Origin of the sequence: Streptomyces sp. NPDC006476 (assembly GCF_040612015.1) — a bacterium.
Lineage (GTDB): Bacteria > Actinomycetota > Actinomycetes > Streptomycetales > Streptomycetaceae > Streptomyces > Streptomyces griseorubiginosus_B.
Map to the genome: position 1 here is coordinate 103,830 of NZ_JBEXPK010000020.1, position 52,634 is coordinate 156,463.

Annotated in this window: 67 protein-coding genes and 1 pseudogene (2 of these 68 cut by a window edge); 21 read left to right on the forward strand and 47 right to left on the reverse strand. The window is 70.4% G+C overall.

Translation table 11 applies throughout. The features are described from left to right. Positions 1-16 carry the start of a hypothetical protein gene (locus ABZZ74_RS23600; RefSeq protein WP_356767950.1) on the reverse strand. 347 nt of this gene lie to the left of the window's left edge, so 16 of the gene's 363 nt are visible here — the first part of the coding sequence; the start codon lies at positions 14-16; its stop codon lies off the left edge, out of view. Between the two features lie 752 nt (positions 17-768). Here ABZZ74_RS23600 and ABZZ74_RS23605 point away from each other — a divergent pair. Beyond that, positions 769-993, forward strand: coding sequence for a hypothetical protein (locus tag ABZZ74_RS23605; protein WP_356767952.1), 225 nt, complete (start codon positions 769-771; stop codon positions 991-993). Between the two features lie 60 nt (positions 994-1,053). Here the strand turns inward: ABZZ74_RS23605 and ABZZ74_RS23610 are convergent, their stop codons facing one another. The 24 genes from ABZZ74_RS23610 to ABZZ74_RS23725 form a co-directional block, all read right to left on the reverse strand. Then, on the reverse strand, positions 1,054-1,971 hold the full coding sequence (locus ABZZ74_RS23610; protein ID WP_356767954.1) for a hypothetical protein: 918 nt from the start codon (positions 1,969-1,971) through the stop codon (positions 1,054-1,056). Continuing rightward, positions 1,968-2,195, reverse strand: a complete 228-nt coding sequence (locus tag ABZZ74_RS23615) for a hypothetical protein (RefSeq protein ID WP_356767956.1) — start codon at positions 2,193-2,195, stop codon at positions 1,968-1,970. Before ABZZ74_RS23615 ends, ABZZ74_RS23610 begins: the two co-directional genes overlap by 4 nt. Further along, the gene (locus tag ABZZ74_RS23620; protein WP_356768108.1) at positions 2,192-3,604 is read right to left on the reverse strand and encodes a DNA methyltransferase; all 1,413 of its coding nucleotides are present in this window, start codon (positions 3,602-3,604) and stop codon (positions 2,192-2,194) included. The genes ABZZ74_RS23615 and ABZZ74_RS23620 overlap by 4 nt, the downstream gene beginning before the upstream one ends. Beyond that, positions 3,604-3,993 (reverse strand): hypothetical protein, encoded by a 390-nt coding sequence (locus ABZZ74_RS23625; protein WP_356767958.1) that lies wholly within the window; start codon positions 3,991-3,993, stop codon positions 3,604-3,606. Before ABZZ74_RS23625 ends, ABZZ74_RS23620 begins: the two co-directional genes overlap by 1 nt. Positions 3,994-4,053: 60 nt before the next feature. After that, positions 4,054-4,542: a hypothetical protein gene (locus ABZZ74_RS23630; protein ID WP_356767960.1), complete on the reverse strand. Its 489-nt coding sequence runs from the start codon at positions 4,540-4,542 to the stop codon at positions 4,054-4,056. Further along, positions 4,539-5,426, reverse strand: coding sequence for a hypothetical protein (locus ABZZ74_RS23635; RefSeq protein WP_356767962.1), 888 nt, complete (start codon positions 5,424-5,426; stop codon positions 4,539-4,541). The genes ABZZ74_RS23630 and ABZZ74_RS23635 overlap by 4 nt, the downstream gene beginning before the upstream one ends. Then, entirely contained in the window at positions 5,423-6,295 is an 873-nt protein-coding gene (locus ABZZ74_RS23640) for a PD-(D/E)XK nuclease-like domain-containing protein (protein ID WP_356767964.1), read from the reverse strand. Before ABZZ74_RS23640 ends, ABZZ74_RS23635 begins: the two co-directional genes overlap by 4 nt. Beyond that, positions 6,292-6,792, reverse strand: coding sequence for a hypothetical protein (locus ABZZ74_RS23645; protein ID WP_356767966.1), 501 nt, complete (start codon positions 6,790-6,792; stop codon positions 6,292-6,294). Before ABZZ74_RS23645 ends, ABZZ74_RS23640 begins: the two co-directional genes overlap by 4 nt. After that, positions 6,789-7,124 carry a hypothetical protein gene (locus ABZZ74_RS23650; protein ID WP_356767968.1) on the reverse strand — a complete coding sequence of 112 codons (336 nt, stop codon included), beginning with the start codon at positions 7,122-7,124 and terminating at the stop codon, positions 6,789-6,791. The genes ABZZ74_RS23645 and ABZZ74_RS23650 overlap by 4 nt, the downstream gene beginning before the upstream one ends. A 142-nt stretch (positions 7,125-7,266) precedes the next feature. Then, a complete protein-coding gene (locus ABZZ74_RS23655; RefSeq protein ID WP_356767971.1) occupies positions 7,267-7,812 on the reverse strand; it encodes a hypothetical protein in 546 nt (181 codons plus the stop codon). A gap of 64 nt (positions 7,813-7,876) precedes the next feature. Next, complete coding sequence (locus ABZZ74_RS23660; protein ID WP_356767973.1) at positions 7,877-8,521, reverse strand: hypothetical protein; 645 nt, start codon at positions 8,519-8,521, stop codon at positions 7,877-7,879. Between the two features lie 15 nt (positions 8,522-8,536). Then, positions 8,537-9,646, reverse strand: coding sequence for a DNA polymerase III subunit beta (gene dnaN / locus ABZZ74_RS23665; RefSeq protein WP_356767975.1), 1,110 nt, complete (start codon positions 9,644-9,646; stop codon positions 8,537-8,539). Next, entirely contained in the window at positions 9,643-9,801 is a 159-nt protein-coding gene (locus ABZZ74_RS23670) for a hypothetical protein (protein ID WP_356767977.1), read from the reverse strand. Before ABZZ74_RS23670 ends, dnaN begins: the two co-directional genes overlap by 4 nt. Positions 9,802-9,819: 18 nt before the next feature. Next, the gene (locus ABZZ74_RS23675; RefSeq protein WP_356767979.1) at positions 9,820-10,464 is read right to left on the reverse strand and encodes a hypothetical protein; all 645 of its coding nucleotides are present in this window, start codon (positions 10,462-10,464) and stop codon (positions 9,820-9,822) included. Positions 10,465-10,573: 109 nt separating this feature from the next. After that, on the reverse strand, positions 10,574-11,293 hold the full coding sequence (locus ABZZ74_RS23680) for a hypothetical protein (RefSeq protein WP_356767981.1): 720 nt from the start codon (positions 11,291-11,293) through the stop codon (positions 10,574-10,576). Next, positions 11,293-11,772, reverse strand: coding sequence for a hypothetical protein (locus ABZZ74_RS23685; RefSeq protein ID WP_356767983.1), 480 nt, complete (start codon positions 11,770-11,772; stop codon positions 11,293-11,295). Before ABZZ74_RS23685 ends, ABZZ74_RS23680 begins: the two co-directional genes overlap by 1 nt. A gap of 216 nt (positions 11,773-11,988) precedes the next feature. Beyond that, complete coding sequence (locus tag ABZZ74_RS23690; RefSeq protein ID WP_356767985.1) at positions 11,989-12,249, reverse strand: hypothetical protein; 261 nt, start codon at positions 12,247-12,249, stop codon at positions 11,989-11,991. After that, positions 12,249-12,410 carry a hypothetical protein gene (locus ABZZ74_RS23695; protein WP_356767987.1) on the reverse strand — a complete coding sequence of 54 codons (162 nt, stop codon included), beginning with the start codon at positions 12,408-12,410 and terminating at the stop codon, positions 12,249-12,251. The genes ABZZ74_RS23690 and ABZZ74_RS23695 overlap by 1 nt, the downstream gene beginning before the upstream one ends. Then, complete coding sequence (locus ABZZ74_RS23700) at positions 12,411-12,662, reverse strand: hypothetical protein (protein ID WP_356767989.1); 252 nt, start codon at positions 12,660-12,662, stop codon at positions 12,411-12,413. Then, the gene (locus ABZZ74_RS23705) at positions 12,659-13,003 is read right to left on the reverse strand and encodes a hypothetical protein (RefSeq protein WP_356767991.1); all 345 of its coding nucleotides are present in this window, start codon (positions 13,001-13,003) and stop codon (positions 12,659-12,661) included. The genes ABZZ74_RS23700 and ABZZ74_RS23705 overlap by 4 nt, the downstream gene beginning before the upstream one ends. Beyond that, positions 13,000-13,269, reverse strand: coding sequence for a hypothetical protein (locus tag ABZZ74_RS23710; RefSeq protein ID WP_356767993.1), 270 nt, complete (start codon positions 13,267-13,269; stop codon positions 13,000-13,002). The genes ABZZ74_RS23705 and ABZZ74_RS23710 overlap by 4 nt, the downstream gene beginning before the upstream one ends. Next, the gene (locus ABZZ74_RS23715) at positions 13,266-13,682 is read right to left on the reverse strand and encodes a hypothetical protein (RefSeq protein WP_356767995.1); all 417 of its coding nucleotides are present in this window, start codon (positions 13,680-13,682) and stop codon (positions 13,266-13,268) included. Before ABZZ74_RS23715 ends, ABZZ74_RS23710 begins: the two co-directional genes overlap by 4 nt. A gap of 85 nt (positions 13,683-13,767) precedes the next feature. Beyond that, entirely contained in the window at positions 13,768-14,061 is a 294-nt protein-coding gene (locus tag ABZZ74_RS23720) for a hypothetical protein (protein WP_356767997.1), read from the reverse strand. 2 nt (positions 14,062-14,063) lie between these two features. Then, the gene (locus ABZZ74_RS23725) at positions 14,064-14,309 is read right to left on the reverse strand and encodes a helix-turn-helix domain-containing protein (RefSeq protein WP_356767999.1); all 246 of its coding nucleotides are present in this window, start codon (positions 14,307-14,309) and stop codon (positions 14,064-14,066) included. 251 nt (positions 14,310-14,560) lie between these two features. On the opposite strand from ABZZ74_RS23725, the gene ABZZ74_RS23730 reads away from it, so the two are divergent. From ABZZ74_RS23730 to ABZZ74_RS23745, 4 genes and pseudogenes are all read left to right on the forward strand, one after another. Beyond that, positions 14,561-14,929, forward strand: a complete 369-nt coding sequence (locus tag ABZZ74_RS23730; protein WP_356768001.1) for a hypothetical protein — start codon at positions 14,561-14,563, stop codon at positions 14,927-14,929. Positions 14,930-15,348: 419 nt separating this feature from the next. Beyond that, positions 15,349-16,743, forward strand: coding sequence for an integrase (locus ABZZ74_RS23735; protein ID WP_356768003.1), 1,395 nt, complete (start codon positions 15,349-15,351; stop codon positions 16,741-16,743). Continuing rightward, positions 16,740-16,880: pseudogene (locus ABZZ74_RS23740) on the forward strand (undecaprenyl-diphosphatase); the annotation flags it as partial. The gene ABZZ74_RS23735 and the pseudogene ABZZ74_RS23740, both read left to right, overlap by 4 nt. Positions 16,881-16,988: 108 nt before the next feature. After that, on the forward strand, positions 16,989-17,168 hold the full coding sequence (locus ABZZ74_RS23745; protein WP_356768005.1) for a hypothetical protein: 180 nt from the start codon (positions 16,989-16,991) through the stop codon (positions 17,166-17,168). 62 nt (positions 17,169-17,230) lie between these two features. On the opposite strand, the gene ABZZ74_RS23750 is transcribed toward ABZZ74_RS23745, so the two are convergent. Further along, the gene (locus ABZZ74_RS23750) at positions 17,231-17,971 is read right to left on the reverse strand and encodes an SDR family oxidoreductase (protein ID WP_356768007.1); all 741 of its coding nucleotides are present in this window, start codon (positions 17,969-17,971) and stop codon (positions 17,231-17,233) included. A 140-nt stretch (positions 17,972-18,111) separates the two neighbouring features. Beyond that, positions 18,112-18,834 carry a VOC family protein gene (locus ABZZ74_RS23755; RefSeq protein WP_356768009.1) on the reverse strand — a complete coding sequence of 241 codons (723 nt, stop codon included), beginning with the start codon at positions 18,832-18,834 and terminating at the stop codon, positions 18,112-18,114. Between the two features lie 235 nt (positions 18,835-19,069). Here ABZZ74_RS23755 and ABZZ74_RS23760 point away from each other — a divergent pair, with 235 nt between their 5' ends. Then, positions 19,070-19,534, forward strand: coding sequence for a nuclear transport factor 2 family protein (locus ABZZ74_RS23760; RefSeq protein WP_356768011.1), 465 nt, complete (start codon positions 19,070-19,072; stop codon positions 19,532-19,534). 81 nt (positions 19,535-19,615) lie between these two features. Further along, positions 19,616-21,181 carry an apolipoprotein N-acyltransferase gene (gene lnt, locus ABZZ74_RS23765; RefSeq protein WP_356768013.1) on the forward strand — a complete coding sequence of 522 codons (1,566 nt, stop codon included), beginning with the start codon at positions 19,616-19,618 and terminating at the stop codon, positions 21,179-21,181. On the opposite strand, the gene ABZZ74_RS23770 is transcribed toward lnt, so the two are convergent. Beyond that, entirely contained in the window at positions 21,105-22,010 is a 906-nt protein-coding gene (locus ABZZ74_RS23770; protein ID WP_356768015.1) for a Gfo/Idh/MocA family oxidoreductase, read from the reverse strand. The genes lnt and ABZZ74_RS23770 overlap by 77 nt on opposite strands. A 157-nt stretch (positions 22,011-22,167) precedes the next feature. Here ABZZ74_RS23770 and ABZZ74_RS23775 point away from each other — a divergent pair, with 157 nt between their 5' ends. Next, positions 22,168-22,680, forward strand: a complete 513-nt coding sequence (locus ABZZ74_RS23775; RefSeq protein WP_356768017.1) for a DinB family protein — start codon at positions 22,168-22,170, stop codon at positions 22,678-22,680. A gap of 112 nt (positions 22,681-22,792) precedes the next feature. Further along, the gene (locus tag ABZZ74_RS23780; protein WP_356768019.1) at positions 22,793-23,266 is read left to right on the forward strand and encodes a hypothetical protein; all 474 of its coding nucleotides are present in this window, start codon (positions 22,793-22,795) and stop codon (positions 23,264-23,266) included. 16 nt (positions 23,267-23,282) lie between these two features. On the opposite strand, the gene ABZZ74_RS23785 is transcribed toward ABZZ74_RS23780, so the two are convergent. From ABZZ74_RS23785 to ABZZ74_RS23815, 7 genes are all read right to left on the reverse strand, one after another. Further along, complete coding sequence (locus ABZZ74_RS23785; RefSeq protein WP_356768021.1) at positions 23,283-23,804, reverse strand: hypothetical protein; 522 nt, start codon at positions 23,802-23,804, stop codon at positions 23,283-23,285. A 110-nt stretch (positions 23,805-23,914) separates the two neighbouring features. Next, positions 23,915-24,598 (reverse strand): uracil-DNA glycosylase, encoded by a 684-nt coding sequence (gene ung, locus ABZZ74_RS23790; RefSeq protein WP_356768023.1) that lies wholly within the window; start codon positions 24,596-24,598, stop codon positions 23,915-23,917. A 105-nt stretch (positions 24,599-24,703) separates the two neighbouring features. Further along, complete coding sequence (locus tag ABZZ74_RS23795; RefSeq protein ID WP_356768025.1) at positions 24,704-26,287, reverse strand: ABC transporter substrate-binding protein; 1,584 nt, start codon at positions 26,285-26,287, stop codon at positions 24,704-24,706. A gap of 211 nt (positions 26,288-26,498) precedes the next feature. Beyond that, positions 26,499-27,251 (reverse strand): SDR family oxidoreductase, encoded by a 753-nt coding sequence (locus tag ABZZ74_RS23800; protein ID WP_208784612.1) that lies wholly within the window; start codon positions 27,249-27,251, stop codon positions 26,499-26,501. Between the two features lie 21 nt (positions 27,252-27,272). Next, on the reverse strand, positions 27,273-28,034 hold the full coding sequence (gene fabG / locus ABZZ74_RS23805; protein WP_356768027.1) for a 3-oxoacyl-ACP reductase FabG: 762 nt from the start codon (positions 28,032-28,034) through the stop codon (positions 27,273-27,275). Positions 28,035-28,159: 125 nt separating this feature from the next. Further along, the gene (locus ABZZ74_RS23810; RefSeq protein WP_356768030.1) at positions 28,160-28,609 is read right to left on the reverse strand and encodes a DUF3037 domain-containing protein; all 450 of its coding nucleotides are present in this window, start codon (positions 28,607-28,609) and stop codon (positions 28,160-28,162) included. Then, positions 28,606-29,370 (reverse strand): HipA family kinase, encoded by a 765-nt coding sequence (locus ABZZ74_RS23815; protein WP_356768032.1) that lies wholly within the window; start codon positions 29,368-29,370, stop codon positions 28,606-28,608. Before ABZZ74_RS23815 ends, ABZZ74_RS23810 begins: the two co-directional genes overlap by 4 nt. Before the next feature lie 155 nt (positions 29,371-29,525). Between ABZZ74_RS23815 and ABZZ74_RS23820 the strand changes: the two genes are divergently transcribed. Further along, a complete protein-coding gene (locus ABZZ74_RS23820; protein WP_356768034.1) occupies positions 29,526-30,032 on the forward strand; it encodes a Rieske (2Fe-2S) protein in 507 nt (168 codons plus the stop codon). Here ABZZ74_RS23820 and ABZZ74_RS23825 read toward each other — a convergent pair. Next, positions 30,019-30,675: a cysteine hydrolase gene (locus tag ABZZ74_RS23825; protein ID WP_356768036.1), complete on the reverse strand. Its 657-nt coding sequence runs from the start codon at positions 30,673-30,675 to the stop codon at positions 30,019-30,021. The two genes, ABZZ74_RS23820 and ABZZ74_RS23825, sit on opposite strands and share 14 nt — an antisense overlap. A 140-nt stretch (positions 30,676-30,815) precedes the next feature. Between ABZZ74_RS23825 and ABZZ74_RS23830 the strand changes: the two genes are divergently transcribed. Then, on the forward strand, positions 30,816-31,283 hold the full coding sequence (locus tag ABZZ74_RS23830; RefSeq protein ID WP_356768038.1) for a pyridoxamine 5'-phosphate oxidase family protein: 468 nt from the start codon (positions 30,816-30,818) through the stop codon (positions 31,281-31,283). Between the two features lie 34 nt (positions 31,284-31,317). Here the strand turns inward: ABZZ74_RS23830 and ABZZ74_RS23835 are convergent, their stop codons facing one another. Further along, positions 31,318-32,220, reverse strand: coding sequence for a LysR family transcriptional regulator (locus ABZZ74_RS23835; protein WP_356768040.1), 903 nt, complete (start codon positions 32,218-32,220; stop codon positions 31,318-31,320). Positions 32,221-32,258: 38 nt separating this feature from the next. On the opposite strand from ABZZ74_RS23835, the gene ABZZ74_RS23840 reads away from it, so the two are divergent. Continuing rightward, a complete protein-coding gene (locus ABZZ74_RS23840) occupies positions 32,259-33,224 on the forward strand; it encodes a DMT family transporter (RefSeq protein WP_356768042.1) in 966 nt (321 codons plus the stop codon). A gap of 111 nt (positions 33,225-33,335) precedes the next feature. On the opposite strand, the gene ABZZ74_RS23845 is transcribed toward ABZZ74_RS23840, so the two are convergent. Continuing rightward, positions 33,336-34,667: an aminotransferase class I/II-fold pyridoxal phosphate-dependent enzyme gene (locus ABZZ74_RS23845; RefSeq protein ID WP_356768044.1), complete on the reverse strand. Its 1,332-nt coding sequence runs from the start codon at positions 34,665-34,667 to the stop codon at positions 33,336-33,338. A gap of 84 nt (positions 34,668-34,751) precedes the next feature. On the opposite strand from ABZZ74_RS23845, the gene ABZZ74_RS23850 reads away from it, so the two are divergent. Together ABZZ74_RS23850 and ABZZ74_RS23855 are read left to right on the forward strand one after the other, a co-directional pair. Beyond that, on the forward strand, positions 34,752-35,435 hold the full coding sequence (locus tag ABZZ74_RS23850; protein WP_356768046.1) for a pyridoxamine 5'-phosphate oxidase family protein: 684 nt from the start codon (positions 34,752-34,754) through the stop codon (positions 35,433-35,435). Then, positions 35,435-36,064: an FMN-binding negative transcriptional regulator gene (locus tag ABZZ74_RS23855; RefSeq protein WP_356768048.1), complete on the forward strand. Its 630-nt coding sequence runs from the start codon at positions 35,435-35,437 to the stop codon at positions 36,062-36,064. The genes ABZZ74_RS23850 and ABZZ74_RS23855 overlap by 1 nt, the downstream gene beginning before the upstream one ends. Positions 36,065-36,142: 78 nt before the next feature. Here the strand turns inward: ABZZ74_RS23855 and ABZZ74_RS23860 are convergent, their stop codons facing one another. Both ABZZ74_RS23860 and ABZZ74_RS23865 read right to left on the reverse strand, forming a co-directional pair. Then, complete coding sequence (locus ABZZ74_RS23860; protein WP_356768050.1) at positions 36,143-37,147, reverse strand: EamA family transporter; 1,005 nt, start codon at positions 37,145-37,147, stop codon at positions 36,143-36,145. Positions 37,148-37,316: 169 nt separating this feature from the next. Continuing rightward, complete coding sequence (locus tag ABZZ74_RS23865) at positions 37,317-37,862, reverse strand: Clp protease N-terminal domain-containing protein (protein ID WP_356768052.1); 546 nt, start codon at positions 37,860-37,862, stop codon at positions 37,317-37,319. Positions 37,863-38,061: 199 nt separating this feature from the next. On the opposite strand from ABZZ74_RS23865, the gene ABZZ74_RS23870 reads away from it, so the two are divergent. Continuing rightward, complete coding sequence (locus tag ABZZ74_RS23870) at positions 38,062-38,250, forward strand: hypothetical protein (RefSeq protein WP_356768054.1); 189 nt, start codon at positions 38,062-38,064, stop codon at positions 38,248-38,250. A gap of 114 nt (positions 38,251-38,364) precedes the next feature. Then, entirely contained in the window at positions 38,365-38,793 is a 429-nt protein-coding gene (locus tag ABZZ74_RS23875) for an SRPBCC family protein (RefSeq protein ID WP_356768056.1), read from the forward strand. Positions 38,794-38,857: 64 nt separating this feature from the next. Here the strand turns inward: ABZZ74_RS23875 and ABZZ74_RS23880 are convergent, their stop codons facing one another. The 3 genes from ABZZ74_RS23880 to ABZZ74_RS23890 all read right to left on the reverse strand — a co-directional run bounded on the left by ABZZ74_RS23880 (position 38,858) and on the right by ABZZ74_RS23890 (position 42,264). After that, a complete protein-coding gene (locus tag ABZZ74_RS23880; protein ID WP_356768058.1) occupies positions 38,858-39,496 on the reverse strand; it encodes a PadR family transcriptional regulator in 639 nt (212 codons plus the stop codon). A 345-nt stretch (positions 39,497-39,841) separates the two neighbouring features. Further along, positions 39,842-41,482 (reverse strand): thiamine pyrophosphate-binding protein, encoded by a 1,641-nt coding sequence (locus ABZZ74_RS23885; RefSeq protein ID WP_356768060.1) that lies wholly within the window; start codon positions 41,480-41,482, stop codon positions 39,842-39,844. Further along, on the reverse strand, positions 41,479-42,264 hold the full coding sequence (locus tag ABZZ74_RS23890) for a cyclase family protein (protein ID WP_356768062.1): 786 nt from the start codon (positions 42,262-42,264) through the stop codon (positions 41,479-41,481). Before ABZZ74_RS23890 ends, ABZZ74_RS23885 begins: the two co-directional genes overlap by 4 nt. Before the next feature lie 179 nt (positions 42,265-42,443). On the opposite strand from ABZZ74_RS23890, the gene ABZZ74_RS23895 reads away from it, so the two are divergent. Then, positions 42,444-43,253: a PhzF family phenazine biosynthesis protein gene (locus tag ABZZ74_RS23895; protein WP_356768064.1), complete on the forward strand. Its 810-nt coding sequence runs from the start codon at positions 42,444-42,446 to the stop codon at positions 43,251-43,253. On the opposite strand, the gene ABZZ74_RS23900 is transcribed toward ABZZ74_RS23895, so the two are convergent. Next, entirely contained in the window at positions 43,250-44,050 is an 801-nt protein-coding gene (locus ABZZ74_RS23900) for a type II CAAX endopeptidase family protein (protein WP_356768066.1), read from the reverse strand. The genes ABZZ74_RS23895 and ABZZ74_RS23900 overlap by 4 nt on opposite strands. A 187-nt stretch (positions 44,051-44,237) precedes the next feature. Here ABZZ74_RS23900 and ABZZ74_RS23905 point away from each other — a divergent pair, with 187 nt between their 5' ends. After that, on the forward strand, positions 44,238-46,007 hold the full coding sequence (locus tag ABZZ74_RS23905) for a substrate-binding and VWA domain-containing protein (protein ID WP_356768068.1): 1,770 nt from the start codon (positions 44,238-44,240) through the stop codon (positions 46,005-46,007). 194 nt (positions 46,008-46,201) lie between these two features. Here the strand turns inward: ABZZ74_RS23905 and ABZZ74_RS23910 are convergent, their stop codons facing one another. Continuing rightward, positions 46,202-47,719, reverse strand: a complete 1,518-nt coding sequence (locus ABZZ74_RS23910; protein WP_356768070.1) for a glutamate--cysteine ligase — start codon at positions 47,717-47,719, stop codon at positions 46,202-46,204. A 548-nt stretch (positions 47,720-48,267) separates the two neighbouring features. Between ABZZ74_RS23910 and ABZZ74_RS23915 the strand changes: the two genes are divergently transcribed. The 3 genes from ABZZ74_RS23915 to ABZZ74_RS23925 all read left to right on the forward strand — a co-directional run bounded on the left by ABZZ74_RS23915 (position 48,268) and on the right by ABZZ74_RS23925 (position 50,719). Next, positions 48,268-48,852: a hypothetical protein gene (locus ABZZ74_RS23915; RefSeq protein WP_356768072.1), complete on the forward strand. Its 585-nt coding sequence runs from the start codon at positions 48,268-48,270 to the stop codon at positions 48,850-48,852. Between the two features lie 387 nt (positions 48,853-49,239). Next, on the forward strand, positions 49,240-49,434 hold the full coding sequence (locus tag ABZZ74_RS23920) for a DUF5999 family protein (protein WP_133047485.1): 195 nt from the start codon (positions 49,240-49,242) through the stop codon (positions 49,432-49,434). 235 nt (positions 49,435-49,669) lie between these two features. After that, positions 49,670-50,719, forward strand: a complete 1,050-nt coding sequence (locus ABZZ74_RS23925; protein ID WP_356768075.1) for a LacI family DNA-binding transcriptional regulator — start codon at positions 49,670-49,672, stop codon at positions 50,717-50,719. 1 nt (position 50,720) lies between these two features. On the opposite strand, the gene ABZZ74_RS23930 is transcribed toward ABZZ74_RS23925, so the two are convergent. Together ABZZ74_RS23930 and ABZZ74_RS23935 are read right to left on the reverse strand one after the other, a co-directional pair. After that, a complete protein-coding gene (locus ABZZ74_RS23930) occupies positions 50,721-51,767 on the reverse strand; it encodes an endo-1,4-beta-xylanase (RefSeq protein WP_356768077.1) in 1,047 nt (348 codons plus the stop codon). Positions 51,768-51,819: 52 nt separating this feature from the next. Next, positions 51,820-52,634, reverse strand: the 3' portion of a protein-coding gene (locus ABZZ74_RS23935) for a carbohydrate ABC transporter permease (protein ID WP_356768079.1). It continues 7 nt past the right edge of the window; the window shows 815 of its 822 coding nt (coding positions 8-822); its start codon lies off the right edge, out of view; the stop codon is at positions 51,820-51,822.

Here is a 52,634-nt window from a genome sequence, read left to right on the forward strand (position 1 = left end):
GTCCGGCGCGCGTCATGGCGTCGATGAGCGGTCGGACGTTGCGGGGGATGCCGTAGTCGAAGTCGGGCTGCGAGCCCTCCGGCCCCCCTTCTTGCTTGCTGGGAGTTGGGAATGGGGAGTGTGGGCCTGATTCCGGCCCACTAGAGGGCCTGATTCCGGCCCACTCTGGGCCTGATTCCGGCCCACTAGCGTGATCATGGTTAGTGTCTAGTGGGCCTGATTCCGGCCCACTACGAGTGGTGTTGGGATCTCCTAGTGGGCCTGATTCCGGCCCACTAGAGGCGGACGGGCGAACGAAGCCGACGGCCTTCGGGAGGCTGTAGAGAGAAGGGCGCGTCCCCTTTCCCTGCTCGACGATCTGGAGCTCGCCCTCCTCGACGGCTTTCTGGACAGCCGCCTTTGCGACGGACCGGGACGCGTTGAGCGCCCGCATGAAGTCGGCGTAACTGAGCCGCGCCTCGCACGACGATGTGCGCACCTGGTCCGCCACGAAGAGCAGGGCGAGCCGGGGGTTGCCCCTGGACTGGGAGTGGTTCCACACCCAGTGCATCGCGTCGAGGGTCACGGGATCTCTTCTCTCGGGAGGGTTGTCTCTGTGGGTCGATCAGCTGTTCTGGACAGCCCTCATGGAGGCTTCAGAAGGGCGCTGTTGATGCCCTTGATGCGCTCTGATTCTATCGCAGGGTGTGTAGGCACAAGCAATACATAAGCAACACGGCAACCCCCGATGGGGTGTGTTGCTTGTGCCGGGTCAGCTACGCTGTCGACATGACGACGAGAGGGACGCCGGGTCGCATGATCCGCATCGACGACGAGATGTGGGACCTGTACGACCAGGCATGCGCGGCGGACGGCACCACGCGCACCGACGACCTGCGCCGTCACGTCCACTCCCGCGTCCGCGCCTACTGCCGGGCGAAGGGCATCGAGATGCCCAAGCCGAAGCCGCGCATCGTGCGCCGCAAGAAGCCGGCCGACGACTCCGAGTCCTGAGGTCACGTCCCCTCCTCCGTTCTCCTCCTGGCCCCGCCTCGGCGGGGCCTTTGTCGTGTCTTAGGCGGCGAGTTCGGCGTCGACGGCCGGCTCGGTGGTGGCGACCGCTTTCCGCTGCCGCTTCTCGCCGGTGCGCCACTCGGTGACGATCTGCCGCACGGTGGAGATGGACACCTCGCCGTTGAGGCGAGCGAGGATCTGTTCGGGGGTGTCGCCGTGCCAGGCGAAGTGGATGATCTCTTCGCGGCGAAGGGCGGCGACGTCGTCGCGCTTGAAGTCGATTTCGGTGACCGGCGTGAAGGCCGGGTTGTCGAAGTCGCCTTCGTCCCAGTACGCGGCGCGCGCCCAGCCCTTGGCGGCGGCCCGGGCGCGGGTCTGCTTGGCGTTGACGGCGGTGACGCCGTGCTCTTCGGGGAGTCGTCCGCTCAGCTGCCGGTAGGTGAAGCGGATGTTGTCGGCGGTGGACAGACGGACTGTTTCGCCAGCCGCCCGGAGAAGGTAGGCGGTGTACCCGGTGCCGGTGTCGAGGCGGCGATCGAGTTCTTTGCAGGGCCAGCCTTCGGCGTTGAGGGTCTGCAGTCGCCGGCGGGTGCCGAGGATGGGGACTTGAGCACCGTTGCGGGACGGCCCGTCGGAAGCCGGGACGGGGATGCCGAGGATGCGGCTGGCGGTGAAGTGCCGCACCGTCCCTCCGCATCGGATGATCTGGTACAGGTGCGGGGGTGACAGCTCAGCCGTGTTGCAGATTTCCTGGTCGGTCATGCCGGCGGCGCGCAGCTGCCAGATGTGCGCGATGAGCTTCTCGGCGGGGGTGATTCCGCCGCGGCCGGTGTCGCGCAGGTACTTCCATCGGCGGGCTTCTGTCGTCGCTCCGGTGGTGCATGGCTGACAGGTGCAGCCGCGGCGGTAGCGGCGGGCGTCGCCGTGCTCGAAGGCTTCGGCCGGAATGGCCTGGCGGCGCTTGGCGGCGGTGGTCACTTCTCCCCCGTTCGGGTCTGCTGGTTGTCGAGTTCGGCGAGTGCGGCGTCGATGCGCTGGTTGGCGTTGCCGAGGCCGTGGCAGGCGCGGCGGATGCACCAGGTGGCGAACACGGCGAGCACGATCGCGGCGGCGAGGTTGGGCCAGTTGCGGACGATCCACGCCCCATAGGACTGGAGCCGGTCACCGGCGGTGAGGAAGGCCGCGTACACGTCGGGGCTCACGCGGCACCCCCGAACAGGTCGGTCATGTACGGCTTGGCGAGGCGGACGGTGCAGAGCTCGGCGTGTGCGGGGTCCTTCTCGATGCCGATCGACTGGAAGCTTTCGAGGCGGCAGGCTTCGAGCGTTGCCCCGGATCCGGCAAACGGGTCGAGGACGGTTCCGCCGGGCGGGGTGACGAGTCGGACCAGCCACCGCATGAGGGCGAGCGGCTTGACCGTGGTGTGCGCGGTGCCGTCGGCGAGCCGGGGCCGCTCAGACGCGGGGGCCTTCGCCTCGTAGCGGAAGACGGGGAAGAAGCGGGAAGCGCCACCAGCGTCTTCGTGGCCGCGGACGCCGTTGGGGCCAGAAGGTCCGTTGCCGCCGCCGTATACGGATCCGTGTCGTTCGCCTCGCCGGTGTCCGTCGCTCTTGCTGACGCCGCTTTGCTGGTCCATCTCGACGACCGGGCATCCGGCCTGGCAGTCGCCTCCGTCGATGCAGTCGGGTCCGTGGCTGAGGAGGATGTTCGTGGGCCACCGTCCGGCGGCGTGTGCGGAGTCTTCGCGGACGCCGGTCCATTCGCCGAGGGTGTCGCCGTTGCGGGGGCTGTCGATGCCGACGACAGACGCGCACTTGTCGCGGTAGTCCTGCCCGGCCTGCGTGCGGCAGCCGTCGATGTTGAGCGCTCCGGTGCCGTGCTCGAGGACGTTGGCGACGGTGGTGTTGAATCCGGTCGACTTGCGGGCCATGACGATCGGCTCGTGCGCGGGCTTGAGCGTCGTGTTCCAGCCCTGCCACTGGAGAGCCTCGGGTGTCGCCGAAGCAGTGACATCCCGGTTTCCGCTGTCGCTGATGTATGCGACGTCGCCGCCTCCGGTGCCTATGCCAGTTTTGCGCACCCCGATGACACGTCGCTCAATGCGCTGCCAATCCTCGGGTGCGAGGTGCGCCTTGAACTTCTCCCACCAGACGTCACCTGGCGAATGCTCAGCCTTCGTCCAGTCGTGAAGGTTGTTTCCGGGGATCTGCAACCCGAGGTCCACAGCCGCGAGGACGTAGTCCCGCCGCCTGTGCCTGTCGATGCCCTTCGCGATGTCTTGGCCCTTGGGGAAGCCGCTGCCGTAGATCCAGTGGAGGCTGTCGCGGATCTCGAATCCGGCGTCTTCGATGGCGACGGTCATGCGGTGGTAGGTGCGGGTGCCGCCGAAGGCGAGCAGGTGGCCGCCGGGCTTCAACACGCGCCAGCACTGGCGCCAGATGTCGACGTTGTAGGCGATCCCGGAGGCGTCCCACGCTTTGCCCATGAAGCCGAGTTCGTAGGGTGGGTCGCATACGACGGCGTCGACGGACGCGTCGGCGAGCGTCGGCAGCACGTCGAGGCTGTCGCCGAGGTACAGCTGAACGGTGTCGTCCTCGTTGTAGGCCTCCATCACGCCGCCGCCTTCCGCTGCTCGATGCGGGCGGCCTGCCGGTCCTGGATGTACTTCCGCCCGGCGCGGGTCAGCACGTAGACGTTCACGCGCTTGCCGCGGGCCTTCTGGTTGATCGAGACCTCTTCGCCGACTTTCCGCAGCAATTGCGGTTCGGCGGGGTGGAGGGCGTCGTGGCTGACGAGGGCGTGGAAGTACAGGCCAGCCTTCCTGCACACGTCGTCGGGGACGATTTGCCGGATCTGGTTCATGCCGAAGGGCTGGCCGTGGTCGGCGAGGTGGAGGACGACCTGGTCGAGGACGGCGGTGTCCCAGCGGGTGACGGTGGAGTACAGGTTGCGGAGGTGGGCGGCGGCCCAGCTGGCGGCCTGCTCGGGTGTAGCGGTCATGGGAGACTCCTTCGAGATGGCCGGCCGCGCTGCCCGCGGCCGGCCGTTCGCGTGTGCGGGCTACTGCTCGGGTTCGGGGCTGGCGGGCCGGGGGTCCCATGGGGTGGGCATCTCGGTGCACCACCGCAGGTGGTCTTCGCGCTGGACGGTGGGCGACTTCCACACGGCCTTCGGGTCCTTGTTGAACCCGGGGGTGATGGCGTCGACGTCGGCGGCGATGCTCAGTCCGGCCTTGTCGAGCTGGTAGGCGAGTTCGACCCACTGCTCGTGCTGCTCGTCGGTTTCGGCGAACGACAGGTTCCAGGCGACGGCGTGCGAGACGACGTTCCGCCAGACGATGAGCGCGGCCCGTAGGGCACTTGCGTCGGCGGCCTCGGTCTGTCCGTTTGCGATGAGCGCATGGCCGAGCGCCCGGTTGGTGAGGATTCCGGTGAGGACGGCGGCGTGCTGCTGGTCCTCGATCGGAAGCGACGCTTCGAGGGCTGCCGCGATGCTGGTGTCGGCGGAGGCGAGGAGCCGCTCGGCTTCGGCGCGGTGGTCGATGCTCACGCGGCACCGCCCTTACTGCCGGGCCGTGCGACTTCCTGGCCGGCCCACGGGTCGTCGTCCGGCGGCGCCTGCTTGCGGCTGCCGTTGCTCTTGCTGGTGATCTCGGCGCCAGTGATGCGGGCCTGCGGGAACGCCTCATCGACGGCGATCTCGCGGCGCTGGATCGATTTGAGGGTGATGAGCAGTTGGGCAATGTCGGCGCCGGTCCACTGCTGCTTGGTGCGGCCGAGCTTCTGCTCCAGCTGCGCTTCGGTGACGCCGAGGCCCTGGAAGACTCCGATGGCGCCTGCGGCACGCTCTTCGATCGGCTTGCCGTCACCCTTGGCGAGGGTCTCCCGGCACAACTCCTCGGCCTCGCCGATGAAGAAGTCCGGGATCACCGCGAAGATCGCCTCGCGGAGGCGGCGGGCGCCGTTGTTGGCGTTGTTCTCGTAGATGTCACGCAGGTCGATGAGAGCTTCGACCTTGCCCTTGGCGAACTTGGCGTGGGGGACGATGAAGGTCAGGACGTGCCGGGTGTTCGCTTCGACATCCCACGCCCAGGCCTGCATCTCTGACTGGCGGTACTCGTCATCGCGGCGCATCTCGGAGACGCCGTACTGAATATTTCCCCACGCCTGAGCGAGGGTCTTGGCCAGGTGGATCGTCGATCCTTCGACGGCGCCGCCAGCCCGCGGGAACTTGTAGAAGGCTTTCTCGGCGAGGGCCATCGACCCGCAGGCGGCCTGCATGGCGGAGCGGGAGCGGCCGACGTCGCGGGGGAACTGGCGGGCCACGTAGATGGCGGCCTGGACTTCGGCGACGGCGCGGGACTGCTCGACGGCCGTGGACTGGCCGACGCGGTCCGGGCCTGCCACGGCGGGCGTCTGGATGGGGAAGTTCACAGGTAGATCTCCTTGTCGCGGTTCTCCGCATAGCCGGGGAGGGCGAGGTAGTTGGGGTTGGTCTCGGCGAAGCCGGGCCAGTGGCCGGAGGCGGTGCACTCGGCGAACTTCTCGATCGCGGCCCGGTTCTTGGCGCGGCCGATGGCCCGGGAGAAGAACTCGAAGCCGATGACGTTGACGAGGTAGGGCGGCTTCTTCTCCTGGACGATGAGGAGCATTTCGGCGTCGTCTCCGCCGAGCCCGAGCGCGCGGGCGCCGTCCTCGTACCAGTCGGCTTGCTGGTTGTAGCCGTACTTGGCGATGTCCTTTTCCATCGCTTCTTCGGAGGCGTCGGCTGCCGTCTTGTAGTCGGGGATGATCAGTCGGCCTTGCTGGATGGACGGCAGCCAGTCGAAGCGGACTCGGCGTCGGATGCCGGTTGGCCCGTCGGTCCAGAACCCGGACTGTTCGGGCTCCCCGTATGCCGGGTCGAGAAGGGCTGCGGCGAGCGGGTGGCGGCGGATGGCGTCGACCATTGCGTCGACCATGTCCATCTCGTGCTGCTTCAGCGGGATGGCGCCGCGCGAACGGGCCTCTGTGACCGCCTGCTTGGCGTCCTTGGTGTTCCAGGTGTCGTACTCGATGACGACGAGCTCGGGCCCGTTGCCGAGGACCTTCTTGTGGGCGGCGTTGCCGTAGTCGAAGGTCTTACTGGCCGGCTGAGGGTTGTCCTGCTCGTAGCGGAACTTGGCGGGGCAGGACGGCGGGAGGAGCTTGCGGGCGCCGGACGACGACAGGGACGTCTTGTCCGCGTGGTAGTCCTCGTTGGACATGTCGGTGTGCAGGCCCAGGGCGGGCGCTTCGATGGCCGGTTCGGCGATGGTGGTCATGCGGCACCGCCCTCGATGAGGGAGGTGTAGTAGCAGTGGCCGGGCCGCTCGCTGTGGAGTTCGACGAGACCGTCGCGGTGGAGGTCTTCGAGGTGGCGCCGCGCAACGGACCGGTAGACGTGTGTGCCGATGGCTCGCCGGAGGACGACCTTGGCTCGACCGGGCGTCCACTCGCCGCCTTCGTTGGCAATGGCCTGCAGGAGTGCGAGGGCTGGCCGCACGGGGCCACCGGGGTGGCGCCAAACGGTCTTGGGGTTCAGGAGATAGGCCCGCTGACCGCTGATGGTGACGGCGAGGACGTGGCCTCGACGGGCGAGGTCTCGCAGGTCCCGGCGTGCCGCGTTACGGCCGATGCCGGACCACGGGGTGACGCTGTACAGGTCTTGGGCGCGGCGCGTGGTGATGGGCTGCCGCGGGCCTTCCTTGATGAGCGCGAGGAGGCTGTCGCGGCGGGCGGTGACGTCCAGAGCTCCCCTGAGCTCGACGGTGGCGGTCATGCGACACCGTCCAGGGGCATCGGGCGGGCGCAGGCTTCACACAGGCCGGCGTGGGCGATGGGCCCGTCGGGGTTCTTGCAGCGGGTGCAGCGTCCAGCCGCGATGTCCTGCAGCCGGTCGACGCCGTCGGGGTCGTAGTGGATGGCGGTGATCGCGGCCACGTACTCGGGGAACCCGGCGGCCAGCCGGTCGAGGTTGGACGGGTCGGCGGTCCCCATGGCGGTGAGGAGTGCGGTGGTGAAGGAGCCGGCCTGGTAGCCGCCGTCGCGGCCGTAGTGGAACAGGACGTGCGCTGCGACGTCCGGCGGAATGGTGGGGCTGCTGGTGCTCATGTGTCCTCGTTTCAAGGTGTGGGGTGCCGGGCCTCGCCGCCCGCGACCGGGGGGTGGGTGGGGCGGCGAGGCCCGGCTGGCGTCCGGAACCTTGGGGGAAGGGCTCGACAGACGCCGTCTATGGGTGGTGCCGGTCGGGTGGCTACTTGGCCTTGGCGGCGAGCGCGGCCCTGACGGCAGCGGTGATCTGATCGCTGACCTTGTCGCCGAGCTCCCCGGCGACCAGTTCGCGGGCCTGCTTGACGGCGTCGGCGATCTCCGCCCCGAACGCCTTGTGGACCTCGTCGCGCACCAGCTTCTGCAGGACGGTGCCGTCCTCACGCCGGTACTTGTCGGCGGGTTCCTTCATGAACTTGCGGGCCTCGTCGACGATGACCTCGGACAGTGTGGTGACCTGCCCGGTGGGTTCGCCGTAGCCGTTGGTCTTCTTGATCGGGCGGGTTACGGCTTCGACGATGGCGGGGCGGATCGCGGCCCGGATCTCCTCGTCGCGGATTGCCGTGACCCGCTCCTTGAGTCGCGGATAGCGGTCGTCGCGGACGACGCTGGCGACGATCCGCTCAGCGACCAGATCGGCGACGGTCTTTTCCCTGCCGGCGGGGACAAGGTCGCCGTCCTCGTCGTAGCTCATGACGTCCGCGACGACGGTCGACAGGGTGATGTCGTCGACTTTGATTTCGATGTTCACGCGTTCTCCTGGGATGCTTGTTCGGATCCCCGCCCGGCGCCTCCGGGCGGGGGTTTCGGGTTGGTCAGGCGGCGGCCGGTTCGGCTGCGGGTTCGTCGCGCTTGGCGGACAGCCACAGGTCCAGGTCGCGGCGCAGTTCGACGTCGCCGCCCTCGCGGCGGATCGGCATCTGTCCGCCGAGGAAGTCGGCGGCGACGATCAGCGACATGCGGCCCTCGCCCGTCGACCACATGTGGAGCGGCTTGGGCAGGTTCTTCCAGGCGCCGAAGAACTTGGGGTCCATCGCCATCTGAATGTCGGCGGCAGGCTTCTCCAAGGCGGGCAGCAGCAGCTTGCGCCAGTCCAGCGGCTCCTTGGCGTAGGGGCTGAAGTCGACGGCGACCCGGTGCCCGCGCTTCCCGGACAGGATCAGTTGGTCGTTGGTGCGCTCGAACTGGACCGTGTCGGCGTCGAGGAGCTTGACGGCGGCGGCCAGCTCGGGGAGCTGGGTGCGGTGGACGATGGCGTGCCACGGCTTGTCGCTGTCGCCGCCGGTGATCTGGGTGCGGGAGACGGCGATGGTGTACCGGTTGGTGGCCATGGCGTACAGGTGGCGGCCGTCGTGGTCGAAGGTGATGCACTGGACGGCTTCGGCGTCGGCCAGGTTTCCGACGTGGGGGCGGGTTTGGGCGACGAGGCGGCTGAGGGTGTGGTCGGCGATGGTGATCACGGCTGGGTCTCCTGGCTACTTGAGGCGGACGGGCATGCACACGGCCCGGTAGGTGGGGTCGTCGACCGGCTCGATCAGCACCGGCTTGCTGGGCGTGAACAGCCAGATCCGAACCTGGCCGTCGATGGGGGCAAGCAGGGAGGCCAGGTAGTGCGGGTTGAAGGAGATGGCGAAGTCGTCGACGTCGCTGTCGGCGGCGATGTCGCTGCTGCCGCGCTGGCCGGCGCCGCCGCCCCGAACCGTGGCTTTGTTCTCGGAGAAGGCGATATTGATCGGGTTCTTCTCCTCGATGACCAGCGCGGCCCGCTTCACGGCCTCGACGAGTTCGGCGGCGTCGATCAGGGCAGAGCCTGCCGCGGAATCGGGCTTGGGAAAGAAGCCGTCGATGTTGGGGAACTTTCCGGCGATGGTGCGGCCGGTCACGGTGAGGGTGTCGGTGGCGAGGGATGCGACGCCTCCGTCGGAGTCGGCGAATCCGATATGCACGGTGTGCCCGGCGGTCTGCTTGACGGTGGCCGCGAACTCTGCGGCCGGGATCAGAAGTTCGCCGGCCCGGTCGTTGTCGGGCTGCCATGGCAGGGTTCGGCGCACGATGCGGTACCGGTCCGAGGCCGACACGATCAGGTGGTCGCCGTCGGCCGCGACGTGTACGCCGGTGAATCCGACGAGGCTGCCGGCCGCCTCCTTGATCGGCAGGGTGCACTGGGCGGCGTGACCGACTGCGGCGGCCAGCAGGTCGCCGTCGACGGTGCCCGCGGCGCCGGGCGGCACCGGAAGCGTGGGGTAGTCGCTGACGGGCATGGCGGGCAGGGCGAACATTGTGCCCGGGGCGGACACGGTCACCTCGCGCTCGTCGGCGACCACATCCACGAGGCCCGCCGGGAAGCTGGCGGATACGTCGGCGAGGAGCCGGCCGGACACCAGGGCGATGCCTGGCTCGAGGATTTCCGCGTCCAGGGCGGCGCGGGTGCTGGTCTCGTAGTCGAAGCCAGACAGGCTGGCCGCGTCCTCGGTTGCCTCGATGAGCAGCCCGGCGAGAACGGGCACCACCGGATTGTTGGGGAGGCGGCGGTGGGCGCGGCGGGCGGCGTCCGCCAACTCCTTCTGGTCGATGCGGAGTTTCACGCCGCCTCCGCTTCGGTGTCGCCGAAGGCGAGCTGGTCGGGGTCGGCGGCCGGCGTCTCCGACTCGACATCCGGGGCGGCGGCAGGCCACGGTGCGGGCTGTCCGCTGCCGGTGACGGCGGTGTCGGGGAACAAGGCGAGTTGGGTGGCGTCCATGGCGGTCTCCTGGCAGGGTCAGGCGGCCGTGGCCGCAGCGGTGGTGTGTTCGGCGGGGACGTCGTCCATGGCGCGGATCAGCTCGCAGCCCGTGCATTCGCAGCGCGGCCCGGAGGTTCGGTGGCCGTGCCCGGCGTGCAGCCGGCGGCCCTCAACCAGGACCACTTCACGCAGCCGCCGGATCTCGTCGTTCAGCTTCTCGACGAGCCGGATCTCAGGATCGCCCTGCGCGTCCTCGATGGTCTGGCGGTCGCCGACCATGCCGGACAGCAGCCACTTCGCGTTGTCGGCTGCAGCCTTGAGGTCGCGGACCTGCTGGATTGGCGCCTTGCCGTCTGCCGGCAGCTCCGACGCCCGGTGCACTACCTCGTTGATGGGGCGGGCGCTCTTACGCAGGATGACCTGCAGGTACAGGCCGGCGCGGGCCGTGACGTCGCCCTGGGCGGAGCGCCGGGCCGCCGCGTACACGGACCGGTCGTGCTTGACCTGGTCCTGCAGCAGGTTGCTGTAGTTGTTCTCGTGGCGGCGGGACTCGGCCCAGGCCGCGTCCAGGTGACGGAACAGCAGTTCCGTATCGGACAGGCTGGTGACGTCTTCGCCGCAGCGGGCGTACTCGTCACGGATGGCCGCGATGCGATCGACGGCGGACACTGTGGTGGTCACGGGATCTCCTGGGGTGGGATGCTGATGTCTGACCCCGGGCGGTTCGGACGCTCGGGGTTTCTTCTTGGGCGCCGGCCTGGCGGGCTCGGTGTCTCCGCCGGGCCGGCGGTCAGCGGGTGATGTGGTCGTCCATGAGCTGGACGGTCACGGTGCTGTCGGCTTCGTCGAGGTGCTGGGCGAGGAGACCGGCGTGGTGGCTGCGGCAGCCGAACCTGAGCCGCCAGCGGCCCTCGACCTGGAAGCGGTAGCGGTAGATGCCGTCGTGACCGCCCCCGCCCAGCACCCCTGCGCGGGATCCCCCGCAGGGCCGGTAGGTGCCTTCGGGGTAGCGGGCCATAGTGCGGCGCCGGGCGAAGTTGTGGCGGTCTTCGTGGTCGCCGCAGGCTTCACCGTGGGCGAGGCAGACGATGGCGAACCCTGGAAGCCACTCGTCGACGGTCAGGTTCTCGCCGCCGAAGGCGCGTCCTTCCGTGAGGTAGTCGTCCATCTGGCGCAGGCAGTTGTCCCAGCTGTGCGGTGAGGTGAGCAGGCTGGCTGGCTTTCCCTCGTAGCCCTGCAGAATCGACCAGTCGCCGCCCCTCCATCGCCCGACCCACATGGCCTGGCGACCATCGATCCAGTCGTAGGAGATGCGCAGGGCGTGGCCGCGGCGGGCGTGTAGTTCGCTGCGGGTCAGGGTCGGGCCGCGGTGGTGTGGGGTGATTGGCCAGTCTGCGGGCAGCTCGAACTCGGGTGTGGAGGGTGCTGGCTTGGGTGTGAGCGCTGCGCGCGCGTCGGCGAAGAAGGCGGCAGCCTCTGGGTCGGAAGTGGCGAGGAGATCGGCGGCCATCACTGCCCCGCCTTCACGTGCCCGGGGCCGGTGACGGGTCCGAGGAGTCCGGCGTCGGCGGCTTCGCGTAGGGTGCGGACGTCGATTCCCTGGGGTGCGGTGACCTCGTTGGCAGGGTCGCGCTGCGGGAGGCTGCTGACGGAGCAGACGTTGGCCTTGAACTGGCGGAGTGCGACGAGTTCGACCATCTGCCCGTCGAGTTCTACTTGGAGCTTCTCGGCCCGCATCTCGGCCTCGGTGCAGCGGCTGGCCCGGATGTCGACGTCCTCGCGGATCTGCTTCGCGGCGGCGAGTTGATCGCGGAGGCTGTTGATGGTGAGGGCCTGCTCGTCGATGCGGGCTTCCAGGGCGGTCGCCCGCTCGGCGGCCGGTTCGAGTCGCCGGAGCCGGATGGTGAGGATGCCGAGCTTGCGGTGCAGTTCCAGGCAGGACATCCCCCGGTGGGATACGACGCTGCGGGCGGTGGTGATGGCGCTCACTGCTGCTCCTCCGACTGGCGGGCGGTGCGGGCTTCTCGGCGGTCTTGGTGGGCGCTGGCGAGCAGCAGGGCCACGGCGATGACGCCGTCGAACAGGGCGGTGATCACGGCGCCTCCCGGGGCGACTCGTTGAGGGCGGTTTCCAGGCCGATGGCGGTCTCCAGTTGGGCGGCCAGCCAGGCGAGGAAGTCGACGTACAGCGCCAGGCGCAGCGAGGTCATGAGGTCACCTCGCGGCTGATGCGGTCGCAGTAGTCCTCGAACGACTCCGTGAACTTGCCGTCGATGGAGGCCTGGAAGTCGGGGTCGGGGTCCTGTCGGTCGCGGCCGAGCCAGGCGGCGAGGCCGGGGATGTTGACGACGGCGCCGGTCTCGGCTGCCGCGTCCAGGACCACGCCGAGCGAGTCGACAGGGGCCAGCTGGCGGTGGTTACGGCGCAGCAGCCGGGTCACGGCGGCGGCGATGCGGGAGGCGGCCATCACGCCACCGCCTCGGGGTCGAAGCGGGCGGCGTCCAGGCGTTCGAAGTAGGCGCGCAGCTGGCTGGGCTCCCACGCGGTTTCGTCGTCGCCGAACTCGCGGTGGGCCTGCTGGTCGACGCGGACGAGGGCGTCCTCGGTGATGTCGGCGAGCGCACGCATTCAGACCACCTCGGGCAGCACGCGCAGCTGGTGCTGCCGGGCCACGAACGCCTGCAGTTCGGCGACCGCCTCGGCGAGCTCGTTGAGCGCCTGCGGGCTGGAACGGGTGACGGAGATGGCGACGGACTGCCCGGCCTCTCCGATGACCAACTGGGCGCACGGCTTGCCGTCGATGCCGCGGAAGTGCTTGGTGCGGATCGGGCCGTCGTTCAGGTCGAAGTTGATCCCGCCATACATCTCGGCACGGGTCATGACGCCTCCTTCGGCGTGGCGTTGAGTTCGGCGAGTGCGTCCTCGTCGCCAGCGATGGCGCGGACGTCGAGCGGGAGGGACGCCCAGACCTCGCCGAGCCACTCCATGGCCCACTCGTCGCCGACGCAGCTGGTCATCGACTGGTGGACTGTGCGGAGGGCTTCGATCAGAGGCCGCATCTCCTCGTAGGCGTAGACGGCGACTTTCGTGGTGATCGCAGAAGCCAGGTCGCTGGCGGATTCGGCTGAGCCGAGGCGGATCGGGGTGTCGCGGATCGTGTCCGCGATCAGCGCACCGAGCGGCAGCAAGACCTCCGCCACGGCTTCGGACTGCGCGGTCATCGCCGCTCACCGCCCTTGGCGGTGGCACGCTCGCGGTCGGCCATGACGGTGGCCCAGAACGTGTAGAAGAGGCAGTCCAGCGCCTCCTCACGCTCGGATTCCGGCAGCGAGTCGAACGCCACCCGGCCGATGTCCTCCGGCGTGAACCCCTCTGGGCGCTCCTCGCGGAGCATCTCCTCCGCCTCGTTCCACATCGCCTGCCACGGGGAGACGAACACGATCGACGACGTGATCTCGTCGAAGGGGGTCAAAGGCTCGAAGTTCACGACGCACCGCCCGTGGCGAGCAGGCGTCCGAGTTCGACAATCCCGGCGACCTCGTTGATGCGGTCCTGACCGCAGGTAGAGCACGGCTGCACCAGCTCGAACTTGATGGACTCACCGGCATGGTCGATCCGGTATCGCAGGTACTCCGAACGCCCTGGCGCAAGCGGCGCGGCGGCCTCCTGCATGTCACTCGGCAAGTCGGCGTGCGGGGTGTACGTCCACTCCAGTCCAGCGGCCGTGGAGCCGAGCGTGGAAACTGCTGCTTCGCGTGCGAACTTCAGGAACTCCTGACGCTCCTGCTCGCACAGCGCATCGGCCAGTTCCTCGGCGGAGTCGCTGTACTCCTCGTAGGAGATCTCGGCGAGCTCGATGAGGGTCATCTTGCGGCCGTCGATGATCTGGGAAGATGGCATTGATCTGCCCCTCTGTTCACGGATGGTGTGGGTGGATCTGGCCGTTCCCCGTGCTTCGCCGTTCGGGGGGCGGCCTCATTGCCGTCTAGGCGGCGGCGCGGGCCGGCTTGGTGGCGCTGCTGGTGGTGTTGCGGCGCAGGCGGGCGATCTTCGTGCGGTCGGCGGGGACCTGGCACAGGGTGCGGATCTCGCGGATGTTGTCCTCGCTGAGCCACTTGGAGCGGCCCATGCGGGTGTGGGGGAAGCCGTGCTTGTTCAGGCCGTCCATCAGCCAGCGGTAGCCGCAGCCCAGTGCGCGGGCGGCTTCCCGGGGATCTCGGTAGCCGTCGCGTCGCATGAGTTCGCCTATGTCGACGGTGGGGGTGTTGGGGGCGGACATGGTCACCTCTCTTCTGGGGGCTCTTCAGGGGGGATTGAGAGCTGTTCGTCGGTTGCGTTGAGGGCTGTGCGGAGCCGGATGTAGCGCTTGGGTCCCATCCGCTCCCGGGTGCCGGTTTCAAGCCGCTGGAGGTAGCTGCGGGAGATGCCCGCTCGGTCGGCGGCTTCTTGAACTGACAGGCCTTGGCTCATGCGCCGTCTGCGCAGGGAAGGCCCGTGCACCAGGTAGTGGGCTGGGGTTCTTGCCATGCAGAGAATCTACGCGTTTCTACGAGTCTCTGCTAGCGCTACCTCTCAGTAACATGCAGAAACTTGCGTGATCTTGCTTGTCTGGTGCGATCACAAGCGCGCACGGAGATTAAGGTTCGCGCCAGAAATGCAGGTGTTCCTAGCTGTTCCTGAGAGTCCCTGTCATGATGTGCGTCATGGCACCCCCACATGAGGAAAGCGCACTTCAGAGGCTCGCCACTCTGGTCATTCAGCGACGCTCCAGCCTCGGCATGAACAAGATCGACGTCGCTCGCGCCGCCCAAATCCAGATCAACACCTACAGCAAGGTGGAAGAGGGCAAGTCGGTACGGCCCGTCACCTACGGGAAAATCGAACCCGTCATCGGCTGGGCCCGGGGAAGCTGCCTGGAGATCCTGCGGGGCGCCCCCAACGCAACCGTCATCGAGTCCGGGTCGGCCGGCATCGCCGTCTCCCCCATCCAGGAAGGTGACTTGGCGGCCGACGTTGCTGCCGCCGTTCAGGACGCTGCCGTGTCGGTGAGCGACACACTCACTGCCGCAGAGATCCGCGAACTGAAGCGCCGCGTAGTGGAGGAGCTGGAGAAACGCGGAAGGATCACCGGAACTGATCGAAACTGACCGCTTCCGGCGCACAACCTTTTCCGTTTATCGCTTCGTTACATTAAGCACCCTCGTCACTTAGACCGAACTGGTCACAACAGCCAGTCAACGTGGCAGCATCTACCAGTACTTGGGAGGTTCCCTCTCACCCGAAAGGGGGAGCCCGTGCACGAAATGCTCACCATCGACCTGGGGCCAGGCTTCAACGGATTCCGCGGCTTGGTAGATGGGAGAATCGTGTGTGTTGCGACGCCCCGGGTTGAGCACGACATAGAAGCAAGACGTGCCGTGCGAGACCTGATCCAGCGTCAAGGAGGCGACTGCGCCGCCTGCCGACAATGCATCGTCGGCGAGCACCCGCAGTAAGGCAGTCGCGGCGGTGGGGCCGGCGGCTGGGGAGCTAGCCGGCCACCCCGCAACGGCACCCAGGGGAGCACATGGCCTACGTCGAGTGGCGCGGGAACACCTGTCGAGTCGTATGGAACACGCGCAAGAAGGACGAGCGCGGCAAATGGATCTACGACCAGAAGGGCGGCTTCACCGACGAGGTTGCGGCCAAGAATTACGGGCTGGACCGCGAAGCCGAGATCCGCAACGACGACTACATCCCCCGCCGCGACGGCGCCGTCACCATCGGCGAGTACGCCAAGACCTGGGTCGACACCCTCGACGTCGGGCACCTCCGCGAGCGGGCCATCAGATCCATGCTGCGGCTCTACATCGAGCCGCGCTGGGGCCAGACCCCCGTCGGTGACGTCCTTCCCTCCTCGTACAAGGCATGGAAGAAGCAGCTCAAAGCCCTCCCCAACGTCGGCGAGAAGTACGGCGAGGAGATCCTCACCGTCTTCTCCATGCTCATGGATGACGCCGTCGACGACGGACTGCGCAAGACCTCGCCCGTCCCCAAGGGGCGCAAGCAGCGCCGCGGCCGGTACAAGAAGAAGCCGCGTGAACGCAAGCGCGAGATGCGCATCGAGGACGTCCACCAGCTGGCCTGCAACGCGCTGGCCTTCTGGGGCCTGGACGGCTTCGTGTTCATTTGGACCATGGCCGCCACCGGGATGCGGCCTGCCGAGCTGTACGCGCTACGCCGCGTCTACACCCATCCCGCCTGGCCGGCCTCCGACCCGCTGGACGACCCGAACGAAGAAGACCGGGCCGAGCGGCACGCCGAAGACCTCGAGCGCTACGGGCCCGACCTGATGCCGGCGATCCGCGTGCAGTGGCAGCACCAGCGGGAGAAGGGCGTCCTGAAGGCGTTCCCGCCCAAGTACGAGTCCCGCCGCAGCCTCGTCATTCCCCCGTTCCTGGCCGAGCTGTTGGAGCTGCTACTGAAGAGCCACGACGGCGAACACGTGTTCCGGGCCATCTCGGGCGGCCTGCTCGCCAACGCCAACTTCACCTACCACTACTGGCGGCCGATCGCCGATGGGCGCCAGGCGTCCAAGGAGTTCGAGCGAACCAGGCTCGGCCAGCAGCAGACCGTCACCTCTCGCCGGCCCGTCGCCGAGATCCCGGCGACGGCCTACGCGGGCAAACGCCTCTACCTGCTCCGGCACGGGCACAAGGAATGGATCGACGAGGCGGGCGGCGTGCACTCGCGGATCGCCGTGGAGACGCGCATGGGTCACGAGGTCGCGGGCGTGGAGGGCCTGTACGCGAACGTGACAACGGCGATGGAGCGGCGGATGATGGATTCGTTGCAGGAGCGCTTTGAGCGCTTCGTGCGGGAGACGGTGTGGGAGACGGCGGTCCGTTCTCCCAGTTCTCTCCCAGATGGCCTCGCCGAGTGGTGGAACCGGCAGGTCAGAACCGCCAAGGGTCCCCAATGATGCACTGGTTCATGAAGTTCATCTCGACCAAGAGCTTCATGCCGTTCGTCTGGTACCGGGTCGCCCTCGGGATAGTCATCATCGCCCTGGTGACCATGGGTGTGCTCAGCCCGCACGCCGCGGAGTCGGCTGACTGACCGCCCAGTCAGTAAAAGCGTCGCGATCATGGAACCGTGACCCATCACATAGGTGATGTGTAGCCGTCCGGTAGCGCACTGTCAGTGCTTGCCCCTAGGCTTGTCGGCATGTCCCGCGAATCCATGGCCCCTGGTTCCGTGCGGTCTGCCGCCGAGGTGAACGAGCAGATCCGGGCGCTCTGGCTGCGTGCGGGCGGTTCCCTGTCGGCGCAGGAGCGCGCGGAGTACGAGCTGCTGGTGGTCGAGTGGGCGGAGGCCATCCGGGCCGACGTCATCGAGGCCGCGTAGGCCTGCGGTGCGAGAGCCGGTCCGAGGTGCGGCACGCCCTGCCGCGCACCAGGCCGGTCTGGTCAACGCCCGCCCGCCACGCGCAACACGGCGCCCGTCGTGTACGACGCCTCCGGTGACAGCAACCACGCGATGGCCGCGGCGATCTCCTCGGCCCGACCCGGCCGCCGCAGCGGAATCGTCGCCGCCATGCGCCGCGCCCGGTCGGGATCGCCCATCGCCGCGTGCATCTCGGTGTCGATCGCGCCGGGGGCGACGGCGTTGACGCGGATGCCGTCCGGCCCGAGTTCCTTCGCCAGCCCCAGAGTCAGAGCGTCCACGCCGGCCTTGGCCGCCGCGTAGTGCACGTACTCGCCGGGGCTGCCAAGCGTGGCGGCGCCCGAGGACACGTTCACGATGGCGCCGCTTCCCCGGGCCGTCATCAGCTGTGCGGCCCTGCGTGAACACAGCAGTGTGCCCAGGAGGTTGACGTCGACGACCCGTCGCAGCGTCGCCGTGTCCGTGTCGGCGAGACGGCCCAGCAGCCCGGTCACACCGGCGTTGTTCACCAGTCCGGTCACCGGCCCGAGTTCACCTTCCGCCGTCGCGAAGAGGCGCTCTACGTCCGCCTCGACGGACACGTCGACCCGCACCGCGACGGCACGTCCGCCGGCCCCGCGCACGCCCACGGCCACCTCCCCGGCCGCGTCGGCATCGTGGACGTACCCGATCACCACGTCGTGGCCGTCCGCCGCGAGCCGCAAACAGGTCGCGGCGCCGATCCCCCTACTGCCTCCGGTGACCACCGTGACGGGACGTGCCATGACAGCTCCTCGGAGGTTGATCGATTATCGATCAGCTTAGTCCGGCCGTCGTCGAACGGTGCCGTACGGGACCGCTTCTGCCCCAGGGGCGCCGAGAAGCGCCGGTCGCCCCGGCACGGTGGTCGGGGCGAGCAGGCCTTCTAGCGGGACCTTCGCACGGAGAACTCGTTGCCGTCGGGGTCGAGCATCAGCACCCGGCCGTCGTCGCCCACGCCGGTGTCGGTGTGCTTCGCGCCGAGCGAGACCAGGCGGTCGCGCTCCGTCTCCCAGTCGGCGTCCGCGGGGAGGGCCAGTTCGAGATACAGCCGGTTCGCGCCCGTCTTCGGCGCCACCGGAGGACCACCCCAGGTGATCTTCGTACCGCCGTTCGGCGACTGGACCGCCGTCTCCTGGTCCTGGTCCCATACCAGCGGCCACCGCAGCGCCTCGCTCCAGAAGTAGCCGACCTCCTGCGTGCCGTCGCAGGCCAGCGCTCCGATGACGCCGGTGCCGGCGAGGAACTTGTTGCCCGCCTCGATCACACAGAACTCGTTGCCCTCGGGATCGGCGAGCACCACATGCTCGTCCTCCGGGCCCTGGCCCACGTCGATGTGGTGCGCGCCGAGTTCCAGCGCTCTGGCCACCGTCTGCCGCTGCCCCTCCGGGGAGGCGCTCGTCAGGTCGAAATGCGCCCGGTTCCGGCCGGACTTGGGCTCCCGGCTCGGCAGGAAACGGATGCGGAACCCGGCGCCGTCACGGGGCAGGACCTCGGCGCCGTCGTCCGGGCCGTCGGCCAACTCCCAGTCCAGGACGCCGGACCAGAACCGCGCCAGGTCCGACGGCCGGGCGGCGTTGAAGCAGATCGCGAACAGTCGACTCGTCATGCCCCGCACGTCTCCTTCCGCCGGCGGCCGGAAGAACGCCGCCTCGTCTCACCGTCGGGCCAGCCTAGGGACGCCCGTGTGGCACCCGCATCCGTATTTCCCCGCGGAGCCCGGCCCCCGACGCCCGCCGCCGACCAACTGACCGGCCAACCAGGCGCGAGACGGCGGGAGTTCGACGCCCGATTGTCACCTCGCGCCCCTTGGCCCGGCATCCTCGATGCCCAACACTGAACCGATGACGCAGCGCGTGGAGCTCGCGACCGTGATGGACCGACTGGCCGTCGACGAGGTGGTCACCGACTACGCGGCGGCCGTGGACGACGGTGACTGGGAGGCGTACCGGGCGCTGTTCACACCCGACGGACGCGCCGACTACCGCTCGGCCGGCGGTGTCGAGGGCGAGGCGGAGAAGGTTGCCGCGTGGCTCGCCGAGAGCATGCGGCTGTTTCCGATGCGCCAGCATCTGATCGTCAACCGTCGTGTGCGCTTCGGGACGTTGGACCAGGACGCCGGGGACACCGCGCGGGTGCGGGCCGACTACGTCAACCCCATGCGGTTCGACGCCGAGGGGGCCGCTCCCGACTTCGTGTGCGGCGGGCGCTACGCGTTCGGTCTGCTGCGGACGTCCGACGGCTGGCGGCTGCGCGAGGTCGTCGTACAGGAGAAGTGGCGGCGCATGCCCGAGCGGACCACCGGCTGATCATGCCTGTGGTTCGGATCATCTGTTCCGGATCACCGAAAGGACGCACACTGGAGCCACCAGTGGGTAGGGAGGCCTTCCATGAGGAACTTCGGTGAATGGCTCGCCTCCCCCTGGCGGCGCTCCGCCCTCGCCGCGCTGGCCGGCGCCCTGCCCGTGTTCGCGTTCCCCGCACCCTCTGTGTGGTGGTTCGCGTACGTCGCTCTCGTTCCCTGGATCGTGCTGATCCGCTCCGCGCCGACGGGAAAGCGGGCCGCGTACGACGGCTGGGCCGGCGGGTTCGGCTACATGGTGGCGGTGCACCACTGGCTCTTTCCCAGCCTGAACGTGTTCATCTTCGTCATCGGCGCCCTTCTGGGCGCGCTGTGGGCGCCGTGGGGCTGGCTGGTGCGGCGGTTCCTGAGCGGGGTGCCCGGGCCGGGGCGGGGCCTGGCCGCGCTGGTCGTACTGCCGTCGGGCTGGCTGATGGTGGAGTTGGTGCGGTCCTGGCAGGGGCTCGGAGGCCCGTGGGGCATGCTCGGCTCCAGTCAGTGGCAGGTGGAACCGGCGTTGCGGCTGGCCTCCGTCGGCGGGGTGTGGCTGCTGAGCTTCCTCGTGGTGGCCGTCAACGTCTCCCTCGCCGTGTTGGTGTCGGTGCGCGAGTCCCGGGTGCCGGCGGTCGCCGGGATCGTCGTGACGGCCGCCGCGACCTCCGCGGCCTGGGTGTGGTCACCGCGCCCCGACACCGACGGCCGGGTGCGGATGGCCGTCGTGCAGCCCGGTGTCATCGAGGGCGCCGACCAGCGCTTCGCCCGCGAGGAGCAGCTGACCCGGCAACTCGTCGGACGGCACCTCGACCTGATCGTCTGGGGTGAGAGCAGCGTCGGCTACGACCTGGGCGACCGGCCCGACCTGGCGCGGCGGATCGCGGCGCTGTCCCGCGCGACCGGGGCCGACATCCTCGTCAACGTCGACGCGCGCCGCTCCGACAAGCCCGGCATCTACAAGAGTTCGGTGCTCGTCGGACCGAACGGCCTGACCGGTGACCGCTACGACAAGATGCGGCTCGTGCCGTTCGGCGAGTACATACCGGCCCGCAGGTTCCTGGGCTGGGCGACCTCCGTGGGTAGGGCGGCGGGCGAGGACCGCAGGCGGGGCACCGAACAGGTCGTGATGAACGTCGGTCACGGTCTGCGCGTCGGCCCGATGGTCTGCTTCGAGTCGGCGTTCCCCGACATGAGCCGCCATCTCGCCGAGGACGGCGCCGACGTCCTGGTGGCGCAGTCATCGACCTCGTCCTTCCAGCACAGTTGGGCCCCCGAGCAGCACGCCTCGCTGGCCGCCCTGCGGGCCGCGGAGACCGGCCGCCCGATGGTGCACGCGACCCTGACGGGTGTCTCGGCGGTGTACGGGCCGAGCGGTGAGCGGCTCGGCCCGTGGGCGGGGACCAGCGACAGCGAGGCCGTGGTGTACGACATCCCGCTGGCGCACGGTGTCACCCCGTACGTCCGCTACGGCGACTGGCCGGTGCACGGCTCCCTCGTCGTCCTCGCGCTGTGGTGCGCGGCCGAGGGCCTCCGGGCCGTACGGCTCAGGCGGCCCGCTCCAGAACCGCGCGTACCACCCGCTCGCACAGTTCATGAGTCGCCAGCGCGTCCCGGGCGCTGAGCACCTTGCCCGCGCGCACCGCGTCCAGGAAGGCCAGCGCGGCCTGTTCGATGCCGCGCTGCCGGGCCACCGGCACCCAGTCGCCGCGCCGGCGCACGGTGGGCTGGCCCTTGTGGTCGACGACCTCGGCGAGGTTGAGCACCTGACGCTTGGTGTCCTGCCCGGACACCTCCAGGATCTCCTCCGCGGAACCGCTGAGCCGGTTCATCACACCGAGCGCGGTGAAGCCCTCGCCGGACAGCTGCAGGACGACGTGATGGAGCAGGCCGTCCTCGACGCGGGCCCGCACGGTCACGTCGTCGACCGGACCGGGCACCAGGAAGCGCAGGGTGTCGACGACGTGGATGAAGTCGTCGAGGATCATCGAGCGCGGCTCCTCCGGCAGCCCGATGCGGTTCTTCTGCATCAGGATCAGCTCGCGCGGATGGTCGGCGCACTGGACGTACCCGGGCGCGAACCGCCGGTTGAACCCGACGGCCAGGCTGACGTCGCGCTGCTCGGCGAGCGCCACCAGCCGCTCGGAGTCGGCGAGTTGATGGGCGAGCGGTTTGTCGACGTACGTCGGGACTCCCGCCTCCAGCAGCCGCGTGACGATCTCCGGGTGCGCCACGGTCGGCGCGTGCACGAAGGCGGCGTCGAGGTGCTGGGCGAGTAGCGCGTCCAGCGTCGCGTGCCGGTGGTCCCGCGGGAGGTGCAGGCTGTCGCCGACCCGGTCGAGCGTCGCGGGCGTCCGGGTCTGCAGATGCAGCTCGACTCCGGCCAGCGCGGCGAGGACCGGGAGATAGGCCTTCTGCGCGATGTCACCGAGTCCGATGCAGCCGACCTTCACGGGGTGCTCTCCTTAGCCGTGGTCCTGCCGGAAGCATACGGCGGCCACGGCGCCGCTCCAGGCTCGGTGGGTCGGCCTCGACCATGCCGGCCGACCGCGCCGGGAGCCGTACCGGAATTCGGTGGTGGGTCCACGGGCGTTGGGAAAGGATGCGGCCATGACGACCGAACGCCGTGAACCCGCGACCACCGCCGACGAGCGCAGCATGCTGGAGGGCTGGCTGGACTACCACCGGCAGACCCTGGCCTGGAAGTGCGAGGGACTGACCGACGCCCAGCTCAGGACGGCCGCGGTGGAGCCGTCCGAGCTGTCCCTGATGGGGCTGGTGCGGCACATGGCGGAGGTGGAGCGCGGCTGGTTCCGCTCGGTCCTCGTGGGCGAGGACGCCGGGCCGATCTACTACAGCGACGAGGACCCGGACGGTGAGTTCCATCTGACCGAGGCGGACACCTGGGCGGAGGCGCACGCCACCTGGCAGGCCGAGATCGAGGCCGCCCGCGGCAACGCGGCGGGCTTCGGCCTGGACGACCTCTCCAAGGGCCGCAGCAGGCGCACCGGGGAGCAGTTCAACCTGCGCTGGATCTACACCCACATGATCGAGGAGTACGCCCGGCACAACGGCCACGCCGACCTGATCCGCGAGCGCGTGGACGGCGCCACCGGCGACTGACGTCAGCCGGGACGCCCCCGCGCCCGCCATAAGGGGCGGGAGATCACCCGTGCGGGGCATCCTGCGCTCATCCACTGTCCGCCGGGCCGTTCCGGACGCCATTGTTGCGCGGGTGCATCGAACGACGACCACCGCAACGCTCCTGGTCACCGTGGCCGTCATGGCCCTGTCCGGCTGTGTGACCGTCCAGCGCCCGCCCCTGCCCGTCCCGCCGACGGCGGCCCCGTCCCAGCCTCCGGCCCCGCGCCCGGACGGTGAGGGGGAGCCGCAGATCGTGCAGGCGCCGGCCCGCGAGGCCCTGGAGATGATCGGCCCGTCCCGGAGCGCGGAGCCGAGGACACCTCAGCGGCACCGGAATCCGGCGCGCGAGCCCGCCCCGGTCGTCCGGCCGGCGGCACCCCGCTCGCACCCGCGGCCGGCGCATCCCGAGCCGCGGCACGGGCAACAGCCCGGCATCGAGATCCCCGACGTGACCGGGTCGGTCCCCAAGAGCCAGGCCGACGTGTGTGGCCTGGGCAAGAGGTACGGGGGCTGGCGGGCGGACAGCCCGGAGTCGGTGATCTGCCGGCAGGCGTACGGGCGGTGACCCCGGCACGGTGCGCTCAGGGCCGCTGCCGGGGCGGCCCCCACCAGCCCGTCTCGCCGGGGCCGTCCTCGCCGAGGCGCAGCTCCAGCCGGGTGATGGCCGCCCGTACCCCGTCGCCGTAACTGTCGTGGGCGAGGGTCGCGGCGGCCGTGCGGGCCCGGTGGAGGTGGGTGCGGGCGGCGCCGCCCCGGCCGAGCTTGACGTAGTCGGCCGCCAGGTTGAGGTGCAGCGAGGGGTACAGGGCACGTACCGCGAGCGCGCTCTCGTGCTCGGCGGGCCGCCCGTCGGTGAGCTCCTCCGCCGCCGTCAACGCCCGCAGGTCCCAGGCCAGTTCGTCGGCCGGGTCGTCCTGGGCGTCGGCCAGGTAGTGGGCCAGGGTGCAGCGGTGCAGCGGGTCGCCGTCCTCGCCGATCTCCGCCCACAGGGCGAGGAAGCGGTCCCGGGCCTCCTCGCGGTCGCCCGCGTGCTGCAGGATCACGACCTGCCCGATCCGTGACATCACGGCGTCCGACGCCGTCTGCTCCGGTCCCTTGGCCACCGCGCCCTCCGCCCACTCGTCGGCTGTCCCGGTCGACGCTAACCCCGGGCACGGGCGATCACGGGAAGGCGGCACCGGGCCGGCGACGCGCGGAACCGGCCCGGCGGTGCTCAGCCGAGGTTCGGGATGGTCCAGTCGATCGGCTCGTGGCCCTGCGCCGCGACCGCCTCGTTGATCTGCGTGAACGGGCGCGAGCCGAAGAACTTCTTCGCGGACAGCGGGGAGGGATGCGCGCCCTTGACCACCACGTGCCGTGTCTCGTCGATCAGCGGCAGCTTCTTCTGCGCGTAGTTGCCCCACAGGACGAAGACCGCCGGGTCGGGCCGCTCGGCCACCGCGCGGATCACCGCGTCGGTGAACTTCTCCCAGCCCTTGCCCTTGTGCGAGTTGGCCTCGCCGGAGCGGACCGTGAGCACCGCGTTCAACAGCAGGACGCCCTGTTCGGCCCACGGCATCAGATAGCCGTTGTCCGGGACGGGGCTGCCCAGCTCCTCGTGCATCTCCTTGTAGATGTTGCGCAGCGACGGCGGGATCCGGACGCCCGGGCGGACCGAGAAACACAGCCCGTGGCCCTGGCCCTCACCGTGGTACGGGTCCTGGCCGAGCACGAGGACCTTCACCTTGTCGTAGGGCGTGGCGTCCAGCGCGGCGAAGACCTCCTCGCGCGGCGGGTAGACGGGACCGCGCGCCCGCTCCTCCTCGACGAACTCCGTCAGCTCCTTGAAGTAGGGCTGCTGCAGTTCGTCGCCCAGAACCCCGCGCCAGGACTCGGGCAGCATGGCGATGTCGGTCACGTCAACGTCCTTACGATGTGCGGAAAACGGCGTGCGGTCACTTCCAGGACTCAGAACCTACAGGCGACCACTGACAACGGCCCGCCGATGGCCGAAGGACGGCGTCTACCAGCTGGTCTTGCGGTACAGCTGCCACATCATCATGATCGTCGACGGGTCCAGCGCCTGCTCCGCGCCGGAGATGTCGTCACTGGCGGCGACGTACTGCTTGCCCTGCCACAGCGGCAGCAGCCGGGCGTCGCGGACGAGGACCTGCTGGGCCCTCTCGAACTCCTGCACCACGTCGGCGCGGTCGCTCTGCCGGCGCGACTCGGGCAGCAGCCGCCCGGTGATCTCGGGCTCCGGGTAGGGCGTGCCCAGCGCGTTCTGATCGCCGACGAACGGGGCGATGAAGTTGTCCGGGTCGGGGAAGTCGGGGAACCAGCCGCGCCCGAACACCGGGTACTCGCCCTTCTGGTAGCCGGTCACATACGTCTTCCAGGGCCGGCTCTTGAGGGTGACCGTGAACAGGCCCGAGGACTCCAGCTGGCGCTTGAGCTCGGCGAACTCCAGCCCCGTGGAGGAGCCGTAGCGGTCGGTGGTGTACCAGAGGGTGAGCGGGACGCGCTGCTTGATGCCGACGTCGGTGAGGATCCGGCGGGCCTTGGTGACGCTGGGGCTGCCGAAGTCGTCGAAGAAGTCGGTGGTGTGGCCGGTCAGCCCCTTCGGGACCATGGAGTACAGCGGCTCGACGGTGTCCTTGTAGACCTTGTGCGCGATCGCGCCCCGGTCGACGAGCTGGGCGACGGCCTTGCGGACCGCGGTGTTGCCGGCCCAGCGGTCCTTGGGGTTGAACACCAGGTAGTTGATCTCGATGCCGGCGCCCTCGTTGATCTGCAGCTTGCCGTTGGCGTCGTGCTTCTGCAGGTCGACGATGTCGTCGGCGTCCAGTCCGCGGAAGGCCACGTCGAGGGTGCCCTTGCGCAGGTCGGCGACCATCGGGGCCGACTCGCGGTAGTAGCGGATGGTCACCGCGTCGTTCTTGCGGTCGGCGTAGCCCTTGTAGTTGCCGTTCCTGACGAGTTCGGCCTTCTTGCCGTCCTCGTACGACTGCAGCGTGTACGGCCCCGAGCCGTCGACCTTGTCGTCCTTGCGCAGGGCGGCGGCCGGGTACTTCTGGGGGTCCACGATGGACATCGCGGGTGTGGCGAGCACGAAGGGGAAGGTGGCGTCGGGCTGGTTGAGGTGGAAGACGACCTCCGTGTCGCCCAGTGCCTGCACCCGGTCGAGGCTGCCGAGGAGCCCGGCGGGACCGCCGTTGAGGTTGATCTTCCGGATGCGGTCGATGGAGTACTTGACGGCGGCGGCGTCGAGGGCGTGTCCGTCGGAGAACTTAAGGCCCCGGCGCAGCTCGCATCTGTACGTCGTGTTCGAACTGTCGGTGAAGCGGCAGTTGTCGGCGGCGTCCGGCTGCGGGGTGGTCGCGCCGACGGGGTAGCTGAGCAGTGTCTGGTAGATGTTGCGGAACAGTTCCCAGGACTGGTCCCAGGACGCCGCCGGGTCCAGGGTGCTGGGAGCGCTCGTCGTCCCGACGGTGATCGGTCCCGTGCTGTCGGAGGAGTCCGACGAGAGGACGCCGCACCCGGCCACCAGGGTCGATATGGATGCGATGGCCGCCGTTTGCCGCAGGCATCGGTTCCGGTTGAACACGTGCTCGCTCCTCGATCTGCCGTACCAAGGGTCGGCAGACCATACCGCAGTGTGACTTAGGTTCAACCCGCTTCGTACAGGGCCGTTGATCAGCATCTTTATGACGACGTTGTCATTTCCCCGTGCCTGTCCCGTACGACGACGAGGGCGCCGTTCCCGTCAAGGAAACGGCGCCCTCGGGTGCCCGATCGTTACAATCGCAACGACTTTGTCAGGAGACACCGGCGTTCAGGAAGATGCCGCCGTCGACCACGAGCGTCTGGCCGGTGACCCAGTCCGACTGCTCGGAGGTGAGGAACGCGGCGGCGCCGCCGATGTCGGACGGCACGCCGAGCCGGGCCAGCGGGTAGGCGGCGGCCGCCTCCGCCTCCCGGCCCTCGTACAGGGCCTTGGCGAACTGGGTCTTCACCACGGCCGGGGCGATCGCGTTGACCCGCACCTTCGGCGCGAACTCGTGCGCCAACTGCTGGGTGAGGTTGATCAGCGCGGCCTTGCTGACGCCGTAGGCGGCGATGAAGGGCGAGGGCGCGAGGCCCGCCACGGAGGCGATGTTGACGATGGCCCCGCCGTTCTCCTTCTGCCAGGCGTGCCAGGTCTTCTGCGCGAAACCGAGCGCGGAGATCACGTTGGTCTCGAAGACCTTGCGGGCCACGTCCAGGTCGAGGTCGGCGATCGGGCCGAACACCGGGTTGGTGCCGGCGTTGTTGACCAGGAAGTCGACGCGGCCGAAGGCCTCCATCGTGCGCTCGACGACCTCGGTCTGGTGGTCCAGGTCGTGCGCCTTGCCGGCGACGCCGATGACCCGGTCGGAACCGAGCTTCTCGACGGCCTCCTTCAGGGCGTCCTCGTTGCGGCCGGTGATGGCCACGCGGTCGCCGCGGGCGACGAGCGCCTCGGCGACGCCGTAGCCGATGCCGCGGCTGGCGCCGGTGACGACGGCGACCTTGCCGGAGAGTTCAGTCATGTCCGTTACTCCTGGTCGAACCTAGTCGAGGGGGCCGCCGGCGACGTACAGCACCTGGCCGGAGACGAACCCGGCCGCCTCGCCGGCGAAGAAGGCGATGGCGTTGGCGATGTCGTCCGGCTCGCCCACGCGCGCGACCGGGATCTGGGTGGCGGCCGCGGCCTTGAAGTCCTCGAAGCCCATGCCGACGCGCTCGGCGGTGGCCTTGGTCATCTCGGTGGCGATGAAGCCGGGGGCGACGGCGTTGGCGGTGATGCCGAACTTGCCGAGCTCCTTGGCGAGGGTCTTGGTGAAGCCCTGCAGACCCGCCTTGGCGGCCGAGTAGTTGACCTGGCCACGGTTGCCGAGCGCCGAGGAGGAGGACAGGTTGACGATCCGGCCGAAGCCCGCGTCGACCATGTGCTTCTGGACGGCCTTCGACATCAGGAAGGCGCCGCGCAGGTGGACGTTCATGACGGTGTCCCAGTCGGAGACGCTCATCTTGAACAGCAGGTTGTCGCGCAGCACGCCCGCGTTGTTGACCAGGATCGTCGGCGCGCCCAGCTCCTCGGCCACGCGCGCGATCGCGGCTTCGACCTGCGCCTCGTCGGAGACGTCGGCGCCGACCGCGAGGGCCCTGCCGCCGGCCGCGGTGATCTTCTCCACGGTGTCCTTGCAGGCGGCCTCGTCGAGGTCGATCACGGCGACCGCGCGACCCTCGGCGGCCAGTCGTACGGCGGTGGCGGCGCCGATGCCACGCGCTCCGCCGGTGACCACGGCGACCCGCTGCTCAGTGGTGGACATTGCTGCTTCTCCTCGCCCTTGAGAGAACCCGCGGCCCGGTGAGCGACCGCTTAGTACCTTCGTCGCACGTGACGCTAGAAGCCATGGCACCCGGTGTCAACGTCACGCGGCTGCGGTGTGATCCATTACCTCACCAGCAGGTCGAGCAACCGCTCGGTCTCGGCCGCCGGATCGGTGGTGAGCCCAGTGTGCACCGGTCCGGGCTGGACGACCGTGGAGCGCGGCGCGATGAGCCAGCGGAAACGCCGTCCGGCGTCCTCACCCGCGGCCTGCCCTGCCCCCTCTCCCCCGCCGCAGACGCGCTCGACGGCCCCGAGCGCCGCCCGGATCCCGGCCACGTCGGCCCCCGGGTCGAGGGCCAGCAGCCGCGCCTCGTCGAGGTGGGTGCGGGCGCCGACGTACCGCTGGGCGCGGCAGTAGAGCAGCACGCCCGCGTTGATGCACTCACCGCGTTCGACGCGGGGCACGACCCGCAGCAGGGCGTACTCGAAGACGTCCCGGTCGTTGGCCTCGCTGGCGCGGATGATGTGCCGCTCGACCACGGAGCCGGCCATGTGGATGTGGCGGTCGCTCACTTGCCCTCCTCGATTCCGGTCACGCGCGTGTGGACGTCGGCGGCGCGGGCGAGCAGCACGCGCGCGTAGGCGTGCCGGAGCCCGTCCGGGGTGTCGAAGCCGGGTTCGTCGGCCAGCCAGACGTCCGGGATCTCCGCGGTGACCTCGGCCAGGAGGTCCGCGGTGACCCGGGGGGCGAGTTCGGCGGCGGCGCCCGCGAGGTCGGGGCGGAAGCGGGCGAGGGCGTGATCGGAGGCGTCGTAGGGGCGGGCGGCGGAGGCGTCGGCGCCGGGCCAGTTGTGGTGCCAGATCATGGTGGCGCCGTGGTCGATGAGCCACAGCCCGCCCTGCCGGACCAGCAGGTTGGGGTTGCGCCAGGACCGGTCGACGTTGTTGATCAGGGCGTCGAACCACAGGACGCGTCCGGCCTCCTCGGGGCTCACCTCGAAGGCGAGCGGGTCGAAGCCGAGGGCGCCGGAGAGGAAGTCCATACCGAGGTTGGTGCCGCCACTCGCCCGCAGCAGGTCCTGCACCTGCTGCTCGGGCTCACCGAGACCCAGCACCGGATCGAGGCCGATCGTGACCAGGCGGGGGATCCGGAAGCCCAGCCGGCGGGCGAGTTCCCCGCAGATCACCTCCGCGACGAGCGTCTTGCGGCCCTGGCCGGCGCCGGTGAACTTCATGACGTACGTCCCGAAGTCGTCGGCCTCGACGAGCCCCGGCAGCGAGCCGCCCTCACGCAGGGGCGTGATGAAGCGGGTCGCGATCACTTCCTTGAGCATCGCCCCAGGTTACTGGCCGACAGCGAACCGACAGCTCCGGTTTACCCCGCCCTGAACTCGAACGCGTTTAGATCTCGACATCGTCTGAACAACCCATGCGCGAACACCGTACCCCTGGACGATCCACAAAGCCCGCAACGAAGGGAACCGTCAGCATGACGACCAGCGAACCGCTCCAGCCCGTCCCGGCGCCGGCCCGGCGTACCGTCGTGGCGGCGGTCGGCGCCGCCGGACTCGCCGTCGCGCTGACCGCGTGCGGATCCTCCGACGACAACTCCTCCAGCTCCTCGGACACCCAGGCCGGCGCGAACGCGAACAACGGCGGCACGGCCGGCGGCGACGCGAGCGCGAGCGCCTCGTCCGGCTCCGGCGGCGGCGCGGCCCTGGCCAAGACCGCCGACATCCCGGAGGGCGGCGGCAAGATCTTCAAGGACAAGTCCGTGGTGGTGACCCAGCCGGCCTCGGGCACCTTCAAGGCCTTCTCGACCAAGTGCCCGCACCAGGGCTGCGCGGTCTCCAGCATCTCCAACGGTGTCATCGTCTGTCCCTGCCACGGCAGCGAGTTCTCCGTGACGGACGGCAGCGTGAAGAAGGGCCCGGCCACCACCGGTCTCACGGCCCAGAACGTCACCGTGAGCGGGGACTCGATCACGCTGGCCTGATCCGCGCCCGCCGCGGCCCTTCGAGGCAGCCCAGCACCTCCGCCGTGGTCGCGACCGTGGCGACCAGGGCGAGGGTGTTGCGGATCATCGCCGGGGTGTACTCGGAGGGCACTCCCGCGATGGCATCGGAGGGCACCACGACCGTGTAGCCGCGGTTGACCGCGTCGAAGACGGCGTTGGGGACGGCCACGTTGGCCGAGACTCCGGCCACGACGAGCGTGCGGCAGCCGAGGTTGCGCAGCAGCGGGTCGACGTCGGTGCCCTGGATCGGCGACAGCCCGTGCAGCCGCCGTACGACGAGGTCCTCCTCGGCGACCTCGATGGGGGCCGCCACCCGCACCGCCGTGGTGCCGGACAGCTGCTGGACGGGTAGCCGTTCGGCGGCGCGGAAGAGGCGGGCATTGCGGTTGGCGCCGCGTCCGTCGGGACGCCGCTCGGCGATGGCGTGGATGACCTGGACGCCGTCGGCGTGGGCGGCGGACACGAGCCGTGCCACATTGGCGAGCGCGCCCGACCGGCGTGCCTCCAGGGCGAGTTCGGGCAGTGCGCTGTCCGGGCCGACGACACCCTGCTGGCACTCGACGGTGAGCAGCACGGTGGTGGCAGGATCGAGGAGTTCGCTGAGCTGTTCGCGGGGCGGCACGGTTCCCCCTCGTCTCCGGCGGCTGGAGCGGGCGAGCGTAGCGACCATTGCGCATGGACGGAAGACGACCCATGCTTTTCTGACGTGATGTCAGAGGATCACCGGACCCTCTGGCACTTCGTGAGAGAAGAGGGGGACGCATGACCGTCACTCAGCGCCGCGGCCGCAAGATCATGATGACGCCGGGCGAGCTGGACGAGTTCCTCACCGGCCAGCGCACCTGCCGGGTGGCCACCGTGTCGGCGGGCGGGGCCCCGCATGTCAGCGCGCTGTGGTTCGCCTGGGACGGCACCTCGGTCTGGCTGTACTCGGTGGTGCGCAGCAAGCGGTGGACCGACCTGCGGCGGGACCCGCGGGTCGCGATCGTGGTGGACTCGGGCGAGGACTACGACGAGCTGCGCGGCGTGGAGCTGTCGGGAACCGTGGAGTTCGTGGGCGAGTTCCCGCGCACCGGGGAACTGTGCGCCGAACTCGACGTCCCGGAGACCTTGTTCGCCCGCAAGAACTTCGGCCTGGAGGAGATGCCGCACGACGGCCGGCACGCCTGGATCCGGCTGACGCCCGAGAAGATCGTGTCCTGGGACTTCCGCAAGCTGGGTGGCATTTAGGCGAGTTGCGCGGGGGCAGGCAGGCGCGTCGGGATCAGCCGGCCTTCTTCGCCGCCTCCTGCAGCGCCTCCACCGCCGCCCGGATCGACGGGCGGCGGTCGGCGTCCGCGCGCCATACGGCGTAGACGTACCGGTGCACGCGGTGCCGCACGGGCACGGCCCGCACTCCGGCCGGCATCGGGTCGCGGCCCAGCCGCGGTGCGACGCAGACCCCCAACCCGGCGGCCACCAGGGCGAGTTGGGTGTGGTGCTCCTCGGCGCGGTGGGCGATCCGCGGCTCGATGCCCTTGCTGCGCAGGGTGTAGAGCAGCCATTCGTGGCAGAACTCGCCCTCCGGCCAGACCACCCATTCGTCCTGGCTGAAGTCGTCCAGGTCGACGTCGTCCCGGCCGGCCAGCGGGTGTCCCGCGGGCATGGCGATCTCCACGGGGTCGTCGAGGATCGGCGCCTTGGCCAGCCCGTCGGGCATGGGCAGCGGCTTGTTGTACCAGTCCAGGACGACGGCGAGGTCGGCGTCGCCCCGGAGCACCGCGTTCACGCCCTCCTCCGGCTCCAGCTCCCGCGAGCGCACCCGCAGCGCCGGGTGGTCGTCGCGCAGCGCGGCGAGGGCGGCCGGGAAGAGCCCGCGCAGGGCCGTCGGGAACGCGACCAGCCGCAGCTCACCGACCACCTGCCCGCGCTGCGCCTCCAGATCGGACTGGGCGAGCTCGACCTGCGACAGGATCCGCGCCGCGTGTTCGGCGAGCAGCCGGCCCGCGTCCGTGAGCCGCACGCCCCGGCCGTTCTTGGCCAGCAGCCGCTGGCCCACCTCCCGCTCCAGCTTGGCCATCTGCTGCGAGACGGCCGAGGTCGTGACGTGCAGCCCCTCGGCCGCGCCGCTGACCGAGCCGTGCCGGGCGAGGGCGTCGAGGGTGCGCAGGCGCTCCAGGTTCAACATGTAAGCGATGCTACGAGATATCTCGCTCGAATTCTCGTTTGTGCTACGAGGTGCTGTCCAGCATCGTTACGGCCATGACCACCGCCACCGCGGCCACCCAGGCCCCCGCCCGCCCCACCGCCCGCCGCCCCGCCCTCGACTGGCGTCTGCGCTTCGGCGCGCTGTCCCTGATCTGGGGCTTCAGCTTCCTCCTCATCAAGGTCGGCACCCAGGGCTACGCGCCGTTCCAGGTCACCCTCGGGCGGCTGGCATTCGGTACGGCGGTGCTCGCGGGGGCGATGGTGGTCAAGCGGGAGCGGTTGCCGCGGGGCGTGCGGACCTGGGCGCATCTGACGGTCGCGGCGTTCCTGCTCAACGCTCTGCCGTTCTCGCTCTTCGCCTACTCCGAGCTGACGATCCCTTCGACGCTGGCGGGCATCTGCAACGCGACCTCGCCGCTGTGGGGCATGGCCCTGTCCCTGGTCGCCCTCTCGGAGGACCGGCCGACCCGCGTCCGGGTCGCGGGGCTCGGCATCGGCTTCCTCGGTGTCCTGACGGTCCTCGGTGCCTGGCAGGGTTTCCACGGCCTGGACGCCACGGGCACCGCGATGGCTCTGTCGGCCTCGCTGAGCTACCCCGTGGGCTGGATCTACGTCCGTCGCACCCTGGCCGGCTCCAGCCACTCGAACCTCTCCCTGACGGGAGCCCAGTTGCTGCTGGCGACCCTGCAACTGGCCGTGGTGACCCCGCTGTTCACCTCCCTCCCCACCCGCTTCCCGGCCCTCCCCCTTCTCGCGATCGCCGCGCTGGGCGCCCTGGGCACCGGCCTCGCCGTGCTCGTCCAGTACGGCCTGGTCGCGGAGGTCGGCCCCACGACGGCCCAGATGGTCACGTACTTCATCCCGGTCATCGCCACCGCCGCGGGCGTGGCGGTCCTCGGCGAGTCCCTGACCTGGTCGACCCCGGTGGGTGCGGTGATCGTCCTGGCGGGTGCGGCACTGACCCAGATACGCCGACGCCCCTGAGACACCGGCCCGCGCCGGCTCCGGGGCAACCGGGGTGGCGGCCGCGGGACCCACCGGCGGGGCGTTGGATGGAGCGCCGGTGGGCTACGGCCCTGCGGTGACGGGGCCGGATCAGACGTAGGTACGTGTGGGCGCTGGTCCCAGGGCCCGGGCGACCGCGTCCGCCAGCAGGGGTGTCTCCTCCGGTGTGAGTGTGGAGACCGTGATCCGGATGCCGGGCGGGGCGCTCATGCGGAAGCGGGCTCCCGGGGACACCGCCCAGCCGGCGTGCAGGAGGCGGGCGACGGCGCCCGTCTCGTCGGGGACCGGGATCCAGACGTTCATGCCGCTGAGGCCGTGCGCGGCGACGCCCCGCTCGGCGAGTGCGTCGATCAGCAGGTCACGGCGTTCCCGGTAGGCGGCCGCCACCGCGGTCGGGTCGAGGGCGTCGTCGGTCCACAGGTGCACCACCGCCCGCTGGACGATGCGGCTGACCCAGCCGGGGCCCAGGCGGTGCCGGCCGGTCACGCGGTCGACGGTGACCGGGTCGCCGGTGAGCACGGCGAGGCGCAGGTCGGGACCGTAGGCCTTGGCGACCGAGCGGACGAGGGCCCAGTGGTGGGTGACGCCGGCCAGGGGGTGCAGGGGCAGGTCGACGATGCCGTGGCCGTGGTCGTCCTCGATCAGCAGGGTCTCCGGGTGCTCCCGCAGCACGGCCCGCAGGGCACGCGCGCGTGCGGCGGTCACCGCGGCGCCGGTCGGGTTCTGGGCGCGGTCGGTGACGACCAGCGCCCGGGCGCCCGCTTCCAGGGCCCGCCGTACGTCCTCGGCCCGCGGCCCCTCGTCGTCGACACCGACCGGGGCCGTGCGCAGTCCGAGCGCCGGGATCAGGTCGAGCAGGCTGCCCCAGCCGGGGTCCTCGACGGCCACGGTGTCCCCGGGCTTGAGGTGGGCCGCGAGCACCCGCTCGATGGCGTCCAGCGAGCCGGACGCGACGGCCAGCGGCCCGTCCGGTACGCCGTCGGCGTCCAGGCGCGCACGGGCGATGCGGGCCAGCGCGGGCTCGATGAGGGCGTCCCCGTACAGCACGGGTTCCCGGTCACTCTGCTCCGCGGCCGCCGCGAAGGCCTTCGCCAGCGGCGGCAGCAGCGCCGGGTCCGGGTTGCCGCTCGCCACGTCCCGCACACCCTCGGGCACGTCCATCCGCGCGTACTCGCGGCCCGTGGTCGCCGGCTTCGACCGCACCCGGCTCCCCCGCCGTCCGGCCGTCTCGATCACCCCACGCTCCCGCAGGATCCGGTACGCGGCGGCGACCGTATTGGGATTCACCCCGAGCTCGACCGCCAACTCCCGCATGGGAGGCAGCGGTTGCCCCGGCTCCAGATCCCCCGAACCCACCGCGCGCTCGACGCTCGCCGCAATCTCTGCTGCGCGTCGCCCCTCGATCCGATATCCTCCTAGCACAAAGCAGATTATGCACTAGTGCAATATGCGCCGCAAGGCGAAACAGTGGATCGCACGACGAAGCAATGAGTTCTGGAGAACGCCATGCAGGGGACCGCCCAGCCGACGTCGCCGCCCGCCGCCTACCCGCCGACCGACCGCACGGTCCCCACCCGCTCGGCGGACCGGGCGTCGTACGACAGGGAACTGGTGCACGCGATCCTCGACGAGGCATACGTCTGCCACCTGGGCTTCGTGCGCGACGGGCGGCCGGTGGTGCTGCCGACGCTGTACGGGCGGGTCGGCGAGCGGCTGTACGTCCACGGCTCGACCGGCTCGCGTCCGCTGCGGATGACCGGACAGGCCGACCCGGGGCTCCCGGTCTGCCTGACGGTGACGCACGTCGACGCGCTGGTGCTGGCCCGCTCCGCCTTCCACCACTCGATCAACTACCGCTCCGTCGTGGTCCACGGCATCGCCCACGACGTCACGGACCCGGAGGAGAAGCGGGCGGCCCTGGACGCGCTGGTCGACCACGTCGTGCCGGGCCGCGCCGCCGACGCGCGCCCCGCGAACAAGAAGGAGCTCGCGGCCACCGCCGTCATCCGCCTCGACCTCGACGAGGTCTCCGCCAAGCTCCGCACCGGCGGAGTGAACGACGAGCCCGAGGACCTCGCCCTCCCCCACTGGGCTGGCCTCGTCCCGCTGCGCAAGGGGTACGACACCCCCGAGGCCGACGCGGACCTGACCCCTGGCATCGGGCTCCCCGACTACCTGGCGGTCCGCTGATGCTGATCCACCCCTGGGACGCGGCACGCGACGACGCCGAGTGGCAGCGGTGGCTCGCGGTCCACGACTTCGGACAGCTCGCCGTCAACGGCCTGCCTGGCGAGGCACCGTACGTCCAGCCGCTGCACTTCCTCTACGACGACGGGCGCGGCGAGGTCCTCACCCACCTGGCCCGGCCCAACCCGCTGTGGCCGGCGCTGGAGGCGAACCCGGACGTCGTACTGAGCGTGGTCGACGACTACGTGTACGCGCCGGGTTACTGGCAGGCCATGCCCGGCACACCGTCCGAGCACGGCACGCCGACGAGCTACTACGCGGCGGTCCAGCTCGGGTGCCGCGCGCATCTGGTGGACGAGCCGTCCGAGAAGGCCGAGCTCCTCAACCGCCTGGTCGACCACTTCCAGCCGGAGGGCGGCTCGGCGAGGGTGGCGGTGGGCGAGGTGCCGTACGGCAGGATGCTCGCCGGTCTGCGCGGGATACGGCTCGAAGTCGTGGACGTCCGCGCGAAGTTCAAGTACGCCAACCACAAGCCCGAGGTGCACGAGCGGGTGGCGGCCGCGCTGACGCAGCGAGGCGGTCCGCGTGACGCGGCCGCGCGTGCGCATCTGGCGCGCAGGCACGGGGTGTGACACCAACTGCCGTACTGACGCTGATCATTGAGAGAGGGGCCGCACGGGGGTGGGCCCCTCTCCGCATACCCGCTCCGGCTAGGCGGCCGTTCCCCGGGCCGACAACTCGCGTTCCGGGCCGCCGCCGGCCACCGGGTCCGGGGAGGGCTTGGCCGGGGCGGAGGACTGGGCGATGAAGGCGCCCACGAGAACGACCGCGCCGCCCGCGATCTGCGGTGCCGAGAGGTGCTCGCCGAGCAGCACCCAGGCGAGAACGGTCGCGATGACCGCTTCCAGGCAGGCCACGACGCCCGCGACCTGCGGCGAGAGCCGGCGTACCGACAGCACGCCGGTGACGTAGGCGAGGACGGTCGCGATCAGCACGATCCACGCCAGCAGCAGACCGGCGGCGACCGGGGTGCCGTTCATGTGCGCGGTGCCCGACAGCACCGACCAGTCCATGGACCAGGGGCGGGCGACGGCCGTGAGCACGAGGGCGCCGATCAGCAGGCCGTAGGCGATGACGCCCAGCGGGTCCGGAGTTTCCTCACCGGCGTCGCTGCCCTGATCGGACAGGACGAAATAACCGACCTGACAGCAGGCGGCGCCGAGCGCGAGCAGCAGGCCGAGGGCGTCGAAGCTCAGGCCCGACCAGACCTCGACCACACAGGCCAGACCGCCGACCGCCAGGACCACTCCCACCGCGGCGGCGCGAGTGACCGGCCGCCGCTGCACGAACCGCACCCAGCCCAGCACCAGGGCGGGCGCGAGGTACTCCACGAGCAGCGCGACCCCGACGGGGATGCGGGAGAGGGCGGCGAAGTAGCAGGCCTGCACCCCCGCCACCGCGAGCAGGCCGAACCCGGCGAGCAGAGCGGGACGGCGGAACAGCAGCGTGCGGTGGCGCACCGCGACCGGCAGCATCACCAGGGCCGCGCCGGTCACCCGCAGCCACACCACGTGCAGCGGATCGAGCCCGGCCTCGATCAACGGCTTCGCCGCGACGCCGGACCCCCCGAAGGCGAGGGCGGACACGAGCGCGAGCCCGAGCCCTACGCCCTTGCCGCGACCGGCCTGACTGCTCTGTGAGGTGCGCACCGGCATATGATGACAGGCGACGACAGGAGCGTCACCCCCGATGACACCTGTCTCACCGGATGGACGGTCGGGCGTCCCTCCGCGGCCGGACCGTTCCGGCCCGATGCGCCGAAGCAGGCCTGCCCCCTACGGGCCGATGTCACTCAGCGGCCGGACCGCTCCCGCCCGGTACCACTCACTGGCCCGACCACTCCGGCCGGGCGAGCCGGTCCTCGATCCGGGCGAGCACCTCGTGCGGGTCGACTCCGGCGCGGGTCAGCACCTCGACGGCCCGCGCCTGCGGGTCCGCGAGGATCGCCGCGAGCAGGTCGACGCCGAGCGCCGCGTCCTCGCCCCGGCGGGCGGCACGTACGGCGGCGTCCTCCATGGCACCCGCGGCCAGCGGCGAGAATCCCGCACCCTCGGCCACCACGGGCACGGCGCCGGAGTCCTCGACCGAGCCCTGCCAGCGCAGCCCGTAGCCGATGCTGCGCTGCACCAGATAGCCGAGCAGCCGGGCGTTCTCCGCTCCGTCGTCGAAGACGGCGCGCACCTCGGAGTCGTACTCCAGAAGCGAGTGCAGCAGATGGGCGGTGTCGATCTGCCGGTCCCCGTCGCGGACCGCGCGGCGGCGGGCACCCGAGACCACCGCTGCCAGTGCGGCGCTGAGCTTGGCATCGTTGTCCGGGCGAGGACCGACGGCCGGCTCCTCGGCCTGCTGTCGGGGGATACGGGGTGGCACATCCCCTACCTCATCAGTCCCCGGCGTCCGCGGTCATCCCCGGGGGGAACCATTTCCGCGTCCCACGGAGAGTGGACGGCGAACGCCGGAATCTCCTCCTTGCGGATGAGATCAGGTGGCTTTACCCGGAGGGGCGCGCGCCGCCTTGCCGTGCGCCGGATGTGCAACCGCCGCGCTCCGTCGCACGTCCCACCGGTGCATGGAGAGCAGATGCTGGCTGGTGTCCCTGCCGGCCGCGGACGGCAGGCAGTACGTATACCGGGTGGACGCCCCGGAGGACGCGCTGCCCGCCGACCTGTTCTGGGACGCCTGGCACTGCCATGACGAGAGCGCCTTCCCGCGCGCGTGGGACGTGTTCGACGCGGCGCTGATACGGCGGGTGGGCTGAGCGCGCCGTACCGCCGGGAAACCGCACAATTTCTGACGGCTCGTCAGTATTGAATGTTGCGACCCCTGCCGTTACTTTCCGCGACACCACAGCCCGACACGAAGAGGTGGTCGCATGCCCGAAATCAGCGCGGAGGCACGGATCGAGGCGCCGGCCGAGAAGGTGTGGGCACAGCTCACGGACTGGCCCGCGTACGGCGAGTGGAACGCCACCCACACCAGCTTTCCGCAGGGCGGCCCGGCGGCGCTCGAAGTGGGCGCGACCTTCCAGGAGAACATGAAGCTGATGGGCTTCCCGGCCGAGGTCGAGTGGACCGTCTCGGAAGTGGAACCGGCCCGGCTCTTCGTCATCACGGGCAAGGGGCCGATGGCCGTGAGCCTGGCCACCCGCTACACCCTTACCCCGGACGGCGACGCCACGACGGTCCGCATCGACGGGGAGTTCACGGGCGCCGCGGTGACCCTGATGGCGGGCAAGCTCAGGGACTCGGGAACCGCCGCCCTCAACGAGTCGCTGCGCAAGCTCGCCGGGCTGGTGTCCTGACCGCCGGACACGGGAAGGCGCCCCGCGGATCGCTCCGTGGGGCGCCTTCGACGCCGTAGGACGCTCAGTCCTCGTCGGCGAGGATCAGGTACAGCTTCTTGCGGGCCTCGTTGATGACGGCCAGCGCCTTGTCGCGCTGTTCCTTGCTGCCGGTCTTCCAGACCTGGCCGAAGGCCTCCATCAGACCGAAGCCGGCCTGGCGGATCTCACCGAGCGCCTCGAAGTCGATACCGCGGGAGGCTTCCTCCCAGGGCGCGTCCGGGCCCTCGTCGGCCGCGGCGCGGCCGGACTCGGTGAGCGAGAACAGCTTCTTGCCGCCCTCGCTCGCGCTGGTGATCAGACCCTCGTCCTCCAGCAGCTGGAGGGTGGGGTACACCGAGCCGGGGCTGGGCTTCCACGCCCCGCCGCTGCGCTCGGCGATCTCCTGGATCATCTCGTAACCGTGCATCGGACGGTCCTTGAGCAGGGCCAGGATCGACGCGCGTACGTCACCTCGCCGTGCCCTTCCCCTCGGTCCGCCGCGCCCTCGCGGCCCCCAGGGGCCCGGGCCGAAGCCGGGCCCGCCGAAGCCGAAGCCGCCGCGCGGGTCGCCGCCGGGTCCACCCGGCCCGAAGGGACCGAAGGCACCACGCCGACCCTCGAAACCACCCCGACCACGAGAGCCGGGTCCACCGTGTCCACGTTCGAATCCATGGGAACGCATCGCAATCACTCCATTCATTCGTTGATCTGTCGCGATGCGTCAACGATATATCGGAACCGTTCGCATGACAAGCCCCTGCCGAAAGATGGGTGGGGTCGGGTCCTACCTCGCGTTTCTCAGCCGCGGAGATCCCGAAGCCAGTCGGCGACGAGCGAGAGGTCCACGGCCCGCACGAGAGCCATGGTCTTCCACTTCAGTACGCCGGCCTCCTACTCCTCCGGCGCGTCCGGCAGTTCGGCCACCGGGAGCTCGGGCAGTCCGAGAGGGGCGATCACCCTGTTCGCGTCGCCCCTCCACGCGGTGGCCCACATCAGCGCGCAGGGCAGGGCGAGGAGCCTGGGTCGGTCAATGTCCTCGGAACGCCTCCTCCAGCCACCAGGAGCCGTGGTCCCGGGTCACCTTCGCGTCCACGAGGAGCGGGGCCGAGCGGGGGCCGGCCACCCAGTCCGCCACCGCCTTGAGGTCGGCGGGGGTGCGTACCGTCGCCGCCTCGAAGCCGTAGCCGCGCGCGATCGCGGCGATGTCCGTCTCGGGGAAGGTGACCGTGTCGAGGGGGTGGCCGTCGGGGCCGAAGTGGTGGACCTCGGCGCCGTACGCCTCGTCGTTGTAGACGACCACCACCATCGGCAGCCCAAGGCGGCGCACGGTGTCGAGTTCCACCGCGCTCATCAGCGCACCCCCGTCGCCCAGCGCGGCGACCGGCAGCCGGTCCGGGCGGGCCAGGGCCGCGCCGATCGTGGTGGCGAGTCCCAGGCCGATCGACTGGAACGCCTGCGTGAAGCAGAACCCGTCCTGGTCCGGCACCGCGAGGTACGCGCTCGGGTAGCCCATGAAGTTGCCCGAGTCCACCCCGACGATGCGCTCGGCGGGCAGCATGTCGTCCAGGGCGATGCTGAGCGTGCGCGGGTCGATCCGGTCCCGGGTGCTCTCGTCCTCGTACGGCACGTCCCGCCACCGCAGCCGCGCCGCGAGCGCCTCGGCGACATCGGGAGCGCGGTAGCCGTCCCGCTCCTCGCCCGCCGCCTCCAACGCCCGCACGGCCGTCCGGGTCACGTCGCCGATGACGCCGAGGGCAATCTCCCGGTGCGCCCCGAGCGCCTCCGGGTCGTCGTCGACCTGCACGACCGTCGTGCCGGCGCCGATGAGGTTGCCGTGCCGCATGGTCCACATGTTCAGCGCGCAGCCCCACCCGACGATCAGGTCGGCGCCCTGGATCAGCTCCACCGCGAGGGGCGACGCGAAACCCCCGGAGACGTCGAGGGACCACGGGCTGCCGTGGAAGAGGCCGCGCGCCACGGCGGAGGTGGCCAGCAAGGCGCCGTGACGGTCGGCGAGTGCGGTCAGCGCGTCGCGGGCGGCCGGTGTACGGGCGCCGCGGCCGGCGACGAAGACCGGTCGGCGGGCGCGCTCGAGGGCGCGTACGAGGTCGGCGACCGCCCGTTCCGAGGGCTCGACGGGTACCGGCCCGGGCAGGGGCATGGCGTCCAGGGAGATCCCGGCGGGCACGTCGAGGGCCTGCACCTCCAGGGGGAGGTTGAGCAGGACCGTGCGGCGTTCGTGCACGGCACGGCGCAGGGCGGCGCGGGCCTGGTCGACCGCGTCGTGCGCCGTGGTCAGACGGGCCGAGACGGCACCGACGGAGTGCGCCAGCACCGCCTGTTCGACACGGAAGTTGGAGTGCTGCGCGGTCGCCTCGGCGGCCAGCACGAGCAGCGGCGTACGGCTCTTGGCGGCCTCGGTGATGCCGGTCAGGGCGTTGGTCAGGCCGGGTCCCTGGTGGACGCTGAGCGCGGCGACCGTACCGCTGGTGCGGGCGTAGGCGTCGGCCATGGTCGCCGCGCCGCCCTCGTGCCGGGCGGCGACGAAGCGGGCGCCCGCGGCCACCATGGCGTTGGTGAGGTGGAAGTTGCCCGAGCCGACGACCCCGAAGACGTGGTCGACGCCGGCCGCCGTGAGGGCCCGTCCGACGGCCTCGGCGACCTTCACGACCGCTCCACCAGGGCCAGTACGCGCGCCGGGGCGCCGGAGCCGCTGACGATCGGCAGCGGTCCCGCGATGACGACGGCGCCGGTCGGGGGCAGGGCGGCGAGGTTCTGCAGCTGGGTGAGCCCGTATTTGTCGGCGCCCAGGAGGTAGGAGTGGCAGGGGAACGCCGGCTCGAAGGAGTGCGCCCGCCCTGCGTCCGTGCCGACGGTCTCCGTGCCGAGGCCGATGACCGGGGCCTCCTCGGCGACCCAGCGCGCGCACTCCGGGGAGAGGCCGGGGGTGTGCGGGCCGTTCTCGTCGGCGTTGAGGAACTCGTCCTGCGCGTGCGAACGCGCGTCCCAGCCGGTGCGCAGCAGCAGCCAACCCCCTTCGGGCAGGGGGCCGTTGTCGGCCTCCCAGGCCTTGATGTGGTCCACCTCCACGAGGAAGTCGGGGTCCTTGGCGGCCTGTTCGGAGAAGTCCAGCACGGCCGCCGGCGCGATGAGCCGCCCGGCGGGGACGGAGGCCACGTCTGCGAGGTGCCTCCCGGTCACCCAGTGGACCGGGGCGTCGAAGTGAGTGCCGGTGTGCTCGCCGCTGCGGAAGTTGTTCCAGTACCAGGCCGGTCCCCGGTCGTCGTACCGGCTGATCTCCTCCAGCTCGAAGACCTGCGTCTGCCCGAACTGCGGCGGCAGTTGGATCACGGGGGTGGACGGCGAGAGCGGCTGGGTCAGGTCGACGAGCTCGATGGATCCGCTCCGCAGCCCGGACAGCAGCGCGGCGAGCACGGACGACTGGGACATGACGGCCTCCTGGAACGGGGCATAACTGCCAACGCCTGTCTGTACAGGGTGTCAGCGTCTCCCGGATCGTCCAGAGGCGCAGCATGAACCGGGAAGACGGCAACGACGGTCCCGGAAACAGGCCAGTGGTCGCGAATTGGCCTTGGGCCAGGAAGCCACGGAGTCCTAGCGTCGACGACATGCGTATCCGAATCGTCGACGCCTTCACGGACCGTCCCTTCGCGGGCAACCCGGCCGGGGTGCTGCTCCTCGACTCCTTCCCGGACGACGAGCGGCTGCAGAGCATCGCGCTGGAGGTGAACCACGCGGAGACGGCCTTCGCGCACCCGTTGCCCGAGGGCGGCGAGGCCGACTGGGCGCTCAGGTGGTTCACGCCGGCCACCGAGGTCGACATGTGCGGCCATGCCACCCTCGCCACCGCACACGTACTGCACTCCACCGGAGCGCACGAGGGCGCCGTGCGGTTCACGACCCGCAGCGGCGTGCTGGTCGCGACGCCCCGGGAGGACGGGTCGATCACGCTGGACTTCCCGACGGCCCCGCTCACCCCGGTCGAGGCGCCGGACGGGGTCGCCGAGGCGCTGGGCGCCCAGCCGCTCTCCGTCCTCGACACCGGACCGAACATCGGTGACCTGCTCGTGGAGCTCGCGGACGAGAAGACGATCCACGGCCTGTCCCCCGACCTCAGGGCGCTGGGCGCCTACTCCGAGCGCGGCATCATCGCCACGGCCCGCGCCGAGGACCCCGGCCGAGGCTACGACTTCGTCTCGCGCTGCTTCTTCCCGAACGTCGGCATCGACGAGGACCCGGTCACCGGCAGCGCCCACACCGCGCTCGCCCCCTTCTGGTCGCAGCGCCTGGGCAGTCCCGTTCTCACCGGCCTCCAGGCCTCCCCCCGCTCCGGCCGCGTCCGCACCGAACTGCGCGGCGACCGCACCCTGCTCACCGGACGCGCGGTCACCGTCATCGACGGCGAGCTGCTCGCCTAGGCGGTCGGCAGCCAGCCCACCTTGCCGGCCAGCAGCGCGTAGCCGACGAACGCCCCGATGTCGAGCAGGGAATGCGCCACCACCAGGGGGCCCACCCGCCCCCACCGCCGGTACAGGTAGACGAAGACCACGCCCATCACCATGTTGCCGAGGAAGCCGCCGATGCCCTGGTAGAGGTGGTAGCTACCGCGCAGTACGGAACTGGCCACCAGCGCGGCCCCCGGCGTCCACCCCAGCTGCCCCAGCCGGCGCAGCAGATAGCCCACCACGATGACCTCCTCCAGGACCGCGTTCTGGATCGCGGAGAGGATCAGCACCGGGTACTTCCACCAGACGGAGGGCAGGGCCTCGGGCACCACCGTGAGATTCGCGCCGAGGCCGCGTGCGGCCAGGTAGAAGGCGATTCCGGTGCTGCCGATCACCGCCGCGATCGCTGCGCCGCGGGCCAGGTCGGGCCGGGGGCGGGTGCGGTCGAACCCGATGGTGCGCAGGCTTCCGCCCTCGCGCAGCAGCAGATGGGCGACGAGCGCGACGGGGACCAGGGCGGAGGCGATCCCGAACAGCTGCCAGGCGAGATCCAGCCAGGGGCGGCCCGGCGCGGCCGAGGCGTTCATGGTCGCCGCCTGGTCCTTCAGGCCGCCCGGTTTCGTGACCGATCCGACAAAGCTGATCAGGGCGGACACACCGCTCGCACCGAGCGAAAGCCCCAGAACGAGCAGGGTCTCGTCCCGGAGGATCCGTCGCGAAAGCCGCTCGGGCGGAAAAGAATCGGCCACCCCACCCGTCTCTGCCTGCACACCTGACTCCAATTCAGTAATCCCGCCTCATCGTCACCGTCACGCCGCTAGGGTCTCGAAAGAAGTTGCGAAGATCGTGCGTGACAGGCCGTTGGGGGGACGGACGCCGTACGGGGCGTACCTCCCCTTTTGCATGCCATACGGCCGTATCGCGGCACGAGGTTCAACAGGGAGGGGCACCACCGTCATGGGACGTCACAGCTTGCCCGATCAGTATGGGGCGGGCGCGAGCGACCCCCGTCCACGCGCGCGCCGCCGCACGGTGGCCATCGCGACGGTCCTCGTGCTGACCGTGGCCGGCGGCACGGCGGGTGCCGTCAAGAGCGGACTGCTCTCCTTCGGCTCGTCCTGCCAGGACCACGCCGTGCGGCTGAACCTCGTCGCCTCACCGGACATCGCGCCGACGCTGAGTGTCGCGGCGAAGCAGGCCCGCGAGGACAAGATCACCTCCGACGGCCGGTGCGTCGCCGTGTCGGTGACCGCCCGGGACTCGTACAAGGTCGCGGACATGCTCCAGGCCGGCAGGAAGTCGGACGCGCAGGTCTGGGTGGCGGACTCGGACCTGTGGGTCGACCGGATCACGGCGAACAGCGCGGCGACCGACGTGACCCCGGCGGGTGCCGTCGCCTCCACGCCGGTCGGCGTGGCCATGGTGCCGACGGCCGCGAAGTCCCTGGGCTGGCCGCAGAAGACGTACAGCTGGCTGGAGCTGGCCGGCGCGGCCCTGCAGGGCGACTCGCTCAGGCTCGGCGCGGCCGACCCGGCGCGCAGCGCCACCGGACTGCTGGCGCTGACCAGGCTGACCACGGCCGCCGCCAAGCTCAAGGGCGGGGACACCCAGGCCGCGGCGATGATGAAGACGCTCTCGCAGCGCACCTCGGACACCGACGCCCAGGTCGTGGAGACGCTGCCCCGCGACTCCTCGGGCACCGAGCTGGGCAACCCCAAGCGCAACGAGGCGCTGATCCTCACCGAGCAGGCGGCCTACACCTACAACTCCTCGGCCGACGCGGACGCCGGGCTCGACATGTTCTATCCCAAGGACGGCTCACCCCAGCTGACCTACCCGTACACGATGGTCGGCCAGCTGACCACCGACCAGAGCCGGGCAGCGCTGCGGTTCATGAACTACCTGCGCCAGCCCGAGCAGCTGCGCCTGCTGCAGAAGCACGGCTTCCGCACCTCCGACGACGGGGCACCGCGGGCGGTGGTCGCGCGCGCGGGCGGCAGCAGCCCGCAGCCGTACGACGCCGAAGCCCCCGAGCCGGCCTCGGACACCGCGCTCCAGGAGGCCCTCGGCACCTGGACGATCACGGTGCAGAGCGCCCGGATCACCACGGTCGTGGACGCGTCCTCCTCCATGTCGGAACCGGTGTCGAAGACGGGCCAGTCCCGGATGGACGTGACCAAGGCGTCGCTGCTGCAGGCCCTGGCGACCTTCACCCCCGAGGACGAGATCGGGCTGTGGGAGTTCTCCACCAAGCTCGACGGCGCCAAGGACTACCGCGTCCTGGTGCCGACCGAGCGCCTGGGCGACCAGAAGGGCGGCGGCACCGTGCGGGACGAGCTGTCCGCCGCGTTCACCTCCCTGAAGCCGGTACCGAACGGCGCGACCGGCCTGTACGACACCACGCTCGCCGCCTACAAGGCGGCCACCTCGTCATATGTCCAGGGGAAGTTCAACGCCCTGGTCATCCTCACCGACGGTGTCAACCAGGACCCCGGCAGCATCTCCCGCGGCGGGCTGATCAGCCAGTTGCAGAAGCTCACCGACCCCCAGCGTCCGGTGCCGCTGATCATGATCGCGGTGGGTCCGGACGCCGACCGGCAGGAGGCCCAGGAGATCGCCGAGGCGACCGGCGGCTCGGGCCAGTCGGTCAGCAACCCCGCCGACATCCAGTCGGTGATGCTGAAGGCGATCGTCGCGGCCGGGGCCGAGGGCAACCCCGACGACTGACGAGCCGCGCCCCATCCCGACGCCGGCCAGGCGAGGACAGCCCGGCCGCGCCCCCTCACCCGGCGACACCCACTCGGAACGATCGGCGTGGCCCAGGCCGAAGACAACCCGCCCGCTATCCCCGCTCACCCCGGCGAAACGACCCCCGGCGTGCGACGCCCCGTGGCCCGCGAACCTGCCGCCCCCGCGCCCCCTCACCCGGCAGGCACGGGTTCGGGCAGCCCCACGGGCCAGGTGTGCACCGGCTCGCCCGCGAGCGACAGCTCGCGATACCTGCGGGTGGTCGCGGCCAGCGCGGCATCGCGCGGCATGCCGGTCTCCAGCGCCCGGTGGAAGGTCGCCGCCTGCCAGGTCGCGCCGTTGGCCCGACGCCGGCAGCGCTCCTCGATCACGCCCAGGTAGAGGTCCCGGTCCGCGGGCTCGATCCCCCAGGCGTCCAGTCCGGTGGCGGCGAGCGGAAGCAGTTCGTCGCGCACCAGGGTCACCGCGTCGACCTCGGCCGTCCCGCCGTACCGTCCGCGGCGCGGCCACCGCAGCCGCGCCTCGATGCCGTGCTTGCAGGCGGCGTCGAAGTTGGCGGCGGCCGCCTCGAAGGGCAGCCGGGTCCACACCGGCCTCGACTCCTCGGCGAGGGCGCGGACGAGGCCGTAGTAGAAGGCGGCGTTGGCGATGACGTCCGTGATGGTGGGTCCCGCGGGCAGGACGCGGTTCTCGACGCGCAGATGCGGAACACCGTCGGCGATGCCGTAGACGGGGCGGTTCCAGCGGTAGACGGTGCCGTTGTGCAGGACCAGTTCGTGCAGTTCGGGGATGCCTCCCGCGTCGAGGACGTCGAGCGGCTCCTCGTCGTCGCAGATGGGCAGCAGGGCCGGGAAGAAGCGCAGGTTCTCCTCGAAGAGCTCGTGCGCGGAGGAGATCCAGCGCTCCCCGAACCAGGTGCGCGGGCGCACGCCCTGCGCCTGCAGCTCGGGCGGACGGGTGTCGGTGGACTGCTGGAACAGCGGGGGCCGCGACTCGCGCCACAGCTCGCGGCCGAACAGGAACGGCGAGTTGGCGCCGACGGCGATCTGCGCGGCGGTGACGGCCTGCGCGGCGTTCCACACGTCGGCGAAGCGGCCCGGGGTGACCTGGAGGTGCAGCTGCACCGAGGTGCAGGCGGCCTCCGGGGCTATGGACTTGGAGGTGCAGGTGAGGCGCTCCACGCCGTCGATGTCCAGCGCGAAGTCCTCGCCGCGGGCGGCCACGATCTGATCGTTGAGCAGGGCGTAGCGGTCGACCGCGGAAAGGTTGGTGGAGACCAGGTCGTCCCGGTCGAGCGTGGGCAGAATGCCGATCATCACGATTCCGGCGTCGAGTTCGCCGGCTTTCCGGTCGGCATATGCCAGGGAGGCGCGGAGTTCCTCGGCGAGCCGGTCGAATACCCTGCCGCCCAGGGGATGTGGGGCTATGTTGACTTCCAGGTTGAACATGGCGAGTTCTGTTTGGAAATCTCGGCTCGCGATGCGTTCGAGGACCTGCGCATTGAGCATTCTGGGCATCCCGTCGGCGCCGGCCAGATTCAATTCGATCTCCAGCCCCATGAGATTCCGCGGGCGATCGAACCGCTTCTCGGCCAGGAGCCGCTCCAGTCCCGTCAGGCACCTGCGGAGCTTGTCCCGGTAGAGCTGACGATCGGAGAGGTCGATCCGACCTGCCACGACCTTCTCCCCCATCGAAGCTTCCCTCCTGGATCGGGCGGCTCGACGATTCGGCCGCCGGTGTCGGGTCACGTGGGATGATGCCCCGCCTCGGCGATCGATAACGTCCCCACAGTCCCCCGTCGGGCGCTACTCTGGTGGGACGTGACCGGCGGCACATTCACCGGGCATGCAGCACGGCGCAGTTTCGCGCCGACAAGAACTCGTGAAAAACGCCGACGAGAATGGGCCGACCGCTCCCGGGGTATTACCCGAGGTCACCGCCGTAAGGCCGGAGCGGAAACGGGATGATTCCCGCGCATCGCCGACCGGATACGCCCTTGCCGGGTGCACCGGAAACGGCTAGCCGAAACACCGCGTGAACATATGTCGTATAAACTCCGCGAACAGGCAGAGGGTTGGCGCCCAGGTCGTGGAACCTGCCGTCGGGGTGACGTACGGCAGGCCTCATCACACTCCTCGTTCCCAGACCCCGGCCCCCGACACTCTTGCCTCGTGAGCAGACAGCGCCGTCCGCCCCCGCCCTCGCGCCACCGTGCCTGTCGAATGAGAGGCGACCCACCATGCCGCTGCATGTCCCCCCGGCTCCCGCACCCGCCCTTCGCACCGTCCTCACCGCACTCGGTTCGCCCACCGCGGTCCGCGAGGCCCGAACGCCCTCCCTGCTGCGAGCACAGGGGCCCGCCACCCCCGAACTCCCGCTGCCCGTCCACGTCCTCGACCAGCCGGCCCAGGACGGCGCCTCCGTCACCCGGCTCGCCGGGTGGCGCTTCCTCATCCGCTGCGGCGACCGCGCGGTGGCCGCGGCCGAGACCATGCTGACCGCCGACGGCTGGGTCTTCTCGCACTTCTTCGAAGGGCCCTACATCGCCTCCACCGAGCGCGCGCTGCGCCAGGCCGAGACGATGAAACAGTCGTACCAGCCGCGCCTGCTGTCGGTGCCGAGCCTGTACATGCTCACGCTCTGGCTGCACGGCGACTGCACGGCCGACGCCTCCACCGGCCACCCCGCCCCGACCGACCTGCTCGTCCCGCTCGCGCCGGCGCCGCCCGGCATCGCGGCCCACCGCCCGCTGCGCGTCGCCGAACTCCTTCCCGTGCTGAGCCATCGGGTGACTGCGGTTCCGCTGCTCGGCCAGATCGCCTGACATCCCCTCCCGCGAACCCGCCCGTACCCCGTCGCCGAATTCCCGGTGACGGGGTACGACGCTGTTTGACATCGCATTCCGCTCGTACGAGCAATTAACTGCTCGTACGAGCCGTGAAACGCCTTCCGACCCGGACGGACTAGCCCTATCCGGCCCCCCTGAACCACCCGAAGTGACAGTGCAGTTGGACTGAACCGTCCGCGCGGCGGATGCGTCATCAACCTGTGAAGAAGTGGTGCGTCGAAATGCCTGCGGATTGACGTCCGTGGGGCAACACTGGACTGGACCGAATTATCACAACGGGGGGCGGCCATGGACGACACGTCAAGCCGCGTGACAGACACGACAGCCATCACACACACGACGACCCAGCGAAAGATCCCACCAATGTGCCAGCACCAGCCACCGTGCCCTTCAGCCGACTCCGCCGACCGGGAATCCGCCCGCCTCGTGGCGCACCACCCGGAGCAGGGATGGAGCCTGCTGTGCAACGGCGTTCTGCTCTTCGAGGACACCGGTGAGCTCCTGCCCGACGGCCAGATCATCGCCCCGCACCGCAGCCAGGTGATGACCGCCGCCTGAGGCGAGGTCGGGCGGCACCGAGCCGTCCGGTGACATCCGGGGCCGGTCGCGGACCTGAACCGCGAGCCGGCCCCTACGCATGTCCGGCCCCGATCACTGACCGTAGTTACCTGCGCGTAGTGAAGTGACGGCGGTGACCGGGCCCGGATCCGGGGGTGATCTCCCTTCCCGCGGACGCCCACTTTCCGGAAGACTTCTGGAAGTTTCGCCGCAAGCGTCCACGGAGGTGGGGGGATTGGCAGCAGACGACGCCGGGGCCGGGGAGGTGCCCGAGGGGCGGGGCCGGGTCACGATCACGGAGATCGCACGGCAGGCCGGGGTCTCCGTGCCGACGGTGTCGCGGGTCGTCAACGGACGGTCCGACGTGTCGCCGAGGACCCGGGCCCGGGTGGAGGACCTGCTGCTGCGGCACGGCTACCGCAAGCGCCCAACCGCCTCCGGCAGCGGTGCGGCCCTGCTGGACCTCGTCTTCAACGACCTCGACAGCCCCTGGGCGGTGGAGATCATCCGGGGCGTCGAGGAGGTGGCGCACGCGGCCGGGGTCGGCACGGTGGTGTCGGCGATCCACGGGCGCTCGGGAGACGCCCGCGAATGGATGCGCAACCTCCGATCCCGCGCCTCGGACGGCGTCATCCTGGTCACCTCCGCGCTGGAGCCGGTGCTGCACGAGGAGTTGCGGGCCCTCGGCGTCCCGCTGGTCGTCGTCGACCCGGCGGGCTCCCCCGCCCTCGACGTACCCACCATCGGCGCGGCCAACTGGTCCGGCGGCATGGCGGCCACCGACCATCTGCTGTCTCTCGGCCACCGCCGGATCGGCCTGATCGCGGGCCCGCCCCGGCTGCTGTGCTCCCGCGCCCGCCTGGACGGCTACCGGGCGGCCCTGGAGGGCGCCGGCGTCGCCCTGGACGAAACCCTGGTCGTCCCCGGCGACTTCCACCCCGAGTCCGGCTTCCGGGGCTGCAACACCCTCCTCGACCTCCCCGAACCGCCGACCGCCGTCTTCGCGGCCAGTGACCAGATGGCGCTCGGCGCGATCGAGGCGCTGCGCCGACGCGGCCTGCGCGTGCCGGAGGACATGAGCGTGGTCGGCTTCGACGACCTCCCCGAGGTCCGCTGGTCCGCTCCCCCGCTGACCACGGTCCGCCAACCCCTCGCCGACATGGGCAAGCTGGCCGTCCGTACGGCCCTGCGGCTGACCCGCGACGAACGGCCGGACTCACCGCGCGTGGAGCTGGGCACGGAGCTGGTGGTGCGGTCGAGCACCGCACCACCAGCACTGCCCTGAGCTAGTGCAGAGCCTTCCTGATCGCGAAATATGCGGGCTTGGGCGCGAGTTGCTCGTCCCACGGCAGCGCGGCGCCCTCCCCCGGGAAGAAGGCCGGGATCCAGGAGTACTTGTCGGTGTAGTCCCAGATCGTGATGCCCACGCAGCGGCGGACCGCCAGACAGGCCGAGGTCAACCGGCCGTACCAGTCCGCCTGTTCCGCCAGCTTGTCGTCGGTCGCCGGGAGGATCATCCGGATGTCGACCTCGGTGAGCGCGGTGTCCAGACCGAGCCGCGAGAAGCGGCGGAGGTTGTCCTCCAGGGTGGTCGGATAGCCGTACTGCAGCGCGAGATGCGCCTGCAGGCCGATGCCGTCGAGCGGGACTTTCTGTGCCCTGAGGTCCTTGGCCAGCTGGTAGTACGCGTCCGACTTCGGGCCGACCGCCTCGATGTTGTAGTCGTTCAGGTACAGCTTGGCGTGCGGGTCCGCCTGGTGCGCCCAGCGCAGCGCGTCGGCGATGTATCCGGGGCCGAGGGTCTTGTACCAGATGGTCTCCCGGTAGGTGCCGTCCTCGTTGAACGCCTCGTTGACGACGTCCCAGGAGTAGACCTTGCCCCGGTAGTGCCGTACCTCCGTCTGGATGTGGTTCTTCAGCACCACCCGCAGTTCGGCCGCCGTCCAGTCGCGGTCGGTGAGCCAGCTCGGCAGTTGGCTGTGCCAGACCAGGGTGTGGGCCCGTACCCGCTGGTGGTTCTCGCGGGCGAGGTTCACGATCTGGTCGCCGTTGGTCCAGTCGAAGACGCCCTGTTGCGGCTCGGTGGCGTACCACTTCATGCCGTTGCCGGGCGTGATCATGTCGAACTCCTTGCCGAGAAGGGCCGTGTAGGCGCTGTCGGTGAGTTCGGGGTTGTCGGTCGCGCTGCCGAAGTAGCGGCCGTGGCGCTGGGCCAGCTCCGCGAGCGTCGGCTGCTTGGGGCTCGCCTGGGCCGACGGCCCGGCGGCGAGGCCGGCCACGACCAGGCCGGCGGCGAGCGCGCCGGCGAGTCTGAGTCGGGTGGTCTTGCGCATGGTGCGACTCCTCACGGTGTGTGGTGCGGGGCCGTACGTCCGCCTGCGCGCGTCATCCCTTCGTGGCGCCGGCGGTGAGGCCGCCGACGAGCTGGCGCTCGGCGACCGAGTAGAGGGCGAGGGCGGGGACCATCGCCAGGACCAGATAGGCGAAGATGCGGGCGTACTCCGCCGAGTACTGGCCCTGGAGCTGCCCGACGCCGAGCGGCAGCGTCCACCACTTGGAGTCGGTGAACACCAGCAGCGGCAGCATGAAGTTGTTCCAGCTGGCGACGACGGCGAGCACGGAGACCGTGCCGAGCGCCGGCCGCGCCATCGGCAGCAGCACCCGCCAGAAGAACCCCATGGCGCTGCACCCGTCCAGCGTGGCCGCCTCCTCCAGCTCTCCCGGGATCTGCCGGAAGAAGCCCCGCAGGATGATGATGGTCATCGGCAGGCCGAAGGCGGCTTGCGGGAGGATCACGCCGAGCGGGTTGTCCAGCAGGCCGAGGTAGCGCAGCAGCAGGAACAGCGGCAGGGCGGCCACGGCGAAGGGGAACATCAGCCCCATGGTGAAGAAGGTGAACAACAACTCTCGTCCACGGAAGGCGAATCGGGCGAAGGAGAAGGCCGCGAGCGCGGAGACGGCAACTACGATCACCGTTGTCGCCACTGCAACCAGCGTGCTGTTGCCCAGCAGGCGCCAGAAGTCACCGGAGCCGAGGAAGTAGGTGTAGTTGCCGGTCAGCCAGTGCTCGGGCAGTCCGAACGGGTTGCGGGACAGCTCGTCGGTCGACTTGAAGCCGGACAGCACGGCGTAAAGCAGGGGTACGACGATCACCGCGCCGACGACGACGAGGACGACGTGCAGCGGCAGTTTGCGCAGGG

What these genes read in the sequence shown, in the direction of transcription:
- ABZZ74_RS23625 (WP_356767958.1), bottom strand. Translation starts at nt 3,993, where the DNA reads ATGACCGCTACACCCGAGCAGGCCGCCAGCTGGGCCGCCGCCCACCTC.
- ABZZ74_RS23755 (WP_356768009.1), bottom strand. Translation starts at nt 18,834, where the DNA reads ATGACGAGTCGACTGTTCGCGATCTGCTTCAACGCCGCCCGGCCGTCG.
- ABZZ74_RS23605 (WP_356767952.1), top strand. Translation starts at nt 769, where the DNA reads ATGACGACGAGAGGGACGCCGGGTCGCATGATCCGCATCGACGACGAG.
- ABZZ74_RS23670 (WP_356767977.1), bottom strand. Translation starts at nt 9,801, where the DNA reads ATGGACGCCACCCAACTCGCCTTGTTCCCCGACACCGCCGTCACCGGC.
- ABZZ74_RS23745 (WP_356768005.1), top strand. Translation starts at nt 16,989, where the DNA reads ATGTCCCGCGAATCCATGGCCCCTGGTTCCGTGCGGTCTGCCGCCGAG.
- lnt (WP_356768013.1), top strand. Translation starts at nt 19,616, where the DNA reads ATGAGGAACTTCGGTGAATGGCTCGCCTCCCCCTGGCGGCGCTCCGCC.
- ABZZ74_RS23855 (WP_356768048.1), top strand. Translation starts at nt 35,435, where the DNA reads ATGCTGATCCACCCCTGGGACGCGGCACGCGACGACGCCGAGTGGCAG.
- ABZZ74_RS23875 (WP_356768056.1), top strand. Translation starts at nt 38,365, where the DNA reads ATGCCCGAAATCAGCGCGGAGGCACGGATCGAGGCGCCGGCCGAGAAG.
- ABZZ74_RS23830 (WP_356768038.1), top strand. Translation starts at nt 30,816, where the DNA reads ATGACCGTCACTCAGCGCCGCGGCCGCAAGATCATGATGACGCCGGGC.
- ABZZ74_RS23890 (WP_356768062.1), bottom strand. Translation starts at nt 42,264, where the DNA reads ATGTCCCAGTCGTCCGTGCTCGCCGCGCTGCTGTCCGGGCTGCGGAGC.
- ABZZ74_RS23800 (WP_208784612.1), bottom strand. Translation starts at nt 27,251, where the DNA reads ATGACTGAACTCTCCGGCAAGGTCGCCGTCGTCACCGGCGCCAGCCGC.
- ABZZ74_RS23760 (WP_356768011.1), top strand. Translation starts at nt 19,070, where the DNA reads ATGACGCAGCGCGTGGAGCTCGCGACCGTGATGGACCGACTGGCCGTC.
- ABZZ74_RS23640 (WP_356767964.1), bottom strand. Translation starts at nt 6,295, where the DNA reads ATGACCACCATCGCCGAACCGGCCATCGAAGCGCCCGCCCTGGGCCTG.
- ABZZ74_RS23680 (WP_356767981.1), bottom strand. Translation starts at nt 11,293, where the DNA reads ATGGCCGCCGATCTCCTCGCCACTTCCGACCCAGAGGCTGCCGCCTTC.
- ABZZ74_RS23720 (WP_356767997.1), bottom strand. Translation starts at nt 14,061, where the DNA reads ATGTCCGCCCCCAACACCCCCACCGTCGACATAGGCGAACTCATGCGA.
- ABZZ74_RS23895 (WP_356768064.1), top strand. Translation starts at nt 42,444, where the DNA reads ATGCGTATCCGAATCGTCGACGCCTTCACGGACCGTCCCTTCGCGGGC.
- ABZZ74_RS23775 (WP_356768017.1), top strand. Translation starts at nt 22,168, where the DNA reads ATGACGACCGAACGCCGTGAACCCGCGACCACCGCCGACGAGCGCAGC.
- ABZZ74_RS23905 (WP_356768068.1), top strand. Translation starts at nt 44,238, where the DNA reads ATGGGACGTCACAGCTTGCCCGATCAGTATGGGGCGGGCGCGAGCGAC.
- ABZZ74_RS23860 (WP_356768050.1), bottom strand. Translation starts at nt 37,147, where the DNA reads ATGCCGGTGCGCACCTCACAGAGCAGTCAGGCCGGTCGCGGCAAGGGC.
- ABZZ74_RS23645 (WP_356767966.1), bottom strand. Translation starts at nt 6,792, where the DNA reads ATGACCGCCACCGTCGAGCTCAGGGGAGCTCTGGACGTCACCGCCCGC.
- fabG (WP_356768027.1), bottom strand. Translation starts at nt 28,034, where the DNA reads ATGTCCACCACTGAGCAGCGGGTCGCCGTGGTCACCGGCGGAGCGCGT.
- ABZZ74_RS23850 (WP_356768046.1), top strand. Translation starts at nt 34,752, where the DNA reads ATGCAGGGGACCGCCCAGCCGACGTCGCCGCCCGCCGCCTACCCGCCG.
- ABZZ74_RS23750 (WP_356768007.1), bottom strand. Translation starts at nt 17,971, where the DNA reads ATGGCACGTCCCGTCACGGTGGTCACCGGAGGCAGTAGGGGGATCGGC.
- ABZZ74_RS23880 (WP_356768058.1), bottom strand. Translation starts at nt 39,496, where the DNA reads ATGCGTTCCCATGGATTCGAACGTGGACACGGTGGACCCGGCTCTCGT.
- ABZZ74_RS23930 (WP_356768077.1), bottom strand. Translation starts at nt 51,767, where the DNA reads ATGCGCAAGACCACCCGACTCAGACTCGCCGGCGCGCTCGCCGCCGGC.
- ABZZ74_RS23730 (WP_356768001.1), top strand. Translation starts at nt 14,561, where the DNA reads ATGAACAAGATCGACGTCGCTCGCGCCGCCCAAATCCAGATCAACACC.
- ABZZ74_RS23820 (WP_356768034.1), top strand. Translation starts at nt 29,526, where the DNA reads ATGACGACCAGCGAACCGCTCCAGCCCGTCCCGGCGCCGGCCCGGCGT.
- ABZZ74_RS23620 (WP_356768108.1), bottom strand. Translation starts at nt 3,604, where the DNA reads ATGGAGGCCTACAACGAGGACGACACCGTTCAGCTGTACCTCGGCGAC.
- ABZZ74_RS23725 (WP_356767999.1), bottom strand. Translation starts at nt 14,309, where the DNA reads ATGGCAAGAACCCCAGCCCACTACCTGGTGCACGGGCCTTCCCTGCGC.
- ABZZ74_RS23815 (WP_356768032.1), bottom strand. Translation starts at nt 29,370, where the DNA reads ATGCTCAAGGAAGTGATCGCGACCCGCTTCATCACGCCCCTGCGTGAG.
- ABZZ74_RS23695 (WP_356767987.1), bottom strand. Translation starts at nt 12,410, where the DNA reads ATGCGTGCGCTCGCCGACATCACCGAGGACGCCCTCGTCCGCGTCGAC.
- ABZZ74_RS23650 (WP_356767968.1), bottom strand. Translation starts at nt 7,124, where the DNA reads ATGAGCACCAGCAGCCCCACCATTCCGCCGGACGTCGCAGCGCACGTC.
- ABZZ74_RS23920 (WP_133047485.1), top strand. Translation starts at nt 49,240, where the DNA reads ATGTGCCAGCACCAGCCACCGTGCCCTTCAGCCGACTCCGCCGACCGG.
- ABZZ74_RS23870 (WP_356768054.1), top strand. Translation starts at nt 38,062, where the DNA reads ATGGAGAGCAGATGCTGGCTGGTGTCCCTGCCGGCCGCGGACGGCAGG.
- ABZZ74_RS23910 (WP_356768070.1), bottom strand. Translation starts at nt 47,719, where the DNA reads ATGGGGGAGAAGGTCGTGGCAGGTCGGATCGACCTCTCCGATCGTCAG.
- ABZZ74_RS23835 (WP_356768040.1), bottom strand. Translation starts at nt 32,220, where the DNA reads ATGTTGAACCTGGAGCGCCTGCGCACCCTCGACGCCCTCGCCCGGCAC.
- ABZZ74_RS23690 (WP_356767985.1), bottom strand. Translation starts at nt 12,249, where the DNA reads ATGGCCGCCTCCCGCATCGCCGCCGCCGTGACCCGGCTGCTGCGCCGT.
- ABZZ74_RS23700 (WP_356767989.1), bottom strand. Translation starts at nt 12,662, where the DNA reads ATGACCCGTGCCGAGATGTATGGCGGGATCAACTTCGACCTGAACGAC.
- ABZZ74_RS23715 (WP_356767995.1), bottom strand. Translation starts at nt 13,682, where the DNA reads ATGCCATCTTCCCAGATCATCGACGGCCGCAAGATGACCCTCATCGAG.
- ABZZ74_RS23705 (WP_356767991.1), bottom strand. Translation starts at nt 13,003, where the DNA reads ATGACCGCGCAGTCCGAAGCCGTGGCGGAGGTCTTGCTGCCGCTCGGT.
- ABZZ74_RS23915 (WP_356768072.1), top strand. Translation starts at nt 48,268, where the DNA reads ATGCCGCTGCATGTCCCCCCGGCTCCCGCACCCGCCCTTCGCACCGTC.
- ABZZ74_RS23735 (WP_356768003.1), top strand. Translation starts at nt 15,349, where the DNA reads ATGGCCTACGTCGAGTGGCGCGGGAACACCTGTCGAGTCGTATGGAAC.